At 57.1% G+C, this 57183-nt stretch carries 51 protein-coding genes and 1 pseudogene; 32 read left to right on the forward strand and 20 right to left on the reverse strand.

Going from position 1 to position 57183, the window contains the following annotated elements; genetic code table 11:
• Positions 1 to 14: 14 nt before the first annotated feature.
• The gene (locus AACY19_RS00005; RefSeq protein WP_339446711.1) at positions 15 to 1235 is read right to left on the reverse strand and encodes a hypothetical protein; all 1221 of its coding nucleotides are present in this window, start codon (positions 1233 to 1235) and stop codon (positions 15 to 17) included.
• Positions 1236 to 1474: 239 nt separating this feature from the next.
• Positions 1475 to 4327: a hypothetical protein gene (locus AACY19_RS00010; protein ID WP_339446713.1), complete on the reverse strand. Its 2853-nt coding sequence runs from the start codon at positions 4325 to 4327 to the stop codon at positions 1475 to 1477.
• Between the two features lie 236 nt (positions 4328 to 4563).
• Here AACY19_RS00010 and AACY19_RS00015 point away from each other — a divergent pair, with 236 nt between their 5' ends.
• From AACY19_RS00015 to AACY19_RS00035, 5 genes are all read left to right on the forward strand, one after another.
• Positions 4564 to 5592, forward strand: coding sequence for a LacI family DNA-binding transcriptional regulator (locus tag AACY19_RS00015; protein WP_339446715.1), 1029 nt, complete (start codon positions 4564 to 4566; stop codon positions 5590 to 5592).
• 150 nt (positions 5593 to 5742) lie between these two features.
• Positions 5743 to 6525: a sugar phosphate isomerase/epimerase family protein gene (locus tag AACY19_RS00020; protein ID WP_339446717.1), complete on the forward strand. Its 783-nt coding sequence runs from the start codon at positions 5743 to 5745 to the stop codon at positions 6523 to 6525.
• A complete protein-coding gene (locus tag AACY19_RS00025; RefSeq protein WP_339446719.1) occupies positions 6518 to 7537 on the forward strand; it encodes a sugar kinase in 1020 nt (339 codons plus the stop codon). The genes AACY19_RS00020 and AACY19_RS00025 overlap by 8 nt, the downstream gene beginning before the upstream one ends.
• A 56-nt stretch (positions 7538 to 7593) precedes the next feature.
• Positions 7594 to 8892 (forward strand): MFS transporter, encoded by a 1299-nt coding sequence (locus AACY19_RS00030; RefSeq protein ID WP_339446721.1) that lies wholly within the window; start codon positions 7594 to 7596, stop codon positions 8890 to 8892.
• A gap of 12 nt (positions 8893 to 8904) precedes the next feature.
• Complete coding sequence (locus AACY19_RS00035; protein WP_339446723.1) at positions 8905 to 9882, forward strand: NAD(P)-dependent oxidoreductase; 978 nt, start codon at positions 8905 to 8907, stop codon at positions 9880 to 9882.
• Positions 9883 to 9954: 72 nt separating this feature from the next.
• Here the strand turns inward: AACY19_RS00035 and AACY19_RS00040 are convergent, their stop codons facing one another.
• From AACY19_RS00040 to AACY19_RS00055, 4 genes are all read right to left on the reverse strand, one after another.
• Complete coding sequence (locus AACY19_RS00040) at positions 9955 to 11142, reverse strand: pyridoxal phosphate-dependent aminotransferase (protein ID WP_339446725.1); 1188 nt, start codon at positions 11140 to 11142, stop codon at positions 9955 to 9957.
• A gap of 41 nt (positions 11143 to 11183) precedes the next feature.
• Positions 11184 to 12809, reverse strand: coding sequence for a methyl-accepting chemotaxis protein (locus AACY19_RS00045; protein ID WP_339446727.1), 1626 nt, complete (start codon positions 12807 to 12809; stop codon positions 11184 to 11186).
• Between the two features lie 294 nt (positions 12810 to 13103).
• Positions 13104 to 14237 carry a glycerate kinase gene (locus AACY19_RS00050; RefSeq protein ID WP_339446729.1) on the reverse strand — a complete coding sequence of 378 codons (1134 nt, stop codon included), beginning with the start codon at positions 14235 to 14237 and terminating at the stop codon, positions 13104 to 13106.
• A 134-nt stretch (positions 14238 to 14371) separates the two neighbouring features.
• Positions 14372 to 15493 (reverse strand): sugar diacid recognition domain-containing protein, encoded by a 1122-nt coding sequence (locus AACY19_RS00055; RefSeq protein ID WP_339446731.1) that lies wholly within the window; start codon positions 15491 to 15493, stop codon positions 14372 to 14374.
• Between the two features lie 170 nt (positions 15494 to 15663).
• On the opposite strand from AACY19_RS00055, the gene AACY19_RS00060 reads away from it, so the two are divergent.
• The 3 genes from AACY19_RS00060 (at position 15664) to rarD (ending at position 19180) form a co-directional block, all read left to right on the forward strand.
• The gene (locus AACY19_RS00060; RefSeq protein ID WP_339446733.1) at positions 15664 to 16974 is read left to right on the forward strand and encodes an MFS transporter; all 1311 of its coding nucleotides are present in this window, start codon (positions 15664 to 15666) and stop codon (positions 16972 to 16974) included.
• 123 nt (positions 16975 to 17097) lie between these two features.
• Entirely contained in the window at positions 17098 to 18111 is a 1014-nt protein-coding gene (locus AACY19_RS00065; protein ID WP_339446735.1) for an aldo/keto reductase, read from the forward strand.
• A 187-nt stretch (positions 18112 to 18298) separates the two neighbouring features.
• The gene (gene rarD / locus AACY19_RS00070; protein ID WP_339446737.1) at positions 18299 to 19180 is read left to right on the forward strand and encodes an EamA family transporter RarD; all 882 of its coding nucleotides are present in this window, start codon (positions 18299 to 18301) and stop codon (positions 19178 to 19180) included.
• Positions 19181 to 19280: 100 nt separating this feature from the next.
• Here the strand turns inward: rarD and hppD are convergent, their stop codons facing one another.
• Positions 19281 to 20357 (reverse strand): 4-hydroxyphenylpyruvate dioxygenase, encoded by a 1077-nt coding sequence (hppD, locus tag AACY19_RS00075; protein ID WP_339446739.1) that lies wholly within the window; start codon positions 20355 to 20357, stop codon positions 19281 to 19283.
• A 479-nt stretch (positions 20358 to 20836) separates the two neighbouring features.
• On the opposite strand from hppD, the gene AACY19_RS00080 reads away from it, so the two are divergent.
• Positions 20837 to 22372: an EAL domain-containing protein gene (locus tag AACY19_RS00080; protein WP_339446741.1), complete on the forward strand. Its 1536-nt coding sequence runs from the start codon at positions 20837 to 20839 to the stop codon at positions 22370 to 22372.
• Between the two features lie 237 nt (positions 22373 to 22609).
• Positions 22610 to 22975, forward strand: coding sequence for a histone-like nucleoid-structuring protein, MvaT/MvaU family (locus AACY19_RS00085; protein WP_339446743.1), 366 nt, complete (start codon positions 22610 to 22612; stop codon positions 22973 to 22975).
• Between the two features lie 219 nt (positions 22976 to 23194).
• Here AACY19_RS00085 and AACY19_RS00090 read toward each other — a convergent pair whose 3' ends face one another.
• Entirely contained in the window at positions 23195 to 23713 is a 519-nt protein-coding gene (locus AACY19_RS00090; protein ID WP_339446745.1) for a DUF4946 domain-containing protein, read from the reverse strand.
• 138 nt (positions 23714 to 23851) lie between these two features.
• On the opposite strand from AACY19_RS00090, the gene gloA reads away from it, so the two are divergent.
• Entirely contained in the window at positions 23852 to 24373 is a 522-nt protein-coding gene (gene gloA / locus AACY19_RS00095) for a lactoylglutathione lyase (RefSeq protein WP_339446747.1), read from the forward strand.
• A gap of 116 nt (positions 24374 to 24489) precedes the next feature.
• On the opposite strand, the gene ahpF is transcribed toward gloA, so the two are convergent.
• The 3 genes from ahpF to AACY19_RS00110 form a co-directional block, all read right to left on the reverse strand.
• Positions 24490 to 26052, reverse strand: a complete 1563-nt coding sequence (gene ahpF / locus AACY19_RS00100; RefSeq protein ID WP_339446749.1) for an alkyl hydroperoxide reductase subunit F — start codon at positions 26050 to 26052, stop codon at positions 24490 to 24492.
• Positions 26053 to 26183: 131 nt separating this feature from the next.
• The gene (ahpC, locus tag AACY19_RS00105; RefSeq protein ID WP_003224621.1) at positions 26184 to 26747 is read right to left on the reverse strand and encodes an alkyl hydroperoxide reductase subunit C; all 564 of its coding nucleotides are present in this window, start codon (positions 26745 to 26747) and stop codon (positions 26184 to 26186) included.
• Between the two features lie 137 nt (positions 26748 to 26884).
• Positions 26885 to 27823, reverse strand: a complete 939-nt coding sequence (locus AACY19_RS00110) for a site-specific integrase (protein WP_339446751.1) — start codon at positions 27821 to 27823, stop codon at positions 26885 to 26887.
• 178 nt (positions 27824 to 28001) lie between these two features.
• Here AACY19_RS00110 and AACY19_RS00115 point away from each other — a divergent pair, with 178 nt between their 5' ends.
• Entirely contained in the window at positions 28002 to 29018 is a 1017-nt protein-coding gene (locus tag AACY19_RS00115) for a DNA-binding protein (RefSeq protein ID WP_339446753.1), read from the forward strand.
• Here AACY19_RS00115 and gorA read toward each other — a convergent pair.
• Together gorA and galU are read right to left on the reverse strand one after the other, a co-directional pair.
• A complete protein-coding gene (gene gorA, locus AACY19_RS00120) occupies positions 29015 to 30373 on the reverse strand; it encodes a glutathione-disulfide reductase (protein WP_339446754.1) in 1359 nt (452 codons plus the stop codon). The genes AACY19_RS00115 and gorA overlap by 4 nt on opposite strands.
• 128 nt (positions 30374 to 30501) lie before the next feature.
• A complete protein-coding gene (galU, locus tag AACY19_RS00125) occupies positions 30502 to 31341 on the reverse strand; it encodes a UTP--glucose-1-phosphate uridylyltransferase GalU (RefSeq protein ID WP_007912230.1) in 840 nt (279 codons plus the stop codon).
• 258 nt (positions 31342 to 31599) lie between these two features.
• Here galU and AACY19_RS00130 point away from each other — a divergent pair, with 258 nt between their 5' ends.
• Both AACY19_RS00130 and AACY19_RS00135 read left to right on the forward strand, forming a co-directional pair.
• Positions 31600 to 31785, forward strand: a complete 186-nt coding sequence (locus AACY19_RS00130; protein WP_129394027.1) for a hypothetical protein — start codon at positions 31600 to 31602, stop codon at positions 31783 to 31785.
• Between the two features lie 145 nt (positions 31786 to 31930).
• On the forward strand, positions 31931 to 32212 hold the full coding sequence (locus tag AACY19_RS00135; protein WP_339447856.1) for a hypothetical protein: 282 nt from the start codon (positions 31931 to 31933) through the stop codon (positions 32210 to 32212).
• A 3-nt stretch (positions 32213 to 32215) separates the two neighbouring features.
• Here AACY19_RS00135 and AACY19_RS00140 read toward each other — a convergent pair whose 3' ends face one another.
• Positions 32216 to 32446, reverse strand: a complete 231-nt coding sequence (locus tag AACY19_RS00140) for a hypothetical protein (protein ID WP_064390226.1) — start codon at positions 32444 to 32446, stop codon at positions 32216 to 32218.
• 69 nt (positions 32447 to 32515) lie between these two features.
• Positions 32516 to 32872 (reverse strand): hypothetical protein, encoded by a 357-nt coding sequence (locus AACY19_RS00145; protein WP_339446762.1) that lies wholly within the window; start codon positions 32870 to 32872, stop codon positions 32516 to 32518.
• Positions 32873 to 33082: 210 nt separating this feature from the next.
• On the opposite strand from AACY19_RS00145, the gene AACY19_RS00150 reads away from it, so the two are divergent.
• The 5 genes from AACY19_RS00150 (at position 33083) to ada (ending at position 36209) form a co-directional block, all read left to right on the forward strand.
• Positions 33083 to 33385 (forward strand): DUF1883 domain-containing protein, encoded by a 303-nt coding sequence (locus AACY19_RS00150; protein WP_007912251.1) that lies wholly within the window; start codon positions 33083 to 33085, stop codon positions 33383 to 33385.
• A gap of 28 nt (positions 33386 to 33413) precedes the next feature.
• Positions 33414 to 33587, forward strand: a complete 174-nt coding sequence (locus tag AACY19_RS00155; RefSeq protein ID WP_339446764.1) for a hypothetical protein — start codon at positions 33414 to 33416, stop codon at positions 33585 to 33587.
• 91 nt (positions 33588 to 33678) lie between these two features.
• Entirely contained in the window at positions 33679 to 34389 is a 711-nt protein-coding gene (locus tag AACY19_RS00160; protein WP_339446766.1) for a 2OG-Fe(II) oxygenase, read from the forward strand.
• On the forward strand, positions 34386 to 35057 hold the full coding sequence (alkB, locus tag AACY19_RS00165; protein WP_339446767.1) for a DNA oxidative demethylase AlkB: 672 nt from the start codon (positions 34386 to 34388) through the stop codon (positions 35055 to 35057). The genes AACY19_RS00160 and alkB overlap by 4 nt, the downstream gene beginning before the upstream one ends.
• Before the next feature lie 87 nt (positions 35058 to 35144).
• Positions 35145 to 36209, forward strand: a complete 1065-nt coding sequence (gene ada / locus AACY19_RS00170) for a bifunctional DNA-binding transcriptional regulator/O6-methylguanine-DNA methyltransferase Ada (protein ID WP_339446768.1) — start codon at positions 35145 to 35147, stop codon at positions 36207 to 36209.
• Positions 36210 to 36329: 120 nt separating this feature from the next.
• Here the strand turns inward: ada and acuI are convergent, their stop codons facing one another.
• Entirely contained in the window at positions 36330 to 37313 is a 984-nt protein-coding gene (acuI, locus tag AACY19_RS00175) for an acrylyl-CoA reductase (NADPH) (RefSeq protein WP_339446769.1), read from the reverse strand.
• Positions 37314 to 37569: 256 nt separating this feature from the next.
• Here acuI and AACY19_RS00180 point away from each other — a divergent pair, with 256 nt between their 5' ends.
• From AACY19_RS00180 to AACY19_RS00215, 8 genes are all read left to right on the forward strand, one after another.
• A complete protein-coding gene (locus AACY19_RS00180) occupies positions 37570 to 38634 on the forward strand; it encodes an NAD(P)H-dependent flavin oxidoreductase (RefSeq protein ID WP_339446771.1) in 1065 nt (354 codons plus the stop codon).
• A 169-nt stretch (positions 38635 to 38803) separates the two neighbouring features.
• Positions 38804 to 39571 (forward strand): molybdate ABC transporter substrate-binding protein, encoded by a 768-nt coding sequence (modA, locus tag AACY19_RS00185; RefSeq protein WP_339446773.1) that lies wholly within the window; start codon positions 38804 to 38806, stop codon positions 39569 to 39571.
• Positions 39572 to 40252: a molybdate ABC transporter permease subunit gene (gene modB, locus AACY19_RS00190; protein ID WP_339446775.1), complete on the forward strand. Its 681-nt coding sequence runs from the start codon at positions 39572 to 39574 to the stop codon at positions 40250 to 40252. It abuts the gene before it with no gap.
• Positions 40253 to 40255: 3 nt separating this feature from the next.
• Positions 40256 to 41335, forward strand: a complete 1080-nt coding sequence (gene modC / locus AACY19_RS00195) for a molybdenum ABC transporter ATP-binding protein (RefSeq protein WP_339446777.1) — start codon at positions 40256 to 40258, stop codon at positions 41333 to 41335.
• Positions 41336 to 41407: 72 nt separating this feature from the next.
• Positions 41408 to 42445 carry a DNA topoisomerase IB gene (locus tag AACY19_RS00200; RefSeq protein WP_339446779.1) on the forward strand — a complete coding sequence of 346 codons (1038 nt, stop codon included), beginning with the start codon at positions 41408 to 41410 and terminating at the stop codon, positions 42443 to 42445.
• 88 nt (positions 42446 to 42533) lie between these two features.
• On the forward strand, positions 42534 to 42764 hold the full coding sequence (locus AACY19_RS00205; protein ID WP_339446781.1) for a hypothetical protein: 231 nt from the start codon (positions 42534 to 42536) through the stop codon (positions 42762 to 42764).
• Positions 42765 to 42883: 119 nt separating this feature from the next.
• The gene (locus tag AACY19_RS00210; RefSeq protein ID WP_339446783.1) at positions 42884 to 43114 is read left to right on the forward strand and encodes a hypothetical protein; all 231 of its coding nucleotides are present in this window, start codon (positions 42884 to 42886) and stop codon (positions 43112 to 43114) included.
• Positions 43115 to 43224: 110 nt separating this feature from the next.
• Positions 43225 to 43509, forward strand: a complete 285-nt coding sequence (locus AACY19_RS00215; RefSeq protein ID WP_339446785.1) for a hypothetical protein — start codon at positions 43225 to 43227, stop codon at positions 43507 to 43509.
• Positions 43510 to 43687: 178 nt separating this feature from the next.
• On the opposite strand, the gene AACY19_RS00220 is transcribed toward AACY19_RS00215, so the two are convergent.
• A complete protein-coding gene (locus AACY19_RS00220; RefSeq protein WP_339446787.1) occupies positions 43688 to 44815 on the reverse strand; it encodes a GGDEF domain-containing protein in 1128 nt (375 codons plus the stop codon).
• A gap of 381 nt (positions 44816 to 45196) precedes the next feature.
• On the opposite strand from AACY19_RS00220, the gene AACY19_RS00225 reads away from it, so the two are divergent.
• Positions 45197 to 46972 (forward strand): sensor domain-containing phosphodiesterase, encoded by a 1776-nt coding sequence (locus tag AACY19_RS00225; protein ID WP_339446789.1) that lies wholly within the window; start codon positions 45197 to 45199, stop codon positions 46970 to 46972.
• A gap of 150 nt (positions 46973 to 47122) precedes the next feature.
• Positions 47123 to 48790: a BCCT family transporter gene (locus AACY19_RS00230; RefSeq protein WP_339446791.1), complete on the forward strand. Its 1668-nt coding sequence runs from the start codon at positions 47123 to 47125 to the stop codon at positions 48788 to 48790.
• A gap of 116 nt (positions 48791 to 48906) precedes the next feature.
• On the opposite strand, the gene AACY19_RS00235 is transcribed toward AACY19_RS00230, so the two are convergent.
• From AACY19_RS00235 to nhaA, 3 genes are all read right to left on the reverse strand, one after another.
• On the reverse strand, positions 48907 to 49611 hold the full coding sequence (locus AACY19_RS00235) for a 3'-5' exonuclease (protein ID WP_339446793.1): 705 nt from the start codon (positions 49609 to 49611) through the stop codon (positions 48907 to 48909).
• Positions 49612 to 49622: 11 nt separating this feature from the next.
• A complete protein-coding gene (locus AACY19_RS00240; RefSeq protein ID WP_160049731.1) occupies positions 49623 to 51503 on the reverse strand; it encodes a DUF294 nucleotidyltransferase-like domain-containing protein in 1881 nt (626 codons plus the stop codon).
• A 236-nt stretch (positions 51504 to 51739) separates the two neighbouring features.
• Positions 51740 to 52942 carry a Na+/H+ antiporter NhaA gene (gene nhaA, locus AACY19_RS00245; protein WP_339446797.1) on the reverse strand — a complete coding sequence of 401 codons (1203 nt, stop codon included), beginning with the start codon at positions 52940 to 52942 and terminating at the stop codon, positions 51740 to 51742.
• A gap of 219 nt (positions 52943 to 53161) precedes the next feature.
• Between nhaA and AACY19_RS00250 the strand changes: the two are divergent.
• The 3 genes and pseudogenes from AACY19_RS00250 to AACY19_RS00260 all read left to right on the forward strand — a co-directional run.
• A pseudogene (locus AACY19_RS00250) lies at positions 53162 to 53356 on the forward strand (hypothetical protein); the annotation flags it as partial.
• Positions 53357 to 53779: 423 nt separating this feature from the next.
• The gene (locus AACY19_RS00255; RefSeq protein WP_339446799.1) at positions 53780 to 56512 is read left to right on the forward strand and encodes a cation-transporting P-type ATPase; all 2733 of its coding nucleotides are present in this window, start codon (positions 53780 to 53782) and stop codon (positions 56510 to 56512) included.
• 67 nt (positions 56513 to 56579) lie between these two features.
• The gene (locus tag AACY19_RS00260; protein WP_339446801.1) at positions 56580 to 57014 is read left to right on the forward strand and encodes a universal stress protein; all 435 of its coding nucleotides are present in this window, start codon (positions 56580 to 56582) and stop codon (positions 57012 to 57014) included.
• Positions 57015 to 57183 lie beyond the last annotated feature (169 nt).

A 57183-nucleotide genomic window follows, 5' to 3' on the forward strand; every position in this document is an offset into this window, starting at 1 on the left:
GCTTTGACTGGAGTTCATACGTGTCCTCTTCCTATCTTCAAGCGGCTGCCATTGTTCAAAACCAGGCTGGAAACGTTTCCGATATTGCCAAAAAGCTCAGAACGATTGTCCAGCGATACGCGACCGTTAGTATCCGCGCTGATATCACCGGTCACGCGGCTGCCATTGTTCAAGGCCAGGCTGGAAACATTCTCGGCGTTGCCGTTAAGGGCTGAACCATTGTCCAGATTTACCACCGCAGCGGTGCCCGCAACGGCAAGCACATTGCCGTTCAATGTACTGCGCGAGTCCAGTTTGACCTGAGTGACGTTTTCGAGATTGCCTTGGATAGATGCGGCATTTTGCATCGTCAGCGCGATGGTACTCCCGGTATCGGCGACGACGTTGCCGGTCAGTTGGCTGGCATCAACGGAAAAATTGGCCGTGGAGCGGTTGGTTGCCTTCAACAACGAGCCATTACCGCCGACCAGTTCGGAATTGCCGCTGACATCAATGGTGGCGACAGTCCCGGCACTTCCGGAGGAGCCCAGCACGATGGCCGAACCGGTTCCGCCAGTCACGCGGGTATTGTTCAACGTCACGGTGCTGGCATTGACACCCGTGTTATCTGTCACGATTTGCAAACCGTCCTGTCCACCCGTAATCGTGCCTCCTGTCGCCGACAGCGTTGCACCACCCAATTGCACGCCGTAACTGGTAGCACCTGTGCCGATGACTGTCGAGTCGATGAGATTCAGTACAGCGAAACCCACTGCGTTCGCACCACCAGGAGCACCGGTGATGACGCTATTGCCCGTGACGGTTGCAGAGGACGATGTTGGAGTATTGATGTTGCGTCCCAGCAGAAGCCCGAAACTATTGGTGCTGGTGAGGGTGCTGTTATCAATCGTAGCAGAGCTGTCACTCAGGGCTATCGCCCCCCTGCCAGTCGAGCTGTTAACCGTAGCACCTGACAACGTCAGCCGGGAGGCATCGCGCGCATCGATCCGCTGACTTTGACCGCCATTAAAAACAACGTTGGCGGCTTGTGAATTAATTGAAAGGGCGTTTGCGTTGTTGATCGTCAGGGTCCCGCCCTGGGAAACTGTCCAGGCTTCGGGTGCCGGAGGATTGGTGACCGTTTCGCTCTCTCCGGGGTTCAAGATTCGGGCCTGCGTATTGGAGGCACTAAAAATAATAGAGGCAAACAGACAGCTGTTAGTAAACAAATGCCTCAAACGAAAAGATATGGTCATGAAAACTCCAAACAGCGAACAAATTTAAAAGCGATTTTCTGACAGAAAGTCAGAAAAGCGCCGCAATAAAACGTCCGACAGACTAATCAGCAATCTCCCCGCAAGATGTAGGACTAATCCTCAATTAGGTGGGAATTATCTGAGAACAGAAAGGGAAACCTGAATCTCACTCTTCAGAAATATCAATATCGCGGGAGAGAGGAGACTCTCCCGCGATAACTTTCCTCAAGATGCAAGCATCACGTTGCCGGCACAGGAGTTCGGTCGCAGTACTCTGCGCTCGAAGTGATTGTGTCGAGTTTTTTGATAAGTTCAATCGATGTTTGAACCCCTCCGATGTCTGCGGTGTACCACAACTTGATCCAGGCAGCTGCATTCTGTCTTGGTTGTGCAAGCTTGAAGATCGCAGCATTACCAACGCCTGCGACATCAGCAGTACCAGCAGCCTGAATCGTATATGGCTGGCTGTCCGCCGTACCGGGAATCAAGGCTGTTGCCGTCGCGTTACTGTGTGCTTCCATGTGTACAGTAATGGCAGTGCCAGCCGGCAGATTTACAGCATCCTTCGGAATGCCGAGTGCCAACACCCAGTTGGTGGCCGCATTATTCATCGCAAAGCAGTCACACTGGTCTTTCAGCGGATTACGGATGCGGATGGTGGGCTGCAGCAAATCGATTTTCCTGTTGCTGACCGTTACACTTTGAGGGGGAGAACTGACGATGTTTTTATCTATGCCTGTTTTCTGGCGCGTCCAGTAGCAGTCGGTCATTGGCGTTGGCAAGGCGGCCACGGTAGTCGCCGGGATGGTAACGGAAAAAGTAGTCATGTCGCTGAACGGTGAAACTTCACCAACGTACTTGCCAGCCAGGTAGAACTTGGCCGTTTCGGAAGAACTCAGCGGTGGGTCCGCAAGTGCCAACGTCACTTCAATTTTCCCCGGTTGGTCACGATCCCCCGGCTGCAAGTGGTTGGGTGTATTGGAAGCCCCCGTAACAACTGGCAGGGCAAACGCCGGGTTTACCAGTTCAGGCAACTCCGGATACAGCCCCCCAGGTGGATAGAGATCGATCCAGAAGAACAACTCCGGTGAAGAGAACGTTTCAGTGCCACGAACAACTTCGGACCAGATCTTGAATTCCGAAGGCTCTTGATAGGCTCCGAAGAGATCGGCGAAAAATCCTGTATAGGGCAAGGGGAACGGTACATCCGCGCTCGTGATGGGCAGCGGGCCCAGCATTTTGAAGTTTGTAGGGTCCGAAACATCTTCAATGTACACCTGGACCGTGTCGCCGGTTTCCAGATTATCGATGAACGCCCGTTCAACGATCGCGGAAATAGAGTCTTCAGTACCGTCAGCCTTGAGGAAGTTTTCCAGGTAGATCGTCGTGGTGGCATCGGGATCAGTTGCCGGCACCAACGGGGCTTTATGCAAAACCGGATCCAGCGCGAGCCCAAGTGTCAACAACGCTGTTGGGGTCGAACTGGCGCTTCTGTTCCCCACATGGTCTGTCCAAAAAAAGTGAGCCATCACCCGCCCGTTTTTGTGTAGGCGCAGTGCTGTATTGTCAATCTGAACAGCACCTGAGGCCGGGACAACTCCTCTAAATACCTCGGTATCTACAATGTCCGGCGCCACACCCGAAACGAAATGGAGTTCCAGCTCGTCATCAGCTCGACGATTCATATACGCAGTGCCAAAAACCAGTTGCAGGAACGCGTTGGCCTGCATCCAGGTTTCGTTAACGAGTCGTTGCGCATCGGCCGGCGCATTGGAGAACGTGGCGTTTGGCGTTGGCGTTGTCAGCCTTTTGCTAGGGAACTTGAGCCCGTAAGGTGGGTTTTCGTCAATCACGATTGTTACGACGTTAGAGGGGTCATCGTTACCGGCCCCGTCCCGGTAAACCAGTATTTGCAAGTCATATGCAGTAGGCGTCGCGGGTTGAGGTAAATCTGGTAGAAGCGCCTTGTCTATTTCTATCAATATAGGGTCGGTACGATCGGCAATCGGCCCCAATTGCCTGTAACCTATTTGCAAGAGTGACTGCCCGGCGACGGCCGCATAGATATCACAGTCGTCATCCGGCAACGGTTGAGAAAGTGCATCGAGTTTTACAATGATCTTTCCCGTATCCAGTTGGCTCTTTGGAACGAAATCATCTGCGACCGTATCCACCGAAATCGACGTCGCAAAAGTACTATTTATACTTGCACCAAGCGTTGGTGGATTGGCTCTTGCTTTAAACGTTACTTTCTGTTGAGCAGTCATTTGCATTTCTCCTTCATTGAACCCGGACGGGCTACTTTGACCAGGCGTTACCTGATCGATCCTCACAAGTGATATTTCTGATTCGGCAATAAGCCGACCACCGTGCATCAATTGGCAGACAGCAGTTGCGGAACAGTTGTCGAACAGCGGAAATATGTGTTTCAGGTACGGCACATTGAGATCGAAACCCTTGGCTATATCCGTCTCAGAGAGGGTTCTTTGCCAATCGCCATAAGCACCGACCACTTCCGCCCCACTGCCATTCAAGGTCGAATAACCTCGCCATATAACTTTGGCCACATCACCGGGAAAGGCGATATTGTTAAAACCCGCAAGTCTAACGGTTGCGCCGTTGATCAAAGGAGGATCAGTGTGGTTGTTCAGATACCCCCAAAGCGTCGCATTAGGAAAGGAGGGTGCCCGTAGTTTTATAAGCGGTGTGTGATCGATGGTAAGTTTTCGGTCCGGCGAAGGATCATCATTTCCGCCGGAACCTTTCCAAACCTTGTAATAAAGAAATGCGATGCCGTCGGCCGCCAAGTGTTCGGGCGTCAAAGCAAAATAAAGAAAAGGAACAGTCTGGATCGTGGGGTAAACAACGTTATAAAGTATTTTTTCTACACCGTTCTGACGAAAAATCACCCACAAATTGTCATTGGGTTCTGGAAGTAACCAATACGGAATAATAATGCGAGTTCCACTTGTCAAAATATTGCGAGGTACGTGACCGTCCAGATCGCTATCGTCGATCCCTTCAACAGAAAGCGGCTGTGCCAATACACCTATGGGCGTTCTGGCGGCCTGACTGGGTGGAATCGAAGTCATTCTTCATCACCGACTTATGCGAAAAAAAATTCGAGAGAGTCATTTTTTTTGATATTGCTTCGGGAAAAATTAGGCGCTTAAACTCAGATGTTTCCAACTGTCAGATCTGACAGGCATTGCTACCGTCCGTCGGACATGACTGACATTTCTCCCGCCACCTCCATCATCTTCACTTGACGCAATCAAAGTGTTTGGTGTCTCCTGAAACCGGTTTCAGACAATAAGAAGACACAACCGTGAACGATTTCTCCTCCGCCCAGCGCAGCCGCGTCACCATGCTCGACGTCGCCGAACGCGCCGGCGTGTCCAAGGCCAGCGTCTCGCGTTTTATCGGCGATGATCGTGCCCTGCTCTCCGATGCCATCGCCTTGCGCATCGAACAGGCGATTGCCGAACTCGGTTACCGCCCGAACCAGATGGCCCGTGGTCTGAAACGCGGGCGTACCCGCCTGATCGGCATGCTGGTGGCCGATATCCGCAACCCTTATTCGATTGCCGTGATGCACGGGGTGGAAACCGCTTGCCGTGCGCACGGCTACAGCCTGGTGGTGTGCAACACCGACCGCGATGACGAGCAGGAACGTCAGCACCTGGCGCTGTTGCGCTCGTACAACATCGAAGGGCTGATCGTGAACACCCTGGGCCATCACCGTGACGAACTGCACGAATTACGCGGCGAGATGCCTATGGTGCTGGTGGATCGCAAGGTCGACGGACTCCACACCGACATGGTCGGCTTGAACAACCCCCAAGCGGTGGAGATGGCGCTCGCACATCTGGAGCAACGGGGCTATCGGGATCTGGTGTTGGTGACGGAGCCGTATGACGGCACCAGTTCGCGGATTGAGCGGGTCAGCAGTTTTCAGGCGCAGATTGAGCAGCGCTCGCGATTGACCGGGGCGGTGCTGGAAACCGGCGATGACCTCAACGCGCAACTTCAAACCTTTCTGAACACACCTGGTCACGGCCCGAAAGCGCTGTTTTGCGCCAATGGCGTGGCGGCGCTGGCCGCGACGACGGCGTTGCGCCAGATGGGTTGCCGGTTGTTCGAGGATGTCGGGCTGATCGCCCTGGATGATCTGGACTGGTATCCGTTGGTGGGCAGCGGGATTACCGCGCTGGCTCAGCCGACGCAGGAAATTGGCGCGCGGGCGTTTGAATGTTTGCTCAAGCGTTTGCGTGGGGATGACGAGGCGGCGCGGGTGATGGATTTTGCGCCGGTGCTGGTGGAGCGTGGGTCAACCCGTGACGCAGGTGGTGTCTGATATGACGCCTTCGCGAACAGGCTCGCCCCCACAGGTGACCGCGTTGCAAACGTGGGAGCGAGCCTGCTCGCGAAGGCGCCCAAAAGGACAACACACCACCACCTGATTTTTTTTGAACAAAAATGAAACCGGTTTCAGAGGTCAATAACAATGAATAAACCCGACGTTTCCATCAGCCTTTCCAGCTACGGCGCTGAGCTTGTACGTCAACGCGGACAAGGCTCCTTTATCGAGGTATTGGCCAGTGCCGGAGCCAATCGCATCGAATGGCGCGAAGAGTTGCTGACTCGCGAAGACCCGATGCAACTGGCCCAGGCGACCGAGGCGCAAGGCCTGCAAAGCATCTATTCCTCACCGACAGAATTGTGGCTCGCCGGTCAGTCGAACCCTAATCCCGAATTGATCACCGCCCTGCAACGGGCAGAGGTCTTCGGCTCGAAATGGCTGAAAGTCTCTCTTGGCTATTTCACCGACACCAATGATCTGCAAGCCCTGGCCGAGCGTTTGAAACACAGCCCGGTGCAGTTGCTGGTGGAGAACGATCAGACCTTGCACGGCGGACGCATCGAACCGTTTCAGCGTTTTTTTGCCGCCGTCGAGCAACACGGCTTGCCGATCAAAATGACCTTCGACATCGGCAATTGGCAGTGGCAAGACCAATCCGCCGCCAGCGCCGCGCGCCTGCTCGGGCGCCATGTCGGCTATGTACATTGCAAAGCAGTGGCCCGGCGCGACGACGGCAAACTGGTGGCGGTGCCGCCGGCCATCAGCGACCTGCATTTGTGGGAGCAACTCCTGCGGCACATGGCCCAAGGCGTCATGCGCGCCGCCGAGTATCCATTGCAGGGTGACGATCTGGTGCAGTTGACCACCGAGCATGTCGCGGCCCTCGCCCGCCTCGGCCAATCCCGTCTGGAGCCTGCTCATGTCTGAGATCGATATTCTGTCGTTCGGCGAAACCATGGCGATGCTGGTCGCCGAGCAGACCGGTGATCTGGCAGCGGTCGAGCAGTTTCACAAGCGTATTGCCGGGGCCGACAGCAACGTCGCCATTGGCTTGTCTCGCCTGGGTTTCAACGTAGCGTGGCTGAGCCGGGTCGGCGCTGATTCGCTGGGGCGATTTGTGGTGCAGACGCTGGCCAGCGAGGGACTGGATTGCCGCCACGTCGAAGTGGACAACGCGCATCCCACCGGTTTCCAGTTCAAGTCCCGCAGTGACGATGGCAGCGACCCGCAAGTCGAGTATTTCCGTCGCGGTTCGGCAGCGAGTCATCTCTCGCCGCAATCGATCAGCGACACTCTGCTCGGCGCCCGCCATCTGCACGCTACCGGCATTGCGCCAGCGCTGTCGGCGTCGGCGCGGGCAATGTCATTCGAATTGATGACGCGCATGCGCAATGCCGGGCGCAGCGTGTCGTTCGACCCTAACCTGCGCCCGAGCCTGTGGGCCAGCGAGCGCGAGATGATCCGCGAGATCAATCGCCTCGCCGCCCTCGCGCACTGGGTGCTGCCGGGATTGAGCGAGGGCCGGTTACTGACCGGCTTCGAAGACCCGGCGGACATTGCCGCGTTTTATCTCGATCAGGGCGCTGAGGCCGTGGCGATCAAACTCGGGCCGCAAGGTGCCTATTACCGAACGCAACTGGCATCGGGATTTGTCGCCGGTGTGCCGGTAACCCATGTCGTCGACACGGTCGGTGCCGGTGACGGCTTTGCAGTGGGGATGATCAGTGCCCTGCTGGAACATCAGGGTTTTGCCGAGGCGGTGCAGCGGGCGAACTGGATTGGCAGTCGGGCGGTACAGAGTCGCGGAGATATGGAGGGGTTGCCGAACCGATCCGAGCTCATCGCCGAATTCGAGTCCGCCTTCGCGAGCAGGCTCGCTCCCACATTTGAAATGCATTCCGCTGTGGGAGCGAGCCTGCTCGCGAAGCGGCCCGCCTGATCACCACAAAATTTGAACCTGCTGCGACAAAAACAACAAGCTCAGGAGCAAGGCCCATGAAAACCGCAACCCTCGCCACCCGCCGCTGGTGGTACATCATGCCCATCGTGTTCATCACCTACAGCCTGGCGTATCTGGATCGCGCCAACTATGGCTTCGCCGCCGCATCGGGCATGGCCGAAGACCTGATGATCACCCCGGGCCTGTCGTCGCTGCTCGGCGCGCTGTTCTTTCTCGGTTATTTCTTCTTTCAGGTGCCGGGCGCGATTTACGCGCAAAAGCACAGCGTGAAAAAGCTGATCTTCGTCAGCCTGATTCTCTGGGGCGGGCTCGCCACGCTGACCGGCGTGGTTTCCAACGCTTATTGGCTGATCGTGATCCGCTTCATGCTCGGCGTCGTCGAAGCGGCCGTCATGCCGGCGATGCTGGTCTACCTGTGCCATTGGTTCACCCGCGCCGAACGCTCGCGGGCCAACACCTTTCTGATCCTTGGCAACCCGGTGACGATGCTGTGGATGTCGGTGGTTTCCGGGTATCTGGTGCAACACTTCAGTTGGCGCTGGATGTTCATCATCGAAGGCCTGCCGGCGGTGTTCTGGGCGTTTATCTGGTGGCGTCTGGCCGATGATCGTCCGGCTCAGGCCAAGTGGCTCAACGACCAGGAAAAGCACGACCTGGAAAGCGCATTGGCCGCTGAACAGGTCGGCATCAAAGCGGTGAAGAACTACGCCGAGGCGTTTCGTTCGCCGAAGGTGATCATTCTGGCGCTGCAGTTTTTCTGCTGGAGCATCGGCGTTTATGGCTTTGTGCTGTGGCTGCCGTCGATCCTCAAGGCCGGCGCGCAAATGGACATGATCGAGGCCGGCTGGCTGTCGGCGCTGCCCTATCTGGCAGCGGTGATCGGCATGCTCGCGGTGTCGTGGGGTTCGGACAAACTGCAGAAACGCAAACGCTTTGTCTGGCCGCCGCTGCTGATCGCCTCGATTGCGTTCTACGGTTCGTATGCCTTGGGCGCAGAACACTTTTGGTGGTCGTACACCTTGCTGGTCATCGCCGGCGCGTGCATGTACGCCCCTTACGGGCCGTTTTTCGCCATCGTCCCCGAGATTCTGCCGGCCAACGTCGCCGGTGGCGCCATGGCGCTGATCAACAGCATGGGCGCGCTCGGGTCATTCGGCGGCTCGTACCTGGTCGGTTATCTGAACAGTTCCACCGGCTCGCCGGGCGCTTCGTACCTGCTGATGAGCGGCGCGTTGCTGCTGTCGGTGGTGCTGACCATTTGCCTCAAGCCCGGCGCCAGTGATCGCGTCGTCGCCAAAGCCGCTGCCACGCGCACCGTGCCGGCTCACTCCTGAGAGACATTTGCCATGAAAAAACAGGTCGTGTTGTACAAGAAACTTTCGCCCGCGCTGATGGCGCGTTTGCAAGACCAATGTGAGGTGACGCTGATCGACAGCCTCGACGCCGACGGCCTCATGCAACTGCGCGATGCCCTGCCCCACGCCCACGGCTTGCTCGGCGCCAGCCTGAAACTCGATGCCGCGTTACTCGATCTCGCGCCGCAACTCGAAGCCATCGCCAGCGTCTCGGTGGGCGTCGATAACTACGACATCGACTACCTGACCCGGCGCAAGATCCTCCTGAGCAACACCCCGGACGTGCTCACCGAAACCACCGCCGACACCGGTTTCGCGCTGATCCTCGCCACCGCCCGGCGCGTGGTCGAGTTGGCGAACAGGGTGCGCAACGGTCAATGGCATCGCAACATCGGGCCCGAGCATTTCGGCACCGATGTGCATGGCAAAACGCTCGGCATCATCGGCATGGGCCGCATCGGCGAAGCGCTGGCGCAGCGTGGGCATTTCGGGTTCGGCATGCCGGTGATCTATCACAGCCAGTCGCGCAAACCGGCAGTTGAGGCGCGATTCGATGCGCAATACCGCAGCCTGGAGGCGCTGCTGCAAGAGGCTGATTTTATCTGTCTGACCTTGCCGCTGACCGCGCAGACCGAAGGCTTGATCGGCGCCGGGCAGTTTGCATTGATGCGCCCGGACACCATCTTCATCAACATCTCGCGGGGCAAGGTGGTGGATGAGGCGGCACTGATTGAAGCGCTACGTCATCAGCGGATTCGCGCGGCGGGGCTGGATGTGTTCGAGCGTGAGCCGTTGAATCATGACTCGCCGTTGTTGCAGTTGAACAATGTGGTGGCGACACCGCACATAGGCTCGGCGACCCATGAAACGCGTGAGGCGATGGCACGGTGTGCGGTGGAGAATCTATTGGCGGCGTTGAATGGCGAGAAGCCGGCGAATCTGGTGAATCCATCGGCCTGGCAGGGCTGAGATCTTCAGTGCCTGTTGTGGCCCAATCGTTGGCGAGCCAGCGATTGGGCCAGTCACGGCAACGCACAACCATCAAGCACTGCGCGCCTGCAGAAGCTGCGCCGCACACAACGCAATCCGCCCACAGGCATCCGCGAGCTTCACCCGATCCAGCACCAAACCAATGCGGATATGCCCCGCCGCACTCGGCCCGAATGCCTCGCCTGCCAGTACCGAAACGCCATAACCCTCGAGCAACCGCTCGGCAAACGCCTGGGCACCGAGCCCGGTCTGGCGCACGTCAACCATCACGAACATGCCGCCATCCGGACGAATCGGGTACAGCCCCGGGCACCCCTGCAAACGCTCGCAGACCAGGTCCCGACGCAGGCGATACTCCTCGCGCATCTGCGTCACTTCCGGCAGGTCCGACTTCAGCGCTATTTCCGCGGCCTTCTGCACAAAATCCGGCAAGCCGAACAACATGCTCAAAGACAGGTTGACCAGATGCGCGGCCAAGGGTTTGGGCCCGATCATCCAGCCGATGCGCCAGCCAGTCATGGCGTGGGATTTCGACAGGCTGTTGATCGTCGCGGTGCGTTCGGCCATGCCCGGCAAGCTCGCCGGACTGACGTGCCGGCCTTCGTAAAGCAGATCGCTGTAGACCTCGTCGCTGATCAGCCACAGGTCGTGGCGCACGCAAAGCGCCGCCAGTTCCTGCCAGATCAGTAACGACAGACTCGCGCCGCAAGGGTTGTTCGGGCTGTTGAACAACATGGCGCGGGTCTTCGGGGTGATGCGTGCGGCGACGTCGGCCGGATCGACCCGGAAACCGTTTTCCGGCCTCACCGGCACGGGCACCACCGTGGCGCCGCACGCGCCGAAAACGCCTTCGTAGGTAACGTACATCGGCTCGGCGACAATCACTTCATCGCCCGGGTCCAGCAGACATTGCGCCACCGAATACACAGCGCATTGCGCGCCGGGCATGACGATCACATGGTCGGCGTCGACCACCTGACCACTGCGCCGCCGATGGCGCTCGGCAATCAACTGGCGCAGCGCCACGCGTCCACGCACTTCGGAATAGTGGGTATCGCCCGCCAGCAGACTGTTGATCGCTGCGTGAACGATGGGCAGCGGCGTATCGAAATCCGGGTCGCCGACACTCAACAGCAGAATATCGACACCCTCGGCGCGCAACTCCAGCGCTCGGTCGTGAATCTGCCAGGCGGCTGCTCCTTCGCCGGCGATTCGGTGGGTCAAGGCTGAATAGCGCATGTACGTCTCCTGATTGCGCGGTGTCCAGCCTTCACCCTATCTCAAATCACGAAACGCGCCACCATGGCATTCAAATCCACCGCCAGGCGCGACAGTTCATGGGTCGCGGCGCTGGTCTGGTTGGCCCCGGCGGCCGATTGCGTGGCCAGATCGCGGATGTTGACCAGGTTGCGGTCGACTTCGCGCGACACTTGCGCCTGTTCCTCCGAGGCACTGGCGATCACCAGGTTGCGTTCGTTGATCTGATGAATCGATTGCGTAATCTGCTCCAGGGCAACACCCGCAGCGCGGGCCATTTCCAGTGTGGTCTGGGTGCGCTGGTTGCTCTGCTGCATCGAAGAAACCGCTTCGCCAGTGCCGTTCTGAATGCCGGCGACCATTTTTTCGATTTCCTGAGTCGATTGCGCGGTGCGATGCGCGAGTGCGCGGACTTCGTCGGCAACCACGGCGAAACCCCGACCCGCCTCACCGGCACGCGCCGCTTCGATGGCAGCGTTGAGTGCCAGCAGGTTGGTCTGTTCGGCGATGGCACGGATCACGTCGAGCACTTTGCCGATGTCACGACCCTGGGCGGCGAGACCTTCGATCATTTGCGCGGTGTTTTGCACGTCGTGAGTCATGGTCTGGATCGCGTCGACGGTTTTCACCACCTGATCACGGCCTTCGCGGGCGGCGTGGGTCGATTGGTTGGACGCTTCGGAGGTCGACACAGCGTTGCGGGCCACCTCTTCTACCGCTGCGGTCATTTCGTTGACGGCGGTGGCGGCTTGCTCGATTTCGTTGTTCTGTTGTTGCAGACCGCGTGAGGCTTCTTCAGTCACGGCGCTGAGTTCTTCGGCAGCGGCGCCCAGTTGCGTGGCGGAGCCGGCGATCTGTTCGATGGTTTTGCGCAGGTTGGTCTGCATTGCGGCCAAGGCTTCAAGCAGGCGGGCCGGCTCGTCGTTGCCGTCGATTTCAATGGTTTTGCTCAGGTTGCCATCGGCGATGGTGCGCGCAGCGGCCACCGCACGGTTCAACGGGGTGACGATGCTGCGGGTCAGCAACCAGGCGAGCAGCACGGTGGCCAGTGCGGCAATAATGGCAACAAGGACGATGCCGAAGATTGCACTGTCGTATTTTTCACCCGCCTGTGCCGAAGCGGCTTTTGCCCCGGCGGCGTTGATCGCGATGAGCTTGTTGAGTTGCTCGCCCATCTGGTCGGTGCCGTCCTTGATCCGCGTATTGATCAGGCTGCGCATCTCGTCGATTTTGTCCTGACGTGACAGCTCCATCATCTGGTTCTGTGCTTGCAGGTAATTGTCCAGGGTGTTGGCGAACGTCTGATACAGCGCACGTTCTTCCGGGCCCGCCGGCAATGCGGCGTAACTGGCCTGGGCGCTGCGAACCTTGTCGACCAGCACGGCGATGCGGGCTTGCGCCTCCTGCAAACCGGCCGCCTCGCGGTTGACCAGCACGCGGAACGAAAGGATGCGCAGGCGCAGGACGTTTTCCGTGACCACGGCGAGTTGCGTCACGCTGGGGAGTTGCGTCGACTCCATGTCGATGGAGGCCTGGCGAATGGTCGACATGCGATTGACGGCGAATACGCCGAGGACGATCACCAGCAAGGCGATGAAGGCAAAACCGAGGAAGGCACGGGGCGCGATATTCAGGTTACGCAAGGACATGGTTGGACTCTCGGAAGATAGAAACTACGAGCGTCCATGCCGTGATCACTGGCCCGTAGGTCGGGCTTCGGTCCGGCGTCACTGTTTTGGGGGTGTGGTGTGCGCGCCTGTTAGCTGTATCGGCCAGGCTTTAGGAAGATTGCGGGTCTACAACAACTATTTTTCAGGGTGTTACATGAATGAAACACCTTCCCTTCCCGCCTGCAGGAACAGACGTGTGCAGCGAGGCTGCGATCTTTCTGGTCTGTTTTTTTGAAGGTCAAGATCAAAAGATCGCAGCCTGCACGTCATCCATCATCTAGCCAATTGCCAGACGCGGGCGATGTCGGTGGCGCGCTCGCGGAGCAATCGCGGCGCTTGCGCGCAGGCCTGTTCCAGAGTCATCGGGCCGCTGGTCACGGCGAAAGCCGCATCGATGCCGTGGTTGTAGAGCTCCTGATAACCCTCGCCCAAGGTGCCTGCAATGACGATCACGGGCACGTTCTGTTGCTTGGCTATCCGCGCCACACCGAACGGGGTTTTGCCACGCAAGGTCTGGGCGTCGAAACGGCCTTCGCCGGTGATCACCAGATCCGCGCCCCTGACCGCGTCGGCCAGCCCCACCAGTTCCGCGACGACCTCGACCCCGGCCTGGAACCGTGCGCCGAGAAACGCTTTCGCCGCAAAGCCCAGACCACCCGCCGCGCCGCAGCCTGGCTCGTTACGGATGTCTTTAGCCAACGCCTGCGCGCACAGATCGGCGAAATGGCCAAGGGCTTGATCGAGTTGTTGTACCTGCGCCGGTGACGCGCCTTTCTGCGGGCCGAAAATGGCCGAGGCGCCGTGGGGGCCGCAGAGGGGATTGTTCACATCCGCTGCAATGTCGAAACGCACCTGCGCCAGACGCGGATCGAGGTCGCTCAGATCCAGCCGCGCCAGTTGCGCCAAAGCCAAACCGCCAGGCCCCAGCGCCTGACCTTGAGCATTGAGCAATTTCACGCCAAGGGCCTGCATCGCCCCGGCGCCGGCGTCGTTGGTGGCGCTGCCGCCAATTGCCAGAATCACCCGCTGCGCGCCGGCATCCAGCGCCGCGCGAATCAATTCGCCGGTACCGAAGGTGCTGGTGATGCACGCATCGCGCTGGCTCGTTGGCACGCGTTGCAGGCCACTGGCCTCGGCCATTTCGATGATCGCGGTGTGGTTGTGCGGCAACCAGCCCCACGCGGCGTCGACCGGCGCTCCCAATGGGCCCTGCACGCGGGTGCGGCGCAGTTCACCTTCGCACGCGGCGAGAATCGACTCGACCGTGCCTTCGCCGCCATCGGCCATCGGGCATTTGACCATCGTTGCCTGCGGCCAGACCTGCGCCAGGCCAAGGGCAATGGCTTCGGCAACGCCTTGGGCACTCAGGCTGTCCTTGAACGAATCGGGGGCGATGACGATTTTCATGCGAATTCTCCAGTTCCAATGGCCCTCATGCTGCCAGCCAGCCTGCCCGTTGACGCCTGTCCGCTGCACAAGTGGCGGTGGCGTTTATTGTTCATTTCCACAAAGGCACAGGAAATGGCAGCTGCAAAAACACCTCATGCCGACGGATCAGTCTGTGGCAGCAACTGCACCCCCAGATACAGCGCCAGCATCCCGTCCAGCCGCAACGGATCGACCCCACTCAACTCGGCAATCCGCTCCATCCGATAGCGCAGGCTGTTGCGATGAATGCCCAATGCATCGGCACAGGCCTGACTCTGCCCGTCGTGTTCGCACCAACTGCGCAGCGTCGCCAGCAACTGGCCGTTGCCGTCCTTGGCGATCACTTTGCGCAGGGGTTTGAGCAGTTCATCCAGCGCGTCGTCGTTGCGATGCCGCCACAACATCACCGGCAATCGATAGCGATTCAGCGTCAGCAGCCGCGAGCGCGGCAACACTTCCCGGCCATAGGCGAGCAGATCGCCGACGCGGCGATAACAACGACGCAGCCCGCCCAGCCCGTCAGCCTGCCCGCCCACGGCAATGCGCAGGATCTTCCAGCCGAGGCCATCGAGCTTTTCCAGCAAACGGTCATGCTCGATGTGCTGGCTCGCCGGCCGGCACCACAGCAGCGATGACTTCGCCGAACTTACGCACCAACTGTCCGGATAGCGCGACATCAGCCAGGCACTCAACGCTTCGACGGTTTGCCCCGGCCCATGCTCAAGGCCCAGCTCAAACAGATACGGCACCCGAGTCAGTTGTGGCTTGAGCCCCAGTTGCTGCGCCTCGTCGACCAGTCGTGGCGAATCCCCCGCGTCACTCAAGAGCAAGGCCAGCAGATCATCGCAACGCTGGCGCCGCCACTGCTGCTCGGCCTGTTGATTGCGCTGGCCGACGAGCATCTCGGCGGTCATGCGCACCAGCTCGGCGTAAGTGCGCAGTTGCTCGGGCTCGCCGGTGATGCCGAGCACGCCGATCAAGCGCTGATCGAGCATCAGCGGCAGGTTGATCCCCGGTTGCACGCCTTTGAGGTGCACCGCCGTTTGCGCATCGATTTCCACCACCCGACCGTTGGCCAATACCAGTTGCGCGCCCTCATGACGGGTATTGATGCGTTCCGGTTCGCCGCTGCCGAGGATCAACCCCTGGCTGTCCATGACGTTGACGTTGTAGGGCAAAATGGCCATGGCCCGGTCAACGATGTCCTGGGCGAGGTCGTGATCGAGTTCGAACATAACAGGCAAATCCTTCATTACAGGCGCGGACCGTTGTTCACCCGCACAGGGTCTGGCGGCAAACCCTGTGCTCAGGCACAAAGACAATCCTGCCAGGCTTGGCCGAGACTCTCGGGGCGATCAACGTTACCCTTTGCATCGCAAAAAATCATAATAAAGAGAGAGCCGCTATGTCGCACAGCGCCGCAGCTACCCAGACCATCGACGACGATAAAAATGCCGTTTATAAACGCGTCACCCTGCGTTTAATCCCCTTCATCTTCATCTGCTACCTGTTCAACTACCTCGACCGGGTCAACGTTGGATTTGCCAAACTGCAGATGCTCGACGCGCTGAAATTCAGCGAAACCGTATACGGCCTCGGTGCCGGTATCTTCTTCATCGGCTACGTACTCTGTGGCGTGCCGAGTAACCTGGCGCTGACCAGGTTCGGTCCACGGCGCTGGATTGCGCTGATGATGATCACCTGGGGCACACTTTCTACCTGCCTGTTGTTCGTCACCACACCGACCGGGTTCTACACCCTGCGCCTGTTCACTGGCGCGGCGGAAGCCGGGTTCTTCCCCGGTGTCGTGCTGTATCTCTCGCAATGGTTCCCGACCTTCCGCCGTGGCCGGGTCATGGCGCTGTTCATGTCCGCGATCCCGGTATCGGGCCTGCTGGGCAGCCCGTTCTCCGGCTGGATCCTGAATCACTTCGCCGCAGGCCAGGGCGGCCTGGCCGGTTGGCAGTGGATGTTCCTGCTGCAGGGTATTCCGACGGTCATCCTCGGCGCCCTCGCCTATTTCCTGCTGAGCGATAACTTCGCCAACGCCAAGTGGCTGACGGCTTACGAGCGCGCCGTGCTCGAAGCGGATCAGGCGGAAGACCTGGCGAACAAGCCGAAAACCACGTCCGATTCGCTGCTGGCGGTGTTCAGGAACCCGGCGATCTGGGCGTTTGGTTTGATCTACTTCTGCATCCAGAGCGGCGTGTATGCGATCAACTTTTGGCTGCCGTCGATCATCAAGAACCTCGGCTTCAGTGACAATCTGGTAATCGGCTGGCTGAGCGCAATTCCGTATCTGCTGGCGGCGGTGTTCATGCTGGTGGTCGGTCGTTCGGCGGACCTGCGCAAGGAACGCCGCTGGCACCTGGTGGTGCCGATGCTGATGGGCGCTATCGGTCTGGTGATCGCGGTGAATTTCGCGGCCAACCCGGCGATTGCGATTCTTGGCCTGACCATCGCCACGATGGGCGCGCTGACTGGCCTGCCGATGTTTTGGCCGGTGCCCACCGCCATGTTGAGTGCGGGTGCGGCGGCCGGTGGGCTGGCGCTGATCAACTCGATGGGACAGATGGCGGGTTTCCTCAGCCCTTACCTGGTCGGTTGGGTCAAGGACAGCACCGGTTCCACCGATGCGGCGTTGTATCTGCTGGCGGCGGTGATCGTCGGTGGCAGCTTGCTGGCGTTGCGCATGACGCGCACCTTGCGAGCCTAAGCTTTTTGCTGCACAACAAACGGCCCCATCGGGCCGTTTTTTATCTCTACAACAATTCACTTTGCGACCTTTGGCGCTTCTGGTATTTGATTAAAGCTTTCCCACCAAAGAAAGGATTTCGGCATGAGCTATCGCACACTGGGGAATTCGGGATTGCAGGTGTCCACCCTGACCCTCGGCACGATGATGTTCGGCGAACAGACCAGTGCAGAAGACTCACTGCGCATCATCGACAAAGCCTGGGACCAGGGCATCAATTTTATCGACACTGCCGACGTCTACACCAACGGTCGCTCCGAAGAGATTGTCGGCGAAGCGATTGCCCGCCATCGCCATGAATGGGTGCTGGCGACCAAGGTCGGCTTCGGTCCGGCGGACGGCGTGCCGAACCGCAGCGGTCTGAGCCGCAAACACATGTTCAACGGTATCGAGGCGAGCCTGAGCCGTTTGGGCACCGACTACCTCGACATCTATTACCTGCATCGCGAAGACCACAACACGCCGCTGGAAGTCAGCGTGTCGGCCATTGGCGACCTGATTCGCCAGGGCAAGGTGCGTTACTGGGGCCTGTCGAACTACCGTGGCTGGCGAATTGCCGAGGTGATTCGTGTCGCTGACCAGCTCGGCGTTGATCGCCCGGTGATCAGTCAGCCGCTGTACAACATCGTCAACCGTCAGGCCGAAACCGAGCAGATCACTGCCGCGCAAACCTATGGCCTCGGCGTGGTGCCTTACAGCCCGCTGGCCCGTGGCGTACTCAGCGGCAAATACGCGCCGGACGTGACGCCGGACGCCAACACCCGCGCCGGGCGTCAGGACAGACGCATTCTGGAAACCGAATGGCGCGTGGAATCGCTGCGCATCGCTCAGCAGATTCAGCAGTACACCGAGCAGCGCGGGGTCGGCATGGTCGAGTTTGCGATTGCCTGGGTGTTGAACAACAGTGCGGTGACGTCGGCGATTGTCGGGCCACGCACTGAAGCGCAGTGGGATGCGTACACCAAGGCGCAAGCAGTGAAAATCACTGCTGAGGATGAAGCGTTTATCGATTCGCTGGTGACGCCGGGGCATGCGTCGACACCGGGGTTCAACGATGTGAGCCATTTTGTGTCGGGTCGGACACCGCGTCAGGCGTAAGAGCCTCACCGGCAAGCCAGCTCCCGCCAGGTTCGACGTCGAACACAAAACCTGTGAGGGCTGGCTTGCCGGCGATAGCGATCCAGCATTCAACACAGTGTTGAAAATAATGACCATCCGGCCAATATTCAGCACAAAAACCACGTATCCTTCGCGCCCCGTTTGACCACCCATCCGCGAGGACAGTTTGTCTAAAGGTATCGCTCTATCGGTTTCAGCGTCGGTGCTGTTTGCCGTCATGTATTACTACACCTCGCTGCTCACCCCGTTGAGCGGCGTGGAAATTTTCGGCTGGCGGATGCTGCTGACGGTGCCGTGCATGACCGTGTTCATGCTGGTCTCTGGCGAATGGCGGCGAGTGCTGGAACTGGTTCGGCTGATGGCCGCGACGCCAAAATTGATCGCGGGCCTGTTCGTCTCTTCAACGCTGCTCGGTGTGCAACTGTGGCTGTTCATGTGGGCGCCGCTCAACGGCTACAGCCTCGATGTGTCGCTGGGTTATTTCCTGCTGCCGCTGGCGATGGTACTGACCGGTCGCATCGCCTACGGCGAAAGCCTGTCATACCTGCAAAAGATCGCCGTGTTCTTTGCCAGTCTTGGCGTGCTCAATGAGTTGTACCAGGTGGGCGGGTTTTCCTGGGCGACGCTGGTGGTGGTGGTCGGCTACCCACTGTACTTCGTGCTGCGCAAATACCTGAAGACTGACCACCTGGGGGGGCTGTGGGTCGACATGACGCTGATGCTGCCCGTCGCTTACTGGTTTGTGCACGGCGGCGAACAGGGTTTTGGCGTATTCGATCAGTACCCGGGGCTGATGTGGCTGATCCCGCTGCTCGGTTTGATCAGTGCCTCGGCGTTGGTGGTGTACATCATTGCCAGCCGTTTGCTGCCGTTCAGCCTGTTTGGATTGTTGAGTTACGTTGAACCAGTGTTGTTGCTGGGAGTGGCACTGCTGCTGGGTGAGAGCATCAAGTCTGGCGAATGGCTGACCTACATTCCGATCTGGATGGCCGTTGTGGTGCTGATCTTCGAGGGCTTTAAACACCTGATGCGCCAACGCCGTCGGTAAGCCCTGCACAGTTCAAAAATGTGGGAGCCGGCTTTGTGTGAAGCAAAAAAATCCCGGCTCTGCATTTCAGCAGGCCGGGATTTTTCATTTCAACAACAGATTACTCGGTGGCAAGCACACCACGACGTACCTGATCACGCTCGATTGACTCGAACAGCGCCTTGAAGTTGCCTTCGCCGAAGCCATCGTCTCCTTTGCGCTGGATGAACTCGAAGAACACCGGGCCCATCAGGGTTTCCGAGAAGATTTGCAGCAGCAGACGCTTGTCGCCCTGCTCCGAAGCGCCGTCCAGCAGGATGCCGCGCGATTGCAACTGATCAACCGGCTCACCGTGGTTTGGCAGGCGGCCTTCGAGCATTTCGTAGTAAGTATCTGGCGGCGCAGTCATGAAGCGCATGCCGATCTTCTTCAACTGATCCCAGGTCTTGATCAGGTCGTCGGTGAGGAACGCCACGTGCTGGATGCCTTCACCGTTGAACTGCATCAGAAACTCTTCGATCTGGCCCGCGCCTTTGGACGACTCTTCGTTCAACGGGATGCGGATCATGCCGTCCGGCGCGGTCATCGCTTTCGAGGTCAGGCCGGTGTATTCACCTTTGATGTCGAAGTAACGGATTTCGCGGAAGTTGAACAGCTTCTCGTAGAAGTTGGCCCAATAAGCCATGCGACCGCGGTACACGTTGTGGGTCAGGTGGTCGATGATCTTCAGGCCGGCACCGACCGGGTTGCGATCAACGCCTTCGATAAACACGAAGTCGATGTCGTAGATCGAACTCCCCTCGCCGAAACGGTCGATCAGGTACAGCGGCGCGCCGCCAATGCCTTTGATCGCCGGCAGATTCAGCTCCATCGGGCCGGTTTCGATGTGAATCGGCTGGGCGCCGAGTTCCAGTGCACGGTTATAGGCTTTTTGCGAGTCTTTGACGCGAAACGCCATGCCGCAAACAGACGGGCCGTGTTCGGCGGCGAAGTACGAAGCAACGCTGTTGGGTTCGTTGTTGAGGATCAGGTTGATCGCGCCCTGACGGTACAGGTGCACGTTCTTGGAACGGTGGGTCGCGACTTTGGTGAAGCCCATGATCTCGAAGATCGGCTCCAGGGTGCCCGGCGTCGGCGACGCGAGCTCGATGAATTCAAAGCCCATCAGGCCCATTGGGTTTTCGTATAAATCTGCCATGGTGGCGCCTCATCATTTCTTATCAATTAACCAGGGTTATTTGTCAGTCATGGGAGGTCGGTGGGTGGCGCACAGGAGATACCCCGCACACTGCGGGCGAGGAAATCACCGTAGATCAATTGAAACCCGAATATCTTCATTGTCGACCCAAGGCTCTTGCGGGCGAGGCTTCTGCTGCCAGAAGACGATTATTATTGTATGCGTAACCCGATTCTACACAGCGTAAATAGGGTTGTCTGCCCTCTCTCTAAAATCCGCTTTTTTGCGCCCGGTGCAAGGGGTTTGTCGCACCGGTCAAAGCTCGTCAGGCTTCCCCCGCCACCCCGGTTTTTATCGAGCGCGCAACCAGGATGCAGCAACGGCGTGCGGCGCAAGCGGCAGCGGCCATCTATCATGCCTTCAGCTAAAACGTTTTTTCAGTGGCGCGCCGCTGCCCGGCGTGGGTTACCGAGCGCCACCTCATCGCGACAGGATCGCCCATGCCGTTGACCGTCAGACCCCGCCGCAAGCGCTGCCTGCGCATCTTCGTGACCCTGCTCAGCGGCCTGCTGCCCGTGGTGCTGGGTAGCGTCATCCTTTACATGCAGGCCGAACGCACCTTGCAGCAAAGTGCCCGACAGACCGCCGAAGAGGCGCTGCGGCAATTCGAATTGATGCTCGACAACACCGCTCAAGCCGCGCGAGACCTGCTGCCGCTGGCGGGCCAACCCTGCGAAAACGTCAAACTCGCCCTGCGAGAGCAGGTGACCCGACGACCCTTCGTGCGCTCGACCAATCTGGTGTGGGACAACAACCTTTATTGCAGCTCTCTGTTCGGTGATTTCAAGGAAGCGGTCAACGCGGGGGATTACCACGAAGGCAAACTGTGGCTGATGAACGGCAACCCGGTGACGCCCAATACCGCGCTGCTGGTGTATCGCCTGAATGACGGTCCTGGTGGCGCGCTGACAACGCTCGACGGCTACCACCTGAGCAATGTCCTGCGCCTGATCGGCCGGGACACCCTGCTGTTGCTGCAAGTCGGTGACAACTGGCTTTCGATGCAAGGCCAAGTCCACAGCGGCGCCCCGCCCCAGTTCCCGGTGGCGCAAAGTGTGTTGGCCTCGCCGCACCACGGGTTTCATGTTTCGGCAGGCTTTCCCCAAGGGCAAACCTGGCGCTACATGGCTAACGAATACCCGCCGCTGTTCAGCCTGCTGATGTTTTTTGGGGTGGTGGCCGGTGCCATCGGCCATGTCGTACAGAAACGCTCGACGTCGCCGAGTCATGAGATGCTCCGTGCGCTGGAAGCCGGCGAATTCATACCGTACTTTCAGCCCGTGGTGCTGGGCACCAGCAAGAAATGGACGGGGGCCGAAGTGCTGATGCGCTGGAATCACCCCAAGGAGGGTCTGGTGCGCCCGGATCTGTTCATTCCATTCGCCGAGCACTCCGGGCTGATCGTGCCCATGACCCGCTCGTTGATGCAGCAAACCGCCGCCCTGCTGGGACCACTGTCATCGACCTACGCCACGCCGATGCACATCGGTATCAACATCACGGCCAGCCATTGCCGGGATCTGGATCTGGTCGAGGACTGCCGCGAGTTTCTCGCCGCGTTCACGCCGGGCTCCATCATTCTCGTACTGGAGTTGACGGAGCGCGAACTGATCGAGCCGACAGAGATCACCCGGCAATTGTTCGAACAATTGCACACGCTGGGGGTGATGATCGCCATCGACGACTTCGGCACCGGGCATTCCAGTCTGGGTTACCTGCGCACATTCAATGTGGATTTTCTCAAGATCGATCAGAGTTTTGTCGCCATGATCGGCGTCGATGCGTTGTCACGGCATATTCTCGACTCGATTATCGAACTCTCGGCCAAGCTCGATCTGGCTATTGTTGCAGAAGGTGTCGAAACTCAAGCCCAAGCAGATTACCTGACCGCCCATCACGTCAACTTTCTGCAGGGCTATCTGTTCGGCAGACCAATGCCTGGCGCAGACTTCATCAGCGCATTAAGTCACCATTAACTAAGTGGTAGTTATGCCGAACGCGCCGACCAAGCGCACCAATTTGATACAAAAGACCGCCGCCGTTACATCAGGACAACATCAGGATTTACTCTTGGTGCATTAACTACTACAATTTTTTCAACCTGAGCATGACTGGCATGGGTGAGCCATTTATCACCGAGTCGCTTCAAGGCTCTTGGCTTATAGCTTTGTTTGCGGTTGGTATCAGCCAAACACACTATTGGAGTAAAGATATTGTCCAGACTCGCTGAATTTCGTGCAGCTGAAAAGGCCCTTCAGGAACAGCTCAAACAGCTGGAATCGCTGAAGAACGATGCAGGGCTCAAGAAAGAAATCGAATTCGAAGAAAAGCTCCAGGGGCTGATGAAATCCTACGGCAAAGGCCTGAAAGACATCATTGCCATCCTCGATCCGAACCCGGGCAAATCCGGCCTGCAAACCGCTACAGCACCTAAAACCCGCCGCGCTCGCGTGGTCAAGGTTTATCAGAACCCGCACACCGGTGAGCTGATCGAAACCAAGGGTGGCAACCACCGTGGCCTGAAAGCCTGGAAGGAACAGTACGGTGCCGCTACCGTTGATTCCTGGTTGCGCGGTTAATCCCGTCACAACAAAAAAGCCCTGCTAGATGCAGGGCTTTTTTATTGACAATATCTAACAAATGAAATGAATTTCATCGAAATAGTTGGGATTTTCCCGTAACGTTTCTGGGCCACAGCGCTAAACATTTTGATGCGCAATGTTGCGATTCAGCAGCAACGTTAAACTTTGTGCTTAATCCATTCGGACATCTAACCGGTTCGCGGTTAGATCTGCCGCCTATAGTTTCAAGCTGTTTCTCACTGCGATTATTTCCGCTGCGCTCGCTTTATAAACCTCGGCCTGCCCGGCATAGGAAAGAACATAAGCCCTGTCGGCCTCAACCGCAGCGACCAAGGTTTGCGACAATACATGTCGGCCATTTTCAGTGATGGTGCACGTGGTCTCGAGCGCAGACAAAGAACCCAGCGTCGCCGGGTGCACTTTATTGCAGACACTCTGGTAGCCGCGCTGGAAGAAGCCCTTTTGAATGGACTTGCGCATTTCCAGCAACACACCCGGCAAATTGACCTGATGACCACGTTCGACTCGCGTCATGGTCAGTTCCATCACCATCACCTGGTTGCCATCGGCATCATTTTTCACCGCCCGCTGCCGAGACACTTGCGGGGTGGTGTCCGGCAGCGCCTCGATCTCCCAACCGGCCGGCCACCTAACGCTCGGAGCGTCTGCAAACACGGCTCCCGCAACAAAAGACAAAGCAAGAACAACCAACAGGGATTTGAACGGTCGGATCATTACGGAGCGCACTCGCAGATTGAACCGTAAAGTCTGAGCCCCGCACGCCCACAGGGCAAGCCTGCCTTTCATTTGGCGATGCCGGCAGGCATGCGTATCATTGCGCCCATTCACTCGCCCATAGTTATTGGAGGGCCCATGAGCCTGCACGAACTGAACACTTTCCCTGGTGTCACCGCGACACCGGACAGCGCAACCCGCAACTTCGTTTTCAACCACACCATGCTGCGTGTGAAGGACATCACCAAGTCGCTGGATTTCTACACCCGCGTACTGGGTTTCTCGCTGGTGGAGAAGCGCGATTTCCCGGAAGCCGAGTTCAGCCTTTACTTCCTCGCCCTGGTCGATAAGTCGCAGATCCCGACCGACGCCGCTGCGCGCACGGAGTGGATGAAATCCATCCCGGGCATTCTGGAACTGACCCACAACCACGGCACCGAAAACGATGCCGACTTCGCTTACCACAACGGCAACACTGATCCGCGCGGCTTTGGCCACATCTGCATTTCGGTGCCGGATATCGTTGCCGCCTGCGCACGCTTTGAAGAACTGGGCTGCGACTTCCAGAAGCGCCTGAGCGATGGCCGCATGAAGAGCCTGGCGTTCATCAAGGACCCGGATGGTTACTGGGTCGAGATCATTCAGCCTGCGCCGCTGTAAAGCTGAAAAGCCCCTCACCCTGATCCTCTCCCATAGCGAGAGGGCTGGGGGCAGCTTTTCACACGCAATAAAAAACCCGTGATCGCTCACGGGTTTTTTCATTTATGGCCTGGCAGTTACGCCGGAGCCGAAGTGCGGATCAAGTGATCGAATGCACTCAGCGAGGCCTTGGCGCCCTCGCCCACCGCAATCACGATCTGCTTGTACGGCACAGTCGTTACGTCACCGGCAGCAAAGATGCCCGGGATCGACGTCTCACCACGGTTATCGACAATAATCTCGCCGCGCGGCGACAGCTCAATGGTGCCTTTGAGCCAGTCCGTGTTCGGCAGCAGACCGATCTGCACAAAGATCCCTTCCAGCTCGACCGTGCGCAGTTCGTCAGTATTGCGATCCTTGTAGCGCAGACCGTTGACCTTCTCGCCGTTACCGGTGACTTCAGTGGTTTGCGCACTGGTGATCACAGTGACGTTCGGCAGGCTATGCAGCTTGCGTTGCAGAACCGCGTCGGCACGCAGTTGCACATCGAATTCCAGCAGGGTGACGTGCGACACGATGCCCGCGAGGTCGATGGCCGCTTCAACGCCGGAGTTACCGCCGCCGATCACCGCCACACGCTTGCCTTTGAACAATGGGCCGTCGCAGTGCGGGCAGTACGCCACGCCTTTGTTGCGGTATTCCTGTTCACCCGGCACGTTCATTTCACGCCACCGCGCGCCCGTCGCCAGAATCACGCTCTTGGCTTTCAGGGTCGCGCCACTGGCAAAGCGGACTTCATGCAGCTCGCCGTTTTTGCCCGGGATCAGCTTGTCGGCGCGCTGCAGGTTCATGATGTCGACGTCGTATTGCTTGACGTGTTCTTCCAGCGCCGTGGCCAGTTTCGGCCCTTCGGTTTCCTGCACGGAAATGAAGTTCTCGATGGCCATGGTGTCCAGCACCTGACCGCCGAAGCGCTCTGCAGCGACCCCGGTGCGGATGCCTTTGCGTGCAGCATAAATGGCTGCAGAAGCACCGGCCGGGCCACCGCCGACCACCAAGACGTCAAAGGCTTGTTTGGCGCTGATTTTCTCGGCCTGACGCTCAATGGCACCGGTGTCGAGTTTGGCAAGAATTTCTTCCAGGCCCATGCGCCCCTGGCCGAAGTTTTCGCCGTTGAGGTAGATGCTTGGCACGGCCATGATCTTGCGATCATTGACTTCATCCTGGAACAACGCACCGTCGATGGCGACGTGGCGGATGTTCGGATTGAGCACGGCCATCAGGTTCAGCGCCTGAACCACGTCCGGGCAGTTCTGGCAGGACAGCGAGAAGTAAGTCTCGAAGCTGAACTCGCCTTTGAGCGAGCGAATCTGCTCGATCACTTCAGCACTGGCTTTCGATGGATGGCCGCCGACTTGCAACAAGGCCAGCACCAGCGAGGTGAATTCGTGGCCCATCGGGATGCCGGCGAAACGCAGACTGATATCTTCGCCCGGACGATTGATCGAAAACGATGGTTTACGAGCATCGTCACCGCTGTCGATCAAGGTAATTTGGCTCGAAAGACTGGCAACGTCTTTCAGCAGTTCCAGCATTTCACGGGATTTCGCACCGTCGTCGAGGGAGGCAACGATCTCGATCGGCTGGGTGACCCGTTCCAGGTACGATTTCAACTGGGCTTTAAGATTGGCGTCCAACATACGGGCGATTTCCTTTGGTGTGTTTCAGACATAAAAAAACGCCCGAGTGAATCTCGCCCGGGCGTTTTTATTGGGCGGTGCAGCTTACTTAAGTAGGTGCGGAGTCCCGCCCTGAGTAGCGTGTCACAGACTTAGATCTTGCCGACCAGGTCCAGGGACGGTGCCAGAGTGGCCTCGCCTTCTTTCCACTTGGCTGGGCAAACTTCGCCTGGGTGAGCAGCAACGTACTGAGCAGCCTTGATCTTGCGCAGCAGTTCAGAAGCATCACGGCCAACGCCGCCATCGTTCAGTTCAACGATTTTGATCTGGCCTTCAGGGTTGATCACGAAGGTGCCACGGTCAGCCAGACCAGCTTCTTCGATCAGTACGTCGAAGTTGCGGGAGATGACGTGGGTTGGATCGCCGATCATGGTGTATTCGATTTTGCCGATGGCTGGCGAAGTGTTGTGCCAGGCAGCGTGGGCAAAGTGGGTGTCGGTGGAAACGCTGTAGATCTCTACGCCCAGTTTCTGGAAGGCAGCGTAGTTGTCAGCCAGGTCTTCCAGCTCGGTTGGGCAAACGAAGGTGAAGTCGGCTGGGTAGAAGAACACGACCGACCACTTGCCTTTCAGGTCAGCGTCCGAGACTTGAACGAAGTCGCCGTTTTTGAATGCGGTCGCTTTGAACGGTTTTACTTGGCTGTTGATGATAGGCATCGATGACTCTCCGTCAGGGGTTATGAAGTTGATGGGTGAATCCTACCCACTCACTCGACGGATGGCTCATTGGCAAACCTGATGCTGCTGATTTGTTTTCGCTATTAGCTGACTGTATTAATAGAAGAAAACGATCTCTACGACGAAGCCGGTTTTTCCGTAATCCGAGCCATCCCGTGGAACGGGCTGGCTTCAACATAGCGCATCGCAGACTTCATATCTTTCCATCCGACATAACTCATCAACGATTTCAGATCCCAGCCACTTTGATGCGCCCACGTGGCGAAGCCTCGACGCAGCGAATGGCTGGTGTAGTTTTCGGCGGCGATGCCGGCGCGCTGCAACGCCTGGCGCAGCAGAGGAATGATGCTGTTGGCATGCAGCCCCTCCTCGCTCAGATTGCCCCAGCGGTCGATACTGCGCAAAACCGGGCCACGCACCAGCGCCGCTTCGGTGATCCAGTCGATGTAGGCCTGCACCGGACACAGTTTCAGCAGTGCAGGCGCGTGATAGGTCTGACCGAGGTTCTCGCGGTCACCTTTGCTGCGCGGCAAGTACAGAGTGATGCCTTTGCCGGCATGCGCCTGCACGTGCTCGATTTGCAGGCGGCACAACTCGTCACTGCGGAAGCCGCGCCAGAAGCCCAGCAGAATCAAGGCACGATCACGATAAGCCTTGAGCAGTAAGGGGCGATCCTGCTGCTCTTTCGCGTCTTGCACCTCTTGCTCCAGCCAGTCGACTACTCGCTGCAGATCCTGCAGTTGCAACGGTTCGGCTTGTTTCTCCTGTGCCGGGTGCAATGCACGAATCCCTTTGAAGACCTTGCGCACGACCGGCGCCTTGGTCGGATCGGCGAATCCTTGACTGTTGTGCCACTGCGCCAGCGCCGACAGACGCAGCTTGAGTGTATTGATCGACAGCTCTTGGGCGTGCGCCACCAGGTAGCGCGCGACGCTGTCGGCCGTGGCTGGCAAGAACCCGCCCCACTTCACTTCGAAATGCTCGATGGCCGCGCGATAACTGCGGCGCGTGTTGTCGCGGGTGGCGGCTTGCAGGTAGCGATCCAGATCGCTCATGGGCTGTTCTTCTCGCTGGCGTACTGATTAAAGGGTATGGAGAGGCATTTTGCCGCCTGACACGGGGTAATACCAGAATATCCCGCATCTTAAATATCAAAGATTTAACTTTATTTTTGAGATGGTACACTGCGTACTTTAGTGGCATGTACCACAGTACGTAACCGTAGGAGTTCACATGGCCCGTGGCGGCATTACCAAAGCACTGGTGCAGATCGCACGCACAGCGATCCTCGCCCGTGGCGAACACCCGAGCATTGATGCAGTACGCATTGAAATGGGTAACACCGGCTCGAAAACCACGATCCATCGCTACCTCAAAGAACTGGATGACGGCGCCCCGCTCATTGAGGCCTCGGCAGAGCCGATTGATGACGAGCTGACGGCACTGGTGTCGCGCCTCGCCCAGCGCTTGAAAGAACAGGCGCAAGAACCCATCGAACAGGCACGTGAACAGTTCGAGGAACAGCGTAAAGCGCTTGAAACAGAGCTGAAGCAGACCCGGCAAGCCTTGGAAAAGCTCGAACATGAGCACGATATTCAAGGCGCCGCACTTGAACGTGAGTCCGAAACGCTAAACAGCACACGCTCGATGCTGCAAACCGAACAAACCCGCAACGCCGGCCTGAATCAGGCACTGGCAGACTTTGAATTACGCCTGAAAGACAAGGACGAGCAGATTCGCTCGCTGGAAGAAAAACACCTGCACGCCCGCGACGCGCTTGAGCACTACCGTAATGCCACCAAAGAGCAGCGCGAACAGGAACAAACCCGTCACGAAAGCCAGATTCAGCAAATTCAGGCTGAACTGCGTCAGGCTCAGCAAAGTGCAATGGTTCGCCAGGATGAAATCACCCAACTGCATCGCGACAACGAACGCCTGCTCACGGAAAACCGTGGCACTCAACGTGAGTTGAGCCTGATACAAGATCAGCTCAAGCAGAGCAATCAGCGTCAGGATCAACTCCTGGAGCAAGCCACCCGCGTCGACAGCGAGCGCACCCTCCTCCAGGAGCGCCTGCGTGTGGCCACACTGGAAAGCCAGGCGCTCAAACAAAACGTCGAGGAGCAGACGCAGCTCAATCAGGTACTGGAAAAGGAATTAGGCAAAGCTCAGGCGAGCCTGGAGGAAAGCTTGCGCCTGGCAGCTACCGTTGCGGCAGCGCCAGACGCAAACAAAGGCAAGGATGCTTAGGCGCCAACCGGCGTGCGCATGGTGACAAATTCTTCGGCCGCCGTCGGGTGCACTCCGATGGTGTCGTCGAAGTCACGCTTGGTTGCGCCGGCCTTCAGCGCAATCGCCAGGCCCTGCACGATTTCGCCGGCGTCAGGGCCGACCATGTGGCAGCCGAGGACCTTGTCAGTCTTACCGTCGACCACCAGCTTCATCAGGGTTTTTTCCTGGCAATCAGTCAGGGTCAACTTCATTGGCCGGAAACGGCTTTCGAACACCACCACGTCGTGGCCGGCCTCGCGCGCCTCTTCTTCGGTCAAGCCGACGGTGCCGATGTTCGGCAGGCTGAACACCGCCGTCGGGATCATTTTGTAATCCACTGGACGGTATTGCTCCGGCTTGAACAAACGTCGCGCCACCGCCATGCCTTCCGCCAATGCCACCGGCGTCAATTGCACACGACCAATGACATCGCCCAGCGCCAGAATAGATGGCTCGCTGGTCTGGTACTGCTCGTCAACCTTGATAAAGCCTTTGTCGGTGAGCTGCACATCGGTGTTTTCCAGCCCGAGATTGTCCAGCATCGGACGACGCCCGGTTGCATAGAAAATGCAATCCGCTTCCAGTTCACGACCATCCTTGAGCGTGGCCTTCAAACTGCCATCCGCCTGTTTGTCGATACGCGCGATGTCGGCATTGAATTGCAGATCGAGGCCACGCTTGGTCAGCTCTTCCTGCAGATGCTTGCGCACCGAACCGTCGAAACCGCGCAGGAACAGATCGCCGCGATACAGCAGCGTGGTGCTTGCGCCGAGGCCATGGAAGATCCCGGCGAACTCGACCGCGATATAACCGCCACCGACCACCAGCACACGCTTTGGCAGTTCTTTGAGGAAGAAAGCCTCATTCGAACCAATGGCATGTTCGCGCCCCGGAATTTCCGGAATCTGCGGCCAGCCACCCGTGGCGATCAGAATGTTTTTTGCGCTGAAGCGCTCACCATTCACTTCAACTTCATGGGGGCCAACAATCTTGGCGTGCGCTTCATGCAGGGTCACGCCGCTGTTGACCAGCAAGTTGCGATAGATGCCGTTGAGGCGGTTGATCTCGCGATCCTTGTTGGCGATCAGCGTCGCCCAATCGAAATCCGCCTCCCCCAGGTTCCAGCCAAAACCGGACGCCTGCTCAAAGTCTTCAGCGAAATGCGCACCGTAGACCAGCAACTTTTTCGGAACACAGCCGACATTGACGCAGGTCCCACCCAGATATCGGCTTTCCGCCACCGCCACTTTCGCGCCAAACCCGGCAGCAAAACGCGCAGCGCGCACACCGCCGGAACCGGCACCAATCACATAAAGGTCAAAATCGTAGGCCATTTCTATCTCCTCGGCAGGGGATCAGCATACCTGCAGTCACCCATTGGGCAAGCCCTGGCTATCATATGGGGGCGCAAAATGAAAAAACCCGCCGAAGCGGGTTTTTCCTACAAACCAATCAAGCGCTCTTAATAAGCCTTGCCCGTCTTGTAGAAGTTCTCGAAGCAGAAGTTGGTCGCTTCGATGTAGCCTTCAGCGCCACCGCAGTCGAAACGCTTGCCTTTGAACTTGTACGCCATGACGCAGCCGTTCTGGGCTTGTTTCATCAGGGCGTCGGTGATCTGGATTTCGCCGCCCTTGCCTGGCTCGGTCTGCTCGATCAGATCGAAGATGTCCGGGGTCAGGATGTAACGACCGATGATCGCCAGGTTCGACGGTGCGTCTTCCGGCTTTGGCTTCTCGACCATGCTGTGTACGCGGTAGATGTCATCGCGGATCATCTCGCCAGCGATCACGCCGTACTTGCTGGTTTCCTGCGGGTCGACCTCCTGGATGGCGATGATCGAGCAGCGGAACTGCTTGTACAGCTTGACCATCTGGGTCAGTACGCCGTCGCCTTCAAGGTTTACACACAAGTCATCCGCCAGTACCACGGCGAACGGCTCATCACCAATCAGCGGGCGACCGGTCAGGATTGCGTGACCCAAGCCTTTCATTTCGGTCTGACGGGTGTAAGAGAACGAGCACTCGTCCAGCAGCTTGCGGATGCCGACCAGGTATTTCTCCTTGTCGGTGCCTTTGATCTGGTTTTCCAGCTCGTAGCTGATGTCGAAGTGGTCTTCCAGAGCACGCTTGCCACGACCGGTGACGATGGAGATTTCCGTCAGGCCAGCGTCCAGAGCTTCTTCAACGCCGTACTGGATCAGTGGCTTGTTTACCACCGGCAGCATTTCTTTAGGCATGGCTTTAGTCGCTGGCAGGAAGCGAGTACCGTAACCGGCTGCTGGGAACAAGCATTTCTTGATCATATAAGTCCTTGAAAAGGCTGTGTGTACGAGTTTCGGCGCAGTCTAATCAGGCGGCGTGCACCTTACAATGCCCCGCACTGGCCAACCGATGTCAACATAGAGAAATATTCTCGCCGATAGTTCCATCGACGCTCCCGGGCCGCAAAATCAGCGTAGCTCAAAGGCGCTGACAAACTGCACCACCATACGCTCATCGCCCCCCAATGCGAGCATTTGCCGGTATCATGACGGCTTTGAACCACCGAACGAGACAGACAGATGGCTGCGGTAAAAATCGTCAATGGGTATGTGATCGACAAGAAAGACGGCAAGTGGACGCTGACCACCACCAACGGCGAACACATCGCCGGTCCTTTCGACAGCGAACAAATGGCGACTGACGTGGCGTCCGTGTTCACCGACACCCCTGCATCGTCGAAGCGCCGTGGCAAAGATCAGGACTGATCTGCCGCCAGCGTTGCCGAGCCCTGCCATAGCGCAGGGCTTTTTTGTACCCGCGTACAAACAAGTGGCCAATCGCTATAACCTTTTCATGTCGGCGCTGTCAGAGCGTCTACTCACCCTCGCTGAAGACTTTCTCACCATGAACATGAACAGATTGCTGCCCCTCTTTGCGGTATTGGTATTGACTGGCTGTGCCACTTCCAAGCCCACTTACCTGAACAACGGTGAGCAGGGGCTGAGCATCGATTGCTCCGGCGAAGCCAATTCCTGGGCCTCCTGCTACGAGAAGGCTGACGCTTCCTGCGCCGGCACCGGTTATCGCATCGTCGGCACCGACGGCACGCCACAGCCCAAGGAAAGCGACATGACCCTGGGCGTCGATGTCGGCAACTATAAGACCCGCAGCGTAGTGGTGGTCTGCAAATAGGCCTTACATGTGGATCTCGGCAAACTTGATCCCGAGGCCACGCACCACCTCGATAAGGTCGTCGAGACGGCCGAAAGACTCGACTTCGTCGTTATCGTCGACCAGGAAATAGCTGCGCCCGGCGCTCTTCTTGAAAAACACGATCCATTCGCCCGGATTCGCCGGGTTCTGGATCACATGGGTGGCAGAAATCAGGCCCTCTGCGTGGCGCTCCCGTACTTGCTCTCGCTTCATCGCGACTCCAGAAATAAAAATGCCGCCACAGCTTCACTGTGACGGCACGATGCTGATGACAACAGTCTATCAGCCGGAAATACACGCATTGGCGGCGTTACGCACATCGCGAGGCCGCACCGGCACATTGGACATCCGTTCATGCAGCTTGATGCTGCTGCCGCCCGAACGGTCTTCGATATCAAATACGGCGGCGGGGCCCGAGGACAGCTTCCCGGGCACGATCACCCGAACCCCGTCCTTGTATGGCTGCACCTGCAATGCGCCACGGCTATCAGCCAGTTTCTCGGCGAGACACTGGGCATACTCATGGGGCTTCTTGCCGGAGATCACGCTCATGGTCGGCAATGTTTCATTGATTTCGGAAACATTCGCACAACCGCCCAAAGCCAATACCAACGGCACGCACGCCACACCCCACTTCATACAAAATCTCCGTTAAAGACCGTCCGACAGCACAAATGCCGTTTTTCTCCGGGGCCTTTTGCATTTAACCCGCATCCAATCGCGAATATCCGTTCAAAATTGTCAAACCAACGCCCGACGGCCAGATAATAACCCGTGCGGGCTGATAAACTGCGCCAATCGACAAGCTATCGTTTTGATTTTGTAGAAAAAGGCCTTCTGGAGGCGCCCATGAAATTTATTCACCAGCGCGAGCACCTCAACGAAGACGACATCGTCGTCATCCAATGCTCGCAAATGTGCAACATCCGTCTGATGAACGACGCCAACTTCCGCAGCTTCAAGAACGGCGGCCGCCATACCTACCACGGTGGCGCATTCGACACCTTTCCAGCGCGTATCACAGCGCCAAGCACCGGTTTCTGGAACATCACCATCGACACCGTCAACCGTCGGGCAATCAGCGTGACTCGCAAACCGACACTGACCCATTCGATCAAGATCATCCGCCGCTCCAGCACCAAGCTCAGCTGAGACGGCCCGCCCACTCCAAAAGGTAAGCATGACCGTGGCTCAAACGACCAAGTACGTCATCAAGTACAAACTCAACGGCGAACGCCGCTTCGAGTTCGCCCAACTGGTAAACGGCACCGAAGAAGAAGCCAAGGCCGAATTGGCCAGGCTTCATGACCAGCAAGATACCATCAGCGACATCGTGGTCAGCAAACCACTTTAAGAAGGCGGGGAATTCGAGCGCAAGCAGCGGAGTGTTCTGATACGACGTCCAGCCTAGACTGACCGCCTCGACCATGAGTCAAGGAGTCTGCATGTCGATGTCACCCTTCCGGCTGGCGACGCTCGACTGGGCGAGCCTTGAACAGCAACTCGATCAGGACGGCTGTGCGATCATCCGTTCACTGTTGCCTGCCGCAAGCTGCGAGCGCCTGTGTGCGCTGTATCCGCAGACCGAACCGTTTCGTTCACAGGTCATCATGGCCCGTCACGGTTTCGGTCGCGGCGAATACAAGTACTTCAACTATCCGCTGCCCACAGTGGTCGAGCGTTTGCGTACCGCACTGTATCCACACCTGGTGCCCGTGGCGAACCATTGGTACAAGCGCATGGGCTTGCCGACGCGCTTCCCACCAACGCACAGCGAGTTTCTCCGGCACTGCCATGCGGCCGGGCAATTGCGCCCTACTCCTCTCTTATTGCAATACGGCCCGCAGGACTACAACTGTCTACACCAGGATCTGTACGGAGAATCGGTATTTCCGCTGCAAGTCGCGATTCTTCTGTCAGAACCGGGGCAAGACTTCAGCGGCGGTGAATTCGTCCTGACCGAACAGCGTCCGCGTATGCAAACCCGCCCGTTGGTACTGGACCTGAGAAAAGGCGACGCGGTGATATTCGCCGTCAGTCAACGGCCGGTAAAAGGCACACGCGGCGACTACCGAGTGACCCTGCGGCACGGCGTCAGTCGCCTGCACAGTGGAAAACGGCATACCCTAGGCATCATCTTTCACGACGCAACATGACCCCCATGCCCACGACTTTCGACCTGTTCGCCGACCACGAACCCGAACAACAGCCATACGCTGAACAAATCGGCGAGCAGTCGTGGCGGCTGCGCGGTTTTGCCCTGCCTCGGGTCGAGCAACTCCTTCCAGCGCTGGAGCAGATCCTCGCAGCGGCCCCCTTGCGCCACATGGTCACCCCAGGCGGCTTCAGCATGTCGGTGGGCACCAGCAGTTGCGGCGCGCTCGGCTGGATCACGGATCGCCAAGGCTATCGCTACTCAAGTGTCGATCCGCTCACGGGACTGCCCTGGCCAGAGATGCCCAAGGTGTTTGCCGACCTCGCCTCCTCGGCCGCCGAACGTGGAGGATTTGCGAGTTTCAGTGCTGATTCCTGCCTGATCAACCGATATGTCCCGGGTGCGAAGATGTCATTGCATCAGGACAAAGACGAAAAAGCCTACACCGCGCCCATCGTTTCGCTGTCCTTGGGACTACCGGCAATGTTTCTCTTCGGTGGGTTTTCCCGCAGCGACAAGAGCCAGCGCATTCCACTGCTGCATGGCGACATGGTGGTCTGGGGCGGCGTTGACCGTTTGCGCTTTCATGGTGTGCTGCCGATCAAACCCGGCCATCATCCGCGTCTCGGCGAACAACGGATCAACCTGACCTTTCGCGTCGCCGGATAATTTGCCAGAGTTTGACCGCAAGGCCCGGAGTGTTCAGCCTTTTCAGGCTGGTTAACCTGAGTGAAACAGGCCAACGGATTACCGCTCATGAAAACGCTCCCGGACACCTCCATCGAAAACGATCCACGCTGGGCTGCCGTGGTGGCTCGTGACTCGCGCGCGGATGGGCAGTTTGTCTACGCGGTGAAAACCACCGGCATCTATTGCCGACCGAGCAGCCTTGCACGCCTGCCCAAGCCGCAGAACGTGGAGTTTTTCGACTCCGCCGAGCAGGCCGAAGCAGCCGGCTATCGGCCCAGCAAGCGGGCCAGCAAGGATCAGAGTGAAGTGGCAGCGCAGCACGCCTCGGCCGTCGCCATCGCCTGCCGCCACATCGAATCGGCCGAGGAACTGCCGGCACTCAATGAACTGGCAGAAACAGCCGGCCTGAGCCCGTTTCATTTTCATCGAGTATTCAAAGCCGTGACCGGATTGACACCCAAGGGCTACGCCACGGCCCATCGTTCGCGCAAGGTTCGCGAACGCCTCGCAAGTGGCGGATCGGTGACCGATGCGCTGTATGACGCCGGTTTCAACTCCAACAGCCGTTTCTACGAATCAGCCGATCAACTGCTGGGCATGAAACCCGGCGACTACCGTGCGGCCGGACAGAACAACGACATACGCTTCGCTGTCGGCCAATGCTCCCTTGGCGCGATCCTGGTGGCGCAAAGTGAGCGCGGGGTGTGTGCCATTCTGCTCGGCGACGATCCCCATCAACTGGTATGTGACCTGCAGGATCAATTTCGCAAAGCCCACCTGATTGGTGCCGATGCCGATTTCGAGCAACTGATCGCCAAAGTCGTGGGGTTTATCGAATACCCGGCCCTTGGCCTCGACTTGCCACTGGACGTGCGCGGGACCGCATTCCAGGAACGCGTGTGGCAAGCACTGCGAGAAATTCCGCCAGGCAGCACCGCCAGTTACGCAGAAATCGCTCAGCGTATCGACGCACCGACCTCAATGCGTGCAGTGGCTCAGGCGTGTGGAGCGAACCGTTTGGCCGTGGCGATTCCCTGCCACCGCGTGGTGCGCAGCGATGGCAACCTTTCAGGCTATCGCTGGGGCGTCGAACGCAAACGTCTGTTGCTTGAGCGCGAAACCCGGCCCTGATGCACGCCGATGGGAACCGCCACGGCTTCGAAGTCAGTCGCGTAGCGGCGCTGGTTCTGCGGATTGTCTTCCAGAAAGGATCGGCTCGCAGACACCAACACCGCGCGAGCAGCCACTTGGTCAGCGATTGACGTCAACCACGACCCGGCCGCGAAGCTGTCCGGCAAGCAACCTGGGCGCCGAGTCGATGGCATCGCCCAAAGCGATTTCGTGACTGATCAAGGCCAGCAAGGCGAAGTCCAGATCCTTGGCCAGACGATCCCAGGCTTCGAGGCGACGGGCCTTGGGCTGAGTCACGCTATTGATCCCGAACAATGTCACGCCGCGCAAAATGAACGGCGCGACCGAGGCGGGAAAATCCATGCCCTGCGCCAGGCCACACGCGGCGACCGTGCCTTGCGCGCGGGTGCTGGCGCAGGCATTGGCCAGCGTATGGCTGCCGACCGAATCAATCACCCCGGCCCAGCGCTCCTTGGCTAAGGGCTTACCCGGTTCGGACAAGGTCGCGCGGTCGATGATTTCGCTGGCACCCAACTGCTTCAGGTATTCGTGCTCGGACACCCGCCCCGTGGACGCCACCACCTGATAGCCGAGTTTGTTGAGCAATGCGATGGCAAAACTGCCGACACCGCCATTGGCCCCGGTCACTAGGATCTCGCCCTGATCGGGCGTCACGCCATTACGTTCCAGCGCGAGAATGCACAGCATCGCCGTGTAACCCGCCGTACCGATGGCCATCGCTTGCGCCGCCGTGAAGGCTTTGGGCAACGGAATCAGCCAGTCACCATTGAGTCGCGCCTTTTGCGCCAGCCCGCCCCAATGGGTCTCGCCGACGCCCCAGCCGTTGAGCAGAACCTGATCGCCCGCCTTGTAATCCGGGTGCGAACTGACCTCGACGGTGCCCGCCAGATCAATGCCCGGCACCATCGGAAAGTTGCGCACCACCGGACTGCTGCCGGTGATCGCCAAACCATCCTTGAAATTCAACGTGCTGTAAGCGACACGCACGGTGACGTTGCCCTCAGGCAATTGCGCATCGTCTATCTCGCGCACACTGGCGCGATAACCGCTGTCGTCTTTGTCGATCAGTATGGCGTTGAACATTTCGGCCTCTTTCGCAATGGGTTTCGAGATAACGAGCCTTGAAATACCACATCGCAACACATTGCCACACTCGACTTTGCGCTAGAGCGGCATTCCGCCGGGGTTTTGCGTGGCCGGCGACCAGGCTTTTTCCCGGCAGCAATGGGAAAAACTGCACAGGTTGTTCTGAATTTCAGACTGGCTCCGAGCGCGGTTTTGCTGGTAAAAAACCGCCTCAGCCGTCCCTGCCCGTTTCGTCGTTCGGAGAACCGCTTCCATGAGCCAGTGGCCAGACACCCGTATTCTTGATTTGCTCGGTATCGAGTTGCCAATCATCCAGGGGCCAATGGCCGGGGCCACAAACTCGTCCATGGTCATCGCCGTGTGCAACGCCGGCGGCCTCGGATCAATGCCCGCCGCGATGCTGAGCATCGAGCAGTTGCGCGAAGAGTTGAAGACGATTCGCGCACACACGGACAAACCGTTCAACGTCAATTTTTTCTGCCATCAACCACCCGCAGTCGATGAACCGCGCGCTCGCGAGTGGAAGAGTCTGCTCGAGCCGTATTACCGCGAGTTAGGCGTGGACTTCGATGCGCCGACCCCGGTGTCAAACCGCGCGCCGTTCGATGCCGCCGCGTGCGAGGTGCTGGAAGAATTTCGCCCTAAAGTGGTGAGCTTCCATTTCGGATTGCCGGAAAAATCCCTGCTGGATCGGGTCAAGGCCACCGGGGCAATCATCCTTTCCTCCGCGACCACCGTGGAAGAGGCCGTGTGGCTGGAGCAGCACGGCTGCGACGCAATCATTGCAATGGGCTATGAGGCGGGTGGTCATCGCGGGATGTTTCTCAGCGAAGACCTGAACAGTCAGGTCGGCACATTCGCCTTGATCCCTCAAGTGGTCGATGCGGTGCGCGTGCCGGTAATTGCCGCCGGTGCGATTGCCGACGCTCGCGGTGTTGCGGCTGCCTTGATATTGGGCGCGTCGGCCGTTCAGGTCGGCACTGCGTACCTGTTTACTCCGGAGGCGAAAGTCAGCGCCTCCCACCACCAGGCACTGCGCACAGCGAAAGAAAGCGAGACCGCGATCACCAACATTTTCACAGGCCGGCCGGCGCGTGGCATTTTCAACCGAGTGATGCGTGAACTGGGTCCGATGTCGGCCAAGGCGCCGGCATTTCCGTTGTCCGGGGGTGCGCTGATGCCTTTGCGGGAGAAGGCCGAAGCGCAGTTCGCCAACCTTTGGGCCGGCCAAGCCTTTACATTGGGCAAGGAGGTCAGCAGCGCCGAACTGACCCGACAGCTGGCCGACGGCGCCTTGGAAAAACTGGTTCGCCGCTGACGTGAAACGGGTGGCCCCACCCAGACACACTGACGACAGTTTTAATCGACACTTTCCGTTCAGCGGCATTTCGCTATATATTTCGATATATAGCGAATCCCCCTCGCATCGGCGCAGATACCTCTGTCAATGAACTGCCCTGTGCAACCGCCAACAACGGAGCTGTTACATGACCATTCGTGCCTCACGCTTTGCCCCTACCTGCCTGGCCTCCTTGCTGGCGGTGTTCACCATTGGCACTGCTCAGGCCGATGAAGTGCAGGTCGCTGTAGCTGCGAACTTTACCGCACCGATCCAGGCCATCGCCGCCGATTTCGAGAAAGACACCGGGCACAAACTGGTCGCCGCCTATGGCGCCACGGGCCAGTTCTACGCCCAGATCAAGAATGGCGCGCCGTTCGAAGTGTTCCTCTCGGCTGACGACAGCACCCCGGAAAAACTCGAAAAAGAAGGCGACACCGTCAAGGGCTCGCGCTTCACTTACGCCATCGGCACCCTGGCCCTGTGGTCGGCCAAAGAGGGCTATGTCGATGACAAAGGCGACGTCCTGAAGAAAAACCAATACCAGCATCTGTCCATCGCCAACCCGAAAGCCGCGCCTTACGGCCTGGCCGCCACCCAGGTGCTGGAAAAACTCAAGCTGACTGAGGCGACCAAAGCCAGGATCGTGGAAGGCCAGAACATCACTCAGGCCTATCAGTTCGTATCGACCGGCAACGCCGAGCTGGGCTTCGTGGCCCTGTCGCAGATCTACAAGGACGGCAAGGTCAGCAGCGGTTCAGCGTGGATCGTTCCGGCGAGCATGCACGACCCGATCAAACAGGACGCCGTGATCCTGAACAAAGGCAAAGACAATGTCGCCGCCAAGGCGCTGGTTGAATACCTCAAAGGCCCGAAAGCTGCTGCGGTGATCAAGTCTTACGGATACCAGATCTAAATGTCGCTGACGAGTGCCGATTTCGCGGCGATCTGGCTGACCCTGAAACTGGCGTCACTGACCACCGCGATCCTGCTGGTGATCGGCACTCCGATTGCCATGTGGTTGTCGCGCAGCCGCTCCTGGCTGCGCGGTCCCATCGGGGCCATTGTCGCCCTGCCCCTTGTATTGCCGCCCACGGTCATTGGTTTTTATCTGTTGCTGGTGATGGGCCCACACGGATTCCTCGGCCAGTTCACCCAATGGCTCGGGCTGGGCACCCTGACGTTCAGCTTCACCGGACTGGTGATCGGTTCGGTGATTTATTCCATGCCGTTCGTGGTGCAGCCGTTGCAAAATGCGTTCTCGGCGATTGGCACACGTCCACTGGAGGTCGCCGCGACGTTGCGCGCCAATCCGTGGGACACCTTTTTCAGCGTCATTCTGCCCCTCGCACGCCCCGGGTTTGTCACGGCGGCGATCCTCGGTTTCGCCCACACCGTCGGTGAGTTCGGCGTGGTGCTGATGATCGGCGGCAACATTCCCGACAAGACCCGCGTCGTCTCGGTACAAATCTACGACCACGTTGAAGCGATGGAGTACGCGCAAGCCCATTGGCTGGCCGGTGCGATGCTGGTGTTCTCATTCCTCGTGTTGCTGGCGCTGTACTCCGGCCGCAAGACTCGCGCTGGCTGGAGCTGATTGATGATTGATGCTCGTCTGAAACTGGCTTACCCGGGCTTCACCCTGGATGTCGACCTGCATTTGCCGGGGCGCGGCGTCTGCGCGCTGTACGGCCATTCCGGCTCCGGTAAAACCACCTGCCTGCGTTGCATCGCCGGCCTCGAACGAGCCGGACAAGGCTTCGTGCAGATCAATGACGAAATCTGGCAAGACAGTGAAAACGGCGTGTTCGTGCCGCCACACAAACGCGCGCTTGGCTATGTATTTCAGGAAGCCAGCCTGTTTCCGCACTTGTCCGTACTGGCCAATCTGCAATTCGGCCTTAAGCGCATCGCCCGCGCCCAGCGCCGGGTCGACATGACCCAGGCCACGGAATTGTTGGGTATCGGCCACCTGCTTGAGCGCCACCCACAACACCTCTCCGGCGGTGAGCGCCAACGGATCGGTATCGCCCGGGCCTTGCTGACCAGTCCGAAACTGTTGTTGATGGACGAGCCCCTCGCGGCCCTCGACAGCCAGCGTAAAAACGAAATTCTGCCGTATCTGCAACGCCTGCATGACGAACTGGATATTCCGGTGCTGTACGTCAGCCACGCCCAGGACGAAGTCGCGCGACTGGCCGATCACCTGGTACTGCTCAGCGACGGTAAAGCTCTGGCCAGCGGCCCCATCGGCGAAACCCTCGCTCGCCTCGACTTGCCGATGGCGATGGGCGATGACGCGGGCGTGATCATCGAAGGAAAGGTCAGTGCCTATGACCCGGATTATCAACTGTTGAGCCTGCAACTGCCGGCCACCGCGCTGAACATTCGCGTGACTCACCAACCGATGGCGGCAGGCCAGACGCTGCGCTGCAAAGTGCACGCGCGGGACATCAGCCTGACGCTGCAAAACAGCGAGTTCAGCAGCATCCTCAACCGCCTGCCGGTCACCGTGATCAGCGAGCAAATCGCAGACAACGGTGCCCATGTATTGATTCGTCTCGACGCCGACGGCACGCCGCTGCTGGCGCGGATCACGCGTTTCTCGCGGGATCAACTGGGGTTACATCCGGGCCAGCAACTCTGGGCTCAGATCAAGGCCGTAGCGGTCCTCGCGTAAAACATTCGGCACGACGGCTTCGGTACGCGGTCAATCGATTTACAGACCGCCGCACCACCGAAGGAAGCCGCCATGCCCGATACCGAGCTGACCGCCGCACTACCCGCCGACCTGCATTACGTCGATGACATCCAGCCCGGCATCACCCGCAAGAAACTGCGGGGCAAATTCGCCTATTTCGAACCGTCGGGTCAGCGCATCAGCGACCCGGATGAAATCAAGCGCATCAATGCTCTTGCCGTGCCGCCCGCCTACACCGATGTGTGGATCTGCCCTGACCCGCGGGGTCATCTGCAAGCCACCGGCCGCGACGCCCGTGGACGCAAACAATATCGCTACCACCCGCGCTGGCGCGAGGTGCGTGACGCCGACAAGTACTCGCGCCTGCGCGAGTTCGGTCTGGCCCTGCCGAAATTGCGCAAACAACTGGAAACATTATTGGCCGCCCCCGGGTTCAGCCGTGACAAAGTCATGGCCACGGTGATCACCCTGCTCGATGCCACGTTGATCCGCGTCGGCAACACCCAATATGCGCGTGACAACCGTTCCTATGGGCTCACCACCTTGCGCAGCCGTCATGTCGAGATCAATGGCAGCGCGATCCTGTTCCAGTTTCGCGGCAAGAGCGGCATTGAGCATCAGATCACCGTCAAGGATCGGCGCTTGGCGCGCATTATCAAACGTTGCCTGGAGATCCCCGGACAAAACCTGTTTCAGTATCTGGATGAAAATGGCGAGCGCCATACGGTCAGCTCATCAGACGTCAACAACTACCTGCAGACCCTGACCGGCGCCGACTTTACCGCCAAGGACTACCGCACTTGGGCCGGCAGCGCCTTGGCGTTAGCGGTGCTGCGTGAACTCACCCATGAAACGGAAACCGAAGCCAAACGTCATGTGGTGGAGATGGTAAAAGGGGTGTCCAAACAGTTGGGCAATACGCCAGCGGTCTGCCGCAAATGCTATATCCACCCTGCGGTGGTGGAAAAATTCATGCTCGGTGCGCTTGCCGAACTGCCCCGCCCACGCACGCGCAAAGGCCTGCGCACCGAAGAAGCAGCGCTGGCGATGTTCCTTGAGCGCATGGACGAGATGGCGGACGCATCGTGATCTGACCGACGAGTTGAACTGTCTATTTTTTGCACGATTGCCACGGGCTTCTATAGTTGATCTGACACGAATAAGCTGCGGTGACGCCATGGAAGACATTTTCGTTGTGAAGCGTTGCAACAAGATCATCATTCACGGTCGACGCGCCGGAGAGAGTCAACATGATCCCGCCGAAGCCATTGGTTGGTTTCGCATCTGCGACACACGCACCGGCGGCTTCATCGGTGATGGTTACGACGCCCAAGAGGACGCGCAACGTGAATGCCAGCGCCTCAACAAAGCGAGTTCCCCATTACCGGCCCGCCAATCCTCCGGCTAATGCCGATCAGAAGCGGGTCTATACTCAAACCAGTTGACGAAGCAGCGCCCCAACGGCAGAAGGCTCGCAACCCGCGAGCTTTTTGCTGCAGCTCAGGCTTTATAAAACGGAGGTGTTTCATGTCCGAAAAAGAGTCCATCACCACCCTCCTCACCCTGCTCGACGCCCGGCAGGCGCGCCTCGCGGCCGCTTGCAAAGAGATCGCCGACTGGGTCGATCACCAAGGTGGCCATCCGACCGCCCTGCGCATCCGCGATCGCCTCAATGACATCGAAAAGGACGCGCCACTGATCCGCAACACCCTGTCGTCGCTCAGGCCTGTGGATCGGCCGCTGCCACGGTTCAGATAAGCATCATCCTCATCGGCAACGGCCAGGGGTACTTTGAAAACGTTCCATTGAGATGAACGCCTGGTTTCGTGCGTAGTCAAAAACTGTACACGTCACTAAGGAGGCGTCCGATGGTTATCCATTTCACTGTCGATGGACATCTGGCCTGTGGTCACAAGGGCCAACATCTCACGGCAAGCCGCGAACTCAATCGAGTCAAGTGCCGCAGTTGCCGAAATACCGAGGCGTATAAGCAGGCTCGCAAAGATCAACGAAATGCTGCACGCCGAGCATCCCGTCAGACGAAAACCACCCATAGCGCTGTGAACTGGCGCACCGAGTGGCAACAACGCTTGACGGCGATGGTGGGCCGCCAGCGACTGCCACGGGGATTTGCCCGCCAGGCTTACGTTTGATGCATAAAAAAGGGTCGACCAGTCGACCCTTTTTTTGCGCGTTCTCTCAGCCGATTCGACCATTAACGCCAAAGCGATAGAAGATCGAAAGCCCGGCCCCGGCCGCCTGAAGGCTTCGCCTCGAACATCCCATGATTTGCTCGAGACTTGAAATAGCCACCTGTTGCCGGTATCAAGTCTATTCAGCGACAGCCACTTGATTGCGTCCATAGGACTTTGCTTTGTATAACGCCCTGTCAGCATTGTTCATCAAGCTGTAGAGGCTTTCATCGGTGTAATCCGATGACGCCAGGCCAAGACTGGCCGTTATTCGTTCGGCCGGCTCGGCTTTCAATCTGGCAATGGCCTGGATCAGTTCCTGCGCAATGCTCATCGCGACATCCAGTGTGGTGTCAGGCAGCAAAATAGCGAACTCCTCCCCTCCCAGTCTGCCATGAACGTCGGTTTCACGGACCGACGCCGTGATGACCGCCCCTACTTGGCGCAGCACCTGATCTCCAACCTGGTGACCGTAGGAGTCGTTTATATGCTTGAAGTGGTCCATATCGAGCATTACGGCGCAAAGCACGGAGCCTTTGCTTTTGCATTCACGAAAAAGCCGGTGTGCATCATCGAAGAATGCCCGACGATTCTTCAGGCCGGTCAGTTCATCGGTTCGAGCCGCTCTGGCAGAAAGCCTGTTTTCACGCTCCAGTTCTCGGGTCAAGCGAAACGCTGTTTCCAGAGCCTCGGACATTTTGCGTGTGGCGCTGGCAACAAACGATGCGAAAACAAAAACAGCGAGGGCCATGCCGACCTGAAAGGTTGAGGGCTGAAACAGCAGCCACGTTGAACACGGCATTAAAACCAGCCCGATGGAGACCATCGTCATGTTCCTGTAGGCCGAGTAACACGACACGGCACTGACAGACATCCCGACCGTAAAGAGCATGACCATCGCCTGAGCCAAAAGATCATCGACCGGAATCACCGCAAACGCTCCAGCCCCCCATATCCCGGCGGATAACATAAGCGTGAACCAATATCTGCGCTCCCACCGCGATGGCGCGCGATCGCTGATGGGACTACGAAAATAACCAATGAACATTGAAACACGTAGCAACGTGGACGCCGTCAGCATGGCTATCCACCCGACCACCACAGAGTGATCAAATCGATCCCAGCACAGCCAGCAAAGAATGACTGCTGCCATGTAACTGCCGAGAACAGCTGTACCGGATTGCCGGAATAACAGCTGCAAGCGATCGGTTCGAACTTGTCCGGCTATTTCCGAGTCCTGATCACTGCCAAGCTCAAGATCATCCATTTAAACCGCCTGAACATGATGAATCGCTAATGCAAAATATGGCATCCCGCCATGAGCGTAACAACCAAGAACCGGCAAAATCTTTAATTTTTCATAACGAAATTCTCGACGGAAAATTCCGCATCAGGCATTCAGTAAACGCGCAGAATCCAGCCTCGCCTTCGTCCCTTCCAGGTCGGTACAGGCGCGGCTGCCTACAAGATTCCGCCAGAGACACGGAACTCGCGCCATCACATCACCTGAACGTCGAAGTACGTATACACAGAGAGCCGCCAATGCCCCGAGATTTCGTCTATAGGCCTTATAGACCAAGGGGTAAATGACCTCCTATTAGTGATCTGATAACGTCTAAGCACAAGGTCGTGTTTTACGAGGTTAATCATGGACGCAGACTCTCCTATCCCTGACTACGAAACTGAACGCTTACGACGCGTTGCGGACCTTTGCCCGCAAAATGACCAAGATGACGAAGTCTTCGAAAAGATGATTTCAATGACATCGGAGTACTTCAATGCCCCGATCGCATTGATTTCGATTGTTGACAAGCACGAACAATGGTTCAGGGCTCGAATAGGTCTGGAGCAACGCGCAACACCACGGAACGTTTCGTTCTGCGCCCACACACTCCGTGACCGAGAGCCTGTGGAGATACTGGATGCGCATAATGATGATCGCTTCAAAGATAACCCTTTGGTAACCGGTTCCCCGTTCATTCGCTACTACGCAAGTGCACCGCTTCTCACAAGTGACGGGTTCTCTTTGGGCAGTCTATGCGTAATTGACACCTCGCCAAGAGCCCCCATGAGCGAGCGAGACGCAGGAATGCTCGTTTATTTTGCTCAACTGGTCGTTATGCGGATTATGGGCTTACGCTCGCGCAACTATATCGATCAGCCTACTGGACTATTTAACCGGCTCCGACTCGAGGAAGATATTCGCCAGGCGAGTTCAAGCGGTGTACCACATAATCTATATGCCGTAGATGTTATCTCGCCAAAATTTCTGAATGATGTAGTGAAAGCACTTGGCTACAGCTTTTCACAATTGCTGATGCTTAACGTAAAGGCTCGACTCCTGTCTTTGTTACCAAAAAATTATCTTTTGTACAAAATCAGCCCTACTCGCTTTGGCTTTCTTCTCAACGCTATCGAACCTGTTGAGGATCAGTGCCGAAGAATTCTTTCGAGCTTTGAAACACCGGTTGAATGTCAAGGCATTCCGATACTGATGCAGACAGGCATAGGCGTTTTGGAAATTGCCGATGCAGAAGAAAGGGATTGGCTGCGTCTGGTGGTTGGTGCAGCTGACGACGCGAGAGCACGGAACTTGGGATGGGCACTTTATCAGGCTGAGCTGGATGCAGCCCAGCAACGCGCGTTTACGCTGCTGAGCTCTCTCCCGGATGCAGTTCGATCAACCGAACAACTGAGCCTCGTGTTCCATCCAAAAGTCAATTTGCCCAACCTCACGTGTGGAAGCGTAGAAGCGTTGATTCGATGGAATCATCCGACACTAGGCCCGATTAGTCCGGCAGAATTTATCCCTCTCGCCGTAAAAACTGCATTGATGCAGTCAATAACATTTTGGGTGCTTGATGCAGTAGTAGCCCAAGCAAAAAACTGGAGGACAAGAGGCATTGAGCTAAGAGTAGCCATGAACGTAACCGTCAGCGACCTTGAAAACTCGAAGTTTGTTGAAAAAATAATAGAGCACATACAAAACGGCGACCTTTACCCAGAAAGCATTGAGCTTGAATTTACTGAAAGCATGCTCATGTCAGACCCACAACTCGTTATCAAACAACTAGAACGAGTGCGCGGACTAGGAATTGAGATTTCCGTAGATGATTTTGGTACGGGCTATAGCAACTGGACATACTTGCGGCAGCTTCCGATAAATACGGTAAAACTCGACCAGTCACTGATTAGCAACATCAGCACAAACGAAAAAGACAAACGATTAGTCAAGACGTTAATCGAGCTTGCCAAGGGCCTGGGGTATAGAGTCGTAGCAGAAGGAGTGGAGACCGAAAGCATCCTTGAGATCATTACTCGTTGGGGTTGTTCAGAGGCTCAAGGGTATCTGATCACCAAACCTCTAAAGGCGGATTTGCTGGAAAAATGGCTGGAGCAAGGTGGCTTCACCACTCACCTTTGACAGGCGCTTTCGTGGCGCTGATTCAAGCGGCGTTAGCCAGAAGTTTGGAAAGCTTGTTAGGATAGGATCCTTATATCTCGTTTTTACCATAGGAACAGCGGGGCTAACGGCCATTGCACGTTATAGCGTGCCACAACCAAGGAGGCTCTCATGGGCCGATCACCTAGCGATGATCTACCGGAAAAACCTCATCAAACCAGTGAGGATGGCATTCCTGCTCCTAGCGGAGCTGCCAATCTAATCGACACCGACTATGTCATCGGGCAAGACAATATCAAGGGCGAATTTTCGTTCTCCCTCGATATTCACGGCAAAGTCTTCATCATCTCATCCGCCACGATCTTGCTATTCGTGATTATGACGCTCGCACTTCAGAATGAGGTTGAGCCGCTGTTTAGCGCTATTCGAAATTGGTTAACTGGCAATCTCGCCTGGCTGTTCATGAGCATCGCGAACATATTTGTGGTGCTCTGTATCGCGCTAATTTTCTCCCCGCTGGGAAAGGTTCGCTTGGGAGGTAGAGATGCCAAACCAGACCATAGCTATGTGGGCTGGTTCTCCATGCTTTTCGCTGCGGGAATGGGCATCGGCTTGATGTTCTACGGCGTGGCCGAACCCATGTCGCATTATCAGGCATCCATGGGCGGTGTGACCCTCGATGCAAGTGGTGCGCGCACTGACTGGGCACCTTTAGGGGGAGCTGCGGGCGATGCTAAGGCATCCGCCGACTTGGCAATGGCTGCCACTATCTTCCACTGGGGGCTCCATCCCTGGGCGATATACGCAATTGTTGCTTTATCCCTGGCGTTGTTCTCTTACAACAAAGGTTTACCACTCTCGATACGGTCGATCTTCTATCCATTGCTAGGCGAGCGCGTCTGGGGATGGCCTGGGCACATGATCGATATCTTGGCGGTGTTTGCCACCTTATTTGGACTGGCGACCTCCTTAGGGATAGGAGCAGAGCAGGCAGCAGCAGGGATTGAATACCTCTTCGGTATCAAGTCCACGAATCTAAGCAAGGTAGTGCTAATCGTTGGTATCACCTTAATTGCGCTCTGGTCGGTACTCGCTGGCTTGGACAAGGGCGTCAAGATGCTATCTCAGATCAATATGGGCCTCGCATTGCTACTGCTGGTGTTCATCATTGTTGTTGGGCCCACCTTGGCGATCTTCACTGGGTTCTTTAAAAATCTGGTGACGTATGCTGAGTACCTTCCAGCGCTTTCCAATCCTTTTGGACGCACGGACGCTGAATTCACTCAAGGCTGGACTGCGTTTTATTGGGCATGGTGGATTAGCTGGTCTCCCTTCGTGGGGATGTTCATTGCGCGCGTCAGCCGTGGCCGAACGGTCAGAGAGTTTCTGATCTCGGTGTTGCTAGTTCCTACTGTGGTGTCGGTGTTATGGATGACGACATTTGGTGGGACTGCCATTGACCAGGCGACAGTACAAAACTTGGTTGGCGTAAAGGATGCCGTGCTGGAGCTGAAGCTGTTCGCCATGCTAGGAGAGCTGCCCCTCAAGGAAATTACTTCATTCTTGGGCATTGTTCTCGTCATCGTGTTTTTTATCACCTCTTCGGACTCTGGCTCCTTGGTCATTGACACTATTACGGCAGGGGGCAAGGTCGATGCGCCCGTTCCGCAACGTGTGTTCTGGGCTGTCATCGAGGGAGTGATTGCCATTGCACTGTTGTTGGGCGGCGGCCTGGTGGCACTGCAGGCCATGGCGGTATCTACGGGCCTGCCTTTCGCACTCGTTTTGGCGCTGGGTTGCGTATCCCTTGTTAAGGGACTGATGTCCGAGCCCCGCTAGCGGCTGTGAGGAAAGCGACCGCTGGAACCATGGAGATCTTCTGACAGATTGTTGAGGCTCCTCAGGAGCCTCCTATCCGAGGCATATCGAGCGACCGCGCTCAGAGCGCAGAGCATTCAGTCCCATAGTGCACCAATAGGTGTCGCTGGTGAATAATGGGTAGCTATTTGCGCTTGGAGCAGCTCAGCGGTGGCGAGGGCATCGGTTAACGCATGATGCCCTTGATAGGCTGGAAGGTTGTAGCGCGCGCGGCTGTCGGCCAATCGTATGGATGTCTGCGGGCGGCGCATGAGCCTGGCAATCCAACTTTGCTTTTGCCGATGCATCCTTGCCTCCAATTGCATAGTGTCCACAACTGGAAAGCTCAGGCCTTCTCCGAGGTGCCTATGCAGTGCTGCATCAAGGAACTCACGCTCGATATTGCGGTAATGGACGACAATCACTTTGCCAGCCATGGCCTGCAGAAGTGGCTCCAGAACTTCAGGGAGCGAGGGAGCATTCAAAATCTCAGCGTGGGTAATGTGGTGGAAGGTGACTGACTTTTCACTCAGTTCTGATGATGGGTTTAGCACCCAATACGCGGCCTTGCTGCAATAGATGCGCTTTAAGGTGAACGGCACCAAACCAATGCTGACAATACTGTCATCTTGGGCATTGAGCCCGGTTGTCTCCATATCCATCGCAAGAAATTGCACGCTTTCAATCAGGGTGTGTGGTGAGACGACGCCGGCCTGATAAAACGTACCCAAGCAAGAATTAGCCGCCTTCTGCTCCAATTCCCGAAACAAGGCTGGCCAGTTCGGAGGGTAATCCGGTTCCACCTTAAATCCATTCATTTTGAGGTACGGCCCTTTGGCGGGTAGCGGAAGCGCAAAAAATTCTGGCCGTTACTCAAGACCTGGAAGGCCTCTTTGAGATTGTGTCGCTCGCTATTAGAGAAGCGTTCAGGCTCGACATAATTATTGGGCGTTTCTCCCTGCTCGAGCGCCTCTACCTGATGCCGGATCCGCACCATGGAGAGAAACTCCAGCGCATAGCGCAGGTGCTTAAGCGCTTCGGGCGGCATGATATTAGCGCTAGTGATTGCATCGATACGATCAAACGAGTTCTGCGCGGTACTGCCGCAAGCTAGCGAATGGATGCGAATGAGGTCAGTGAGCGGTGCGGTACCGCGACCTTTGAGATTGATGATTCTCTTCTGTTGCCCATCTGTCTCGACGACAAAGGTACGAAAGAATCCCAGGGGGGGTGTCCGGTTGAGCGCAATCCTTGCCATGGCGTTGAGAAATCCGGGATGTAGACTGGATTTTTGAGCACACAGGACTTTGAGTTCTTGCACCAGCGAGAGCTGACCAAATACTCCATCCAGATCGAAAAAGATGCAGCTGTTGAGTAAGGTTGTCGGGTTTGGCTTCTCGATCCACTGATCAAAATAGCTGCGCCAAACCTTCAAAGGCTGGCGCCATTGATCGTTCGTCGCCATGACGCCGCCCTTACAGTAGCTGTACCCACACGCGGCGAGGCCATCGCACACAAACGATGCCAGGCTACGAAAATATGCGTCATGCGAGGAGGGATCGAATCGATCATCCAGCACCAAGGCGTTATCTTGATCGCTTATCAGCAGTTGCTCATCGCGCGCCATGGAGCCCAGTACCATGAAGCAATAAGGTACTGGTGGAGGGCCAAGTTTTTTTTCCGCAAGCTCCAGCAGGCGTTGCGTGAAAGCCCTGCCGATTCCAGAGATAGCGCTGCCGATCATGTGCGCGGTCGCGCCATCTCGCACCATGCGGATGTACGTTCCTCGTAAGTCTCGTAAGAGCGACTTTAAGCCGTCGACTGACGTCTGGTTAGATATTCTGTTGACCAGGTACAAGCTACTGTGGGACTCGTACCGAATAATATCTGACAGGTTAATTACGCCAATTGGGCGGCCCTGGTTGAGAACCGGCAGGTGATGGATATTGCGGCGTAGCATGACAAGCATGGCCTCAAAGCCTGAATCATCAGCATTTATGGTCACTGGATCTGTAGTCATAACGGCGCTGATGGGCGTTTCGCCGGCATTCCTTCCGGCAGCGACGACCCGCGTGCGAAGATCTCTGTCGGTCACAATGCCCTGGGTGTCTCCTGCCTGCAGTCCCGCTGGCGACATGACCACGACACAAGCAACGCGTTGTTCGGTCATTAGTCTTGCAGCCTCGAGAACGGTGGTATCCGACGTAACCCATACTAACGAGCGTGACAGCAAGGCTCGGCATTTTAGCTGGATCAGTTCGCTCGACCGTCCTTGTGCCTCGACGGCAGACTTGAGCCTGGAGTGACCTTCGGCTTCAACGAAATCCGCAAAGGCGTCATGCTGTGCGCATAGATCGGCAAAGACGTCGGCGGGGATGTAGTAGATCAGGCTGTCTTCAAGTGCTCTCGCAGGAAAGCGGACTTTGTTGCTGCGTAAAAGCCCTGCCTGGCCAAAGATATCGCCTTCGACAAGCCGGTTGTAGAGTTCACCGTTGCGTCGATAAATCTCCACTGCTCCGCTGCGCACATAGTGCAAATCCTGGATGACTGCACCCGCCTCCAGGATGTCGCTGCCAGCCTTGAAGTAACGCACATCAACTCGCCGTGCCATTGCATCTACCGTCTCTCTGGGCAACTGATCAAACGGGGCGAATCGATAAAGATGGTCGCTGATCTCCTGCATCTCGGCTTGCATGGAACCTCGGTGTGCTTGAAGGAAAAGATTGCCAAAAGGCGTACGTTGAAGTTGCTAATCGCCCGAAAAGCCTATCAGATGCTTCCTATCGGATTATAAGATTCAGATATTCAAGTCGAGTGGGTGGTTAGCGATTGTTGCAAAACATGCCTTTTATACGCTCTTGACGACGATGGGCTCCCCCTCATCCAGCAGTAACATCACTTTGAGAAACTCCGTGGCCGGCTCGCTTACGCTTATTTAGAAACCGTGGCGGCGACAGTGGCGGGCGCAGCGCTGCGTCGCAAAATCAGGCCCCCACCGATTGCAGCCAGTGTCGAACCAATCAACACGCCGACTTTTACCTCATCGATCAGGTGAGCTGATCCAGCAAAAGCTAGGTTTCCGATGAACAGACTCATGGTGAAACCTATGCCACACAAGAGCGCAACGCCGTAAAGCTGTGCCCAATTGCTACCTTCCGGCAGTTTGGCCAAGCCCATACGAATGGCCAGAGCTGCCAATAGGAAAATGCCAATCTGCTTGCCCACCAACAAGCCGAGCGCAACACCCAGCGGAACCGGATCGACTAGGTTTTCCATCGAAATACCGGCCAATGAAACACCCGCGTTGGCGAAGCCGAAAATCGGCACCACAGCGAATGCTACCCACATGTGCAGCTTCTCTTCCAGGAAGAGCAGTGGAGACCTGGCTTCCTCTTCTGGCTTGCCCATCGGGACACACAGTGCAACGGCAACACCCGCAAGAGTGGCATGCACCCCCGACTGCAGCACGAAGAACCACAGCACACCACCGACCAGCAAATATGGGAATAATCGTCTGACGCCCAATCGATTCATTGCGATCAGAATGACCAGGGTTGCGAGCGATGCCAGCAACATCGGCATGGAAAGACCAGTGGTGTAGAAAAAGGCGATGATAACCACAGCACCCAGGTCGTCAATGATCGCCAAGGCAGCGAGGAAGACCTTCAGCGACGTCGGGACTCGCTTCCCCAGCAACGACAAGACGCCCAAGGCGAATGCGATGTCGGTAGCGGCTGGAATAGCCCACCCCTTCAACGTCTCAGAATTACCCCAGTTGATTGCGATGTAAATAAGCGCAGGCACAACCATGCCACCGACGGCACCAAATCCAGGCAAGGCGCGCTGTCCCCAAGTGGAGAGCCCGCCTGCCAGAACCTCTCTCTTGATCTCGAGTCCGACCATCAGGAAGAAGATCGCCATCAAGCCATCATTGACCCAATGCTCGACAGACATGCCCAACCAGACACTGTGCAAGGCTGCAAAATAACTTTGCGAGAGAGGCGAGTTGGCCACGATTAGTGCCGCGAGTGCTGCGCCCATCAGCACAAGACCGCCAGCGGACTCCGACGACAGGAAGCGAGCCAGAATCGCGGCTGCTCTAGGGGTTTCGGCTTTAGCTTGATGATTAGTCATCAACGTCCTTTGGATCACTTAAAAGGTAATATATTAACACTTGGACCATGCATGCGCGGCGGGGTTAAACAGCCTGAAACAGTTGATGCCTGGAAGGCCTTTGCGTGCACGTTATCCATCGCTGGTTAAGTCAACCCCGTGCACGTCTCATCGCCTTGATCGGACTGGTTCTGATCATGCCTTTGTGCCTGCGTGCAGCTCTGGGTTGGTCGAATCCACGTCACTGCCGATCAGCCGCTGGAGATGGACTTCAGTTTCGATAATCCGCAGCCGCGTAAAGCGTTCTCGTTCCACCTGCTTGGCTATGGGCTAGGTGCCGTTGAAGTGAGCGACTTCAGCGTGATTACCGAGTTGCTAGAAGCACCGGAGGCGCTGGAAGAGTCCCAGGTTGATAAAGTAGCTAAATCAAGTTAGGGCGCTATGCATAACTGGGATTAAGTTGAAGGCATTGCTATTCCGGGTTTAACAAGGCAGCACAGGAATGTTGCAAAAATTGGATGCCATATACTGAATAAACAGAGTTTTCTTAATAACAGCAGTAGTATTTATGCCTCCTCGTTTTCGCTTCGCGCAGTGTTCGTTTGCCTGCACCATTAGATAGAAATCCAGAAGATCAAAGTCATCACCAAAACATTTTGTCACATTAATTGCTGCTGATAGTTTGATCTATATCATTAATTACCAACCGGTTGATTGCGTTACATCTATAGTTCCTGTCAGCTAGAAGGAACTATAGATGTAAGACCAAAAATAATGTTTCGGCCTTATATTCCCACGCTCGCTCATGATCACCTCAGCCCGTCTCACTTGAGCTGTGTGTACAGGAGATACTCATTGATGAAGCAGGTGGTCGACGCATCAACGGAGCAAACACCAATCCCTCCGCATTCCGTGGCCTGGCACTCCCTACCTGCAGAGCAGGTGACAAACCTGCTTGAGGTCAATGAGCATGTCGGGCTGGAGGCCGCCGAAGTTCAAGCCCGGCTTGACCGCACTGGTTTCAATCGTTTGCCAGAAGCCGCACGGCGACCCGCGTGGCTGCGATTCATGCTGCAATTTCACAACATTCTGATTTATGTGCTTCTAGGATCCGCTGCGATTACCGCGATGCTGCAGCATCTGTGGGATACGGTGGTGATTCTGGCGGTGGTCATTGCAAACGCAATCATTGGCTACGTCCAGGAAGGCAAAGCGGAAAAAGCCATGGACGCTATCCGGCAGATGCTGGCACCGCACGCCGCCGTGATTCGCGCAGGCCAACGCTTAAGTATTGTGGGCGAGGAGCTGGTACCGGGCGATATCGTATTGCTGGAGGCGGGAGACAAAGTCCCTGCTGATTTACGCCTGCTGCACGTGAACAGACTACAGATTCAAGAAGCCATTCTTACCGGTGAATCCCTACCAGTAGAGAAACATACCCAGCCAGTGGGCCTCGAATCAGCCTTGGGTGATCGTACTTGCATGGCGTTCAGCGGCACACTCGTGACTTGCGGGCAAGCAACAGGGGTTGTCGTTGCTACCGCAGCAGCTGCTGAAATCGGACGCATCAGCACTCTACTTGCAGGTGTAGAAACGCTGACCACGCCGCTGGTGCAGCAAATGAACGTGTTTGCCCGTTGGCTGACGATCTTGATCTTGTTAGTCGGCAGCCTTTTGCTCGTGTTTGGCCATTATGTTGGGCACTACGAGTTCACCGAGATCTTCATGGTAGTGGTTGGTATGTCGGTAGCGGCGATACCTGAAGGGCTGCCCGCCGTCCTTACCATTACGCTAGCTGTCGGCGTTCGGGCAATGGCTAGCCGCAACGCCATCGTGCGTCGCTTGCCTGCCATCGAGACGCTCGGTTCGGTATCCGTCATCTGTACTGACAAGACCGGGACACTCACCCGCAACGAAATGATGGTGGCATCGGTCGTGACGAACGATCTCATCTTCACGGTTGATGGTGCAGGTTATCAGCCAGCGGGAAGCATCAATCTTGCCGATCAGTTAATCGACATATCGTCTCACCCCGCGCTCTCAGAATTGGGGCGAGCAGCAGGTCTTTGCAACGATGCCTCGCTGCGCCTGCATGAGGATGTATGGACGGTGGAGGGTGATCCGATGGAGGGTGCCTTGCTGGCGTTTTCCGGAAAAGCTGGAATCGATAGCGATGAAGATCATCGTACCTGGCCACGAACCGATACCATTCCGTTTGACGCGAAACACCGCTTCATGGCGACCCTGCATCACAATCATGATCGACGTGCCTCTATCTATGTGAAGGGCGCGCCAGAGCAAATACTGGCCATGAGCACACAGCAGCTCGTCAATGCTGGCGGGACTGAACCGCTCAATGCGCACTACTGGCACGAACAGGCAAACGCCATTGCTGCCAAGGGGCAGCGTGTATTGGCGTTTGCAGTTAGATCAGTTCCTCCCGAGCACACTGTGTTGGAGTTTGAGGACGTACAAGGAAGATTAACCCTGCTGGGCATGGTCGGACTGATTGACCCGCCTAGACCCGAGACGATAAAAGCAGTTCAACAATGCCAAGCAGCAGGTATTGTCGTAAAAATGATCACTGGCGATCACGGCGGTACCGCAGCGGCTATCGGTCGGCAGATTGGCCTTCAAAACCCCGAAAGTGTGTTGACCGGCGTAGACCTCGACGTCATGAACGATGCCGCTCTGAAGGAGGCGGTAAAGCACGTCAATATTTTTGCGCGCACCAGCCCTGAACATAAACTCAGGTTGGTAATGCTGCTGCAATCCAATGGCATGACGGTGGCCATGACCGGCGATGGCGTAAACGATGCACCAGCGCTAAAGCGCGCCGATGCCGGTATCGCCATGGGTGGAAAAGGCAGTGAAGCCGCCAAGGAAGCCGCAGACTTGGTGCTGGCCGATGACAACTTTGCGTCCATCATCGCTGCGGTTCGCGAAGGCCGGACGGTCTACGACAACATCAAGAAAGTGCTGAGTTGGACGCTGCCTACCAACGCGGGCGAGACCATGACCATCATCGTGGCCCTGCTGCTCGGCATTACGCTGCCAGTGACGCCAATACAGATTCTGTGGATCAATCTGATTACCGCCGTGACACTTGGCATCGCGCTGGCGTTCGAGCCTACCGAAGAAAACACAATGCGCAGACCGCCCCGTTCCCGTAAAGAGCCCCTCATAAGCGGTGCGTTGGTTTGGCATATGGTGCTTGTTTCTATTCTGTTCCTCTGTGGTGTTTACGGCATTTTTTCGTATGCGCTCGACCGTGGCTACTCCGTGGAGTTGGCTCGAACCATCGCGGTGAATACGCTAGTCGTGATGGAAATATTCCATCTGTTCTTTATTCGTAATCTCTACAGCACATCGCTTACTTGGAGGGGCATTCGTGGCACCAAGGTCGTGTGGATGACCGTCGCAGTGGTTACCTTGGCCCAGTTCGCCATCACCTACGCGCCACCTCTGCAAAAGGTGTTTGCCACAGAAGCGATCCCCTTCCTTGATGGCCTACTTATCATCGGGGTTGGTATTGCGCTCTTTGCGATCATCGAGATTGAAAAACAGATTCGAATCCGCCTGTCCGAGTAGAACTGATTGCAAGCTGGCAATCCCCAAACGACAAGCATCTTCATGCCACTGAAAGAGGATTTAGAAAATGCATAAAATACTTGTAGCTGTCGATGGTTCCGAGCATTCAGAGCGCGCGGTGCGCTACCTTATTGCGCTGATCCAAGATGGCGGATTACTGGGAGGTAGTGTTGAGGTGCATCTGGCGAATGTGCAGCCACTTTTACCAACTCGAATTGCCCACGACATGAGCGCGAATGAGGTTGATCGTTACTACGGTGACAAAAGTGCTGAGGACTCACAAAAAGCTGAGGGGCTTCTGAAACAGGAAGGGATTGTATTTACACTTCATATGTTACAAGGCGATGCAGCGAGCCAAATCGTGGCGTGCTCACACTCTTTAGGATGTGACAGCATCATTCTCGGCTCACATGGCAACGGCTTTCTTGCAGGGATTTTTCTGGGCTCTGTAGCGGCAAAGGTGATTCAGCTCTCAGATGTACCGATCACCTTAGTCAAATAGGAGATCGTCAAATGCTTGATAGCACGACCCCATAAGTGGGTGATAAAAGCTGGATGTTCTGGAAAAGCTTTGATTGAGTTGAGTCAACATAAACCATCCACTTTTCCATGCGTCTGGTTCTCTCGACATTTGATGTTCCGAGCGACTGAGAGGCAAATCACTTGCCCCT

The organism is Pseudomonas sp. EA_5y_Pfl2_R50, assembly GCF_963970475.1.
In the GTDB taxonomy this organism is placed as follows: domain Bacteria; phylum Pseudomonadota; class Gammaproteobacteria; order Pseudomonadales; family Pseudomonadaceae; genus Aquipseudomonas.

Excerpts from the sequence above, each read along its gene's own strand:
- AACY19_RS00010 (WP_339446713.1), bottom strand. The coding sequence starts at position 4,327 with ATGACTTCGATTCCACCCAGTCAGGCCGCCAGAACGCCCATAGGTGTA.
- AACY19_RS00035 (WP_339446723.1), top strand. The coding sequence starts at position 8,905 with ATGAAAAAACAGGTCGTGTTGTACAAGAAACTTTCGCCCGCGCTGATG.
- AACY19_RS00220 (WP_339446787.1), bottom strand. The coding sequence starts at position 44,815 with ATGGATGATCTTGAGCTTGGCAGTGATCAGGACTCGGAAATAGCCGGA.
- alkB (WP_339446767.1), top strand. The coding sequence starts at position 34,386 with ATGACCCCCATGCCCACGACTTTCGACCTGTTCGCCGACCACGAACCC.
- AACY19_RS00005 (WP_339446711.1), bottom strand. The coding sequence starts at position 1,235 with ATGACCATATCTTTTCGTTTGAGGCATTTGTTTACTAACAGCTGTCTG.
- AACY19_RS00055 (WP_339446731.1), bottom strand. The coding sequence starts at position 15,493 with ATGTTCGAACTCGATCACGACCTCGCCCAGGACATCGTTGACCGGGCC.
- AACY19_RS00180 (WP_339446771.1), top strand. The coding sequence starts at position 37,570 with ATGAGCCAGTGGCCAGACACCCGTATTCTTGATTTGCTCGGTATCGAG.
- ada (WP_339446768.1), top strand. The coding sequence starts at position 35,145 with ATGAAAACGCTCCCGGACACCTCCATCGAAAACGATCCACGCTGGGCT.
- AACY19_RS00210 (WP_339446783.1), top strand. The coding sequence starts at position 42,884 with ATGTCCGAAAAAGAGTCCATCACCACCCTCCTCACCCTGCTCGACGCC.
- AACY19_RS00140 (WP_064390226.1), bottom strand. The coding sequence starts at position 32,446 with ATGAAGCGAGAGCAAGTACGGGAGCGCCACGCAGAGGGCCTGATTTCT.
- gorA (WP_339446754.1), bottom strand. The coding sequence starts at position 30,373 with ATGGCCTACGATTTTGACCTTTATGTGATTGGTGCCGGTTCCGGCGGT.
- ahpF (WP_339446749.1), bottom strand. The coding sequence starts at position 26,052 with ATGTTGGACGCCAATCTTAAAGCCCAGTTGAAATCGTACCTGGAACGG.
- AACY19_RS00260 (WP_339446801.1), top strand. The coding sequence starts at position 56,580 with ATGCATAAAATACTTGTAGCTGTCGATGGTTCCGAGCATTCAGAGCGC.
- modC (WP_339446777.1), top strand. The coding sequence starts at position 40,256 with ATGATTGATGCTCGTCTGAAACTGGCTTACCCGGGCTTCACCCTGGAT.
- galU (WP_007912230.1), bottom strand. The coding sequence starts at position 31,341 with ATGATCAAGAAATGCTTGTTCCCAGCAGCCGGTTACGGTACTCGCTTC.
- AACY19_RS00155 (WP_339446764.1), top strand. The coding sequence starts at position 33,414 with ATGACCGTGGCTCAAACGACCAAGTACGTCATCAAGTACAAACTCAAC.
- AACY19_RS00225 (WP_339446789.1), top strand. The coding sequence starts at position 45,197 with ATGGACGCAGACTCTCCTATCCCTGACTACGAAACTGAACGCTTACGA.
- AACY19_RS00145 (WP_339446762.1), bottom strand. The coding sequence starts at position 32,872 with ATGAAGTGGGGTGTGGCGTGCGTGCCGTTGGTATTGGCTTTGGGCGGT.
- modA (WP_339446773.1), top strand. The coding sequence starts at position 38,804 with ATGACCATTCGTGCCTCACGCTTTGCCCCTACCTGCCTGGCCTCCTTG.
- hppD (WP_339446739.1), bottom strand. The coding sequence starts at position 20,357 with ATGGCAGATTTATACGAAAACCCAATGGGCCTGATGGGCTTTGAATTC.
- AACY19_RS00200 (WP_339446779.1), top strand. The coding sequence starts at position 41,408 with ATGCCCGATACCGAGCTGACCGCCGCACTACCCGCCGACCTGCATTAC.
- AACY19_RS00255 (WP_339446799.1), top strand. The coding sequence starts at position 53,780 with ATGAAGCAGGTGGTCGACGCATCAACGGAGCAAACACCAATCCCTCCG.
- gloA (WP_339446747.1), top strand. The coding sequence starts at position 23,852 with ATGAGCCTGCACGAACTGAACACTTTCCCTGGTGTCACCGCGACACCG.
- AACY19_RS00080 (WP_339446741.1), top strand. The coding sequence starts at position 20,837 with ATGCCGTTGACCGTCAGACCCCGCCGCAAGCGCTGCCTGCGCATCTTC.
- AACY19_RS00205 (WP_339446781.1), top strand. The coding sequence starts at position 42,534 with ATGGAAGACATTTTCGTTGTGAAGCGTTGCAACAAGATCATCATTCAC.
- ahpC (WP_003224621.1), bottom strand. The coding sequence starts at position 26,747 with ATGCCTATCATCAACAGCCAAGTAAAACCGTTCAAAGCGACCGCATTC.
- AACY19_RS00150 (WP_007912251.1), top strand. The coding sequence starts at position 33,083 with ATGAAATTTATTCACCAGCGCGAGCACCTCAACGAAGACGACATCGTC.
- AACY19_RS00115 (WP_339446753.1), top strand. The coding sequence starts at position 28,002 with ATGGCCCGTGGCGGCATTACCAAAGCACTGGTGCAGATCGCACGCACA.
- AACY19_RS00160 (WP_339446766.1), top strand. The coding sequence starts at position 33,679 with ATGTCGATGTCACCCTTCCGGCTGGCGACGCTCGACTGGGCGAGCCTT.
- AACY19_RS00040 (WP_339446725.1), bottom strand. The coding sequence starts at position 11,142 with ATGCGCTATTCAGCCTTGACCCACCGAATCGCCGGCGAAGGAGCAGCC.
- AACY19_RS00240 (WP_160049731.1), bottom strand. The coding sequence starts at position 51,503 with ATGCAAGCCGAGATGCAGGAGATCAGCGACCATCTTTATCGATTCGCC.
- AACY19_RS00050 (WP_339446729.1), bottom strand. The coding sequence starts at position 14,237 with ATGAAAATCGTCATCGCCCCCGATTCGTTCAAGGACAGCCTGAGTGCC.
- AACY19_RS00025 (WP_339446719.1), top strand. The coding sequence starts at position 6,518 with ATGTCTGAGATCGATATTCTGTCGTTCGGCGAAACCATGGCGATGCTG.
- modB (WP_339446775.1), top strand. The coding sequence starts at position 39,572 with ATGTCGCTGACGAGTGCCGATTTCGCGGCGATCTGGCTGACCCTGAAA.
- AACY19_RS00130 (WP_129394027.1), top strand. The coding sequence starts at position 31,600 with ATGGCTGCGGTAAAAATCGTCAATGGGTATGTGATCGACAAGAAAGAC.
- nhaA (WP_339446797.1), bottom strand. The coding sequence starts at position 52,942 with ATGACTAATCATCAAGCTAAAGCCGAAACCCCTAGAGCAGCCGCGATT.
- AACY19_RS00230 (WP_339446791.1), top strand. The coding sequence starts at position 47,123 with ATGGGCCGATCACCTAGCGATGATCTACCGGAAAAACCTCATCAAACC.
- AACY19_RS00090 (WP_339446745.1), bottom strand. The coding sequence starts at position 23,713 with ATGATCCGACCGTTCAAATCCCTGTTGGTTGTTCTTGCTTTGTCTTTT.
- AACY19_RS00045 (WP_339446727.1), bottom strand. The coding sequence starts at position 12,809 with ATGTCCTTGCGTAACCTGAATATCGCGCCCCGTGCCTTCCTCGGTTTT.
- AACY19_RS00030 (WP_339446721.1), top strand. The coding sequence starts at position 7,594 with ATGAAAACCGCAACCCTCGCCACCCGCCGCTGGTGGTACATCATGCCC.
- AACY19_RS00110 (WP_339446751.1), bottom strand. The coding sequence starts at position 27,823 with ATGAGCGATCTGGATCGCTACCTGCAAGCCGCCACCCGCGACAACACG.
- acuI (WP_339446769.1), bottom strand. The coding sequence starts at position 37,313 with ATGTTCAACGCCATACTGATCGACAAAGACGACAGCGGTTATCGCGCC.
- AACY19_RS00215 (WP_339446785.1), top strand. The coding sequence starts at position 43,225 with ATGGTTATCCATTTCACTGTCGATGGACATCTGGCCTGTGGTCACAAG.
- AACY19_RS00065 (WP_339446735.1), top strand. The coding sequence starts at position 17,098 with ATGAGCTATCGCACACTGGGGAATTCGGGATTGCAGGTGTCCACCCTG.
- AACY19_RS00135 (WP_339447856.1), top strand. The coding sequence starts at position 31,931 with ATGAACAGATTGCTGCCCCTCTTTGCGGTATTGGTATTGACTGGCTGT.
- AACY19_RS00060 (WP_339446733.1), top strand. The coding sequence starts at position 15,664 with ATGTCGCACAGCGCCGCAGCTACCCAGACCATCGACGACGATAAAAAT.
- AACY19_RS00020 (WP_339446717.1), top strand. The coding sequence starts at position 5,743 with ATGAATAAACCCGACGTTTCCATCAGCCTTTCCAGCTACGGCGCTGAG.